This window comes from Paucisalibacillus algeriensis (assembly GCF_000577245.1).
In the GTDB taxonomy this organism is placed as follows: domain Bacteria; phylum Bacillota; class Bacilli; order Bacillales; family Amphibacillaceae; genus Ornithinibacillus.
In genome coordinates, this window is the sequence record NZ_CBYO010000006.1 from 1 (window position 1) to 57,671 (window position 57,671).

At 37.7% G+C, this 57,671-nt stretch carries 61 protein-coding genes (1 of these 61 running past the window's edge); 15 read left to right on the plus strand and 46 right to left on the minus strand.

Annotated features, from left to right (window positions below):
* Window positions 1–315: 315 nt before the first annotated feature.
* The 17 genes from TY11_RS03990 to paaA form a co-directional block, all read right to left on the minus strand.
* A complete protein-coding gene (locus TY11_RS03990) occupies window positions 316–1,110 on the minus strand; it encodes an ABC transporter ATP-binding protein (RefSeq protein ID WP_042143146.1) in 795 nt (264 codons plus the stop codon).
* A 1-nt stretch (window position 1,111) separates the two neighbouring features.
* Complete coding sequence (locus TY11_RS03995; RefSeq protein WP_081755821.1) at window positions 1,112–2,092, minus strand: ABC transporter permease; 981 nt, start codon at window positions 2,090–2,092, stop codon at window positions 1,112–1,114.
* 123 nt (window positions 2,093–2,215) lie between these two features.
* Complete coding sequence (locus TY11_RS04000) at window positions 2,216–3,229, minus strand: ABC transporter substrate-binding protein (RefSeq protein WP_042143148.1); 1,014 nt, start codon at window positions 3,227–3,229, stop codon at window positions 2,216–2,218.
* A gap of 175 nt (window positions 3,230–3,404) precedes the next feature.
* The gene (locus TY11_RS04005) at window positions 3,405–4,415 is read right to left on the minus strand and encodes an alpha-ketoacid dehydrogenase subunit beta (protein ID WP_042143150.1); all 1,011 of its coding nucleotides are present in this window, start codon (window positions 4,413–4,415) and stop codon (window positions 3,405–3,407) included.
* 1 nt (window position 4,416) lies between these two features.
* The gene (gene pdhA, locus TY11_RS04010) at window positions 4,417–5,472 is read right to left on the minus strand and encodes a pyruvate dehydrogenase (acetyl-transferring) E1 component subunit alpha (RefSeq protein WP_042143152.1); all 1,056 of its coding nucleotides are present in this window, start codon (window positions 5,470–5,472) and stop codon (window positions 4,417–4,419) included.
* 151 nt (window positions 5,473–5,623) lie between these two features.
* A complete protein-coding gene (locus tag TY11_RS04015; protein ID WP_042143154.1) occupies window positions 5,624–6,592 on the minus strand; it encodes an NAD(P)H-dependent flavin oxidoreductase in 969 nt (322 codons plus the stop codon).
* Between the two features lie 13 nt (window positions 6,593–6,605).
* The gene (locus TY11_RS04020; RefSeq protein WP_042143156.1) at window positions 6,606–7,382 is read right to left on the minus strand and encodes an enoyl-CoA hydratase-related protein; all 777 of its coding nucleotides are present in this window, start codon (window positions 7,380–7,382) and stop codon (window positions 6,606–6,608) included.
* Between the two features lie 653 nt (window positions 7,383–8,035).
* Window positions 8,036–9,235 (minus strand): thiolase family protein, encoded by a 1,200-nt coding sequence (locus TY11_RS04025; protein WP_042143158.1) that lies wholly within the window; start codon window positions 9,233–9,235, stop codon window positions 8,036–8,038.
* Window positions 9,232–10,107, minus strand: coding sequence for a 3-hydroxyacyl-CoA dehydrogenase (locus TY11_RS04030; protein WP_042143159.1), 876 nt, complete (start codon window positions 10,105–10,107; stop codon window positions 9,232–9,234). Before TY11_RS04030 ends, TY11_RS04025 begins: the two co-directional genes overlap by 4 nt.
* Before the next feature lie 294 nt (window positions 10,108–10,401).
* Entirely contained in the window at window positions 10,402–11,922 is a 1,521-nt protein-coding gene (locus tag TY11_RS04040) for an aldehyde dehydrogenase family protein (protein ID WP_042143163.1), read from the minus strand.
* Window positions 11,923–11,970: 48 nt separating this feature from the next.
* Window positions 11,971–12,747 (minus strand): enoyl-CoA hydratase-related protein, encoded by a 777-nt coding sequence (locus tag TY11_RS04045; RefSeq protein WP_042143165.1) that lies wholly within the window; start codon window positions 12,745–12,747, stop codon window positions 11,971–11,973.
* A gap of 5 nt (window positions 12,748–12,752) precedes the next feature.
* The gene (locus tag TY11_RS04050; RefSeq protein WP_042143166.1) at window positions 12,753–13,523 is read right to left on the minus strand and encodes an enoyl-CoA hydratase/isomerase family protein; all 771 of its coding nucleotides are present in this window, start codon (window positions 13,521–13,523) and stop codon (window positions 12,753–12,755) included.
* Window positions 13,516–13,821, minus strand: a complete 306-nt coding sequence (locus TY11_RS04055; protein WP_042143168.1) for an EthD family reductase — start codon at window positions 13,819–13,821, stop codon at window positions 13,516–13,518. The genes TY11_RS04050 and TY11_RS04055 overlap by 8 nt, the downstream gene beginning before the upstream one ends.
* 30 nt (window positions 13,822–13,851) lie before the next feature.
* A complete protein-coding gene (gene paaD, locus TY11_RS04060) occupies window positions 13,852–14,355 on the minus strand; it encodes a 1,2-phenylacetyl-CoA epoxidase subunit PaaD (protein WP_042143171.1) in 504 nt (167 codons plus the stop codon).
* A gap of 52 nt (window positions 14,356–14,407) precedes the next feature.
* On the minus strand, window positions 14,408–15,229 hold the full coding sequence (gene paaC / locus TY11_RS04065; RefSeq protein ID WP_042143172.1) for a 1,2-phenylacetyl-CoA epoxidase subunit PaaC: 822 nt from the start codon (window positions 15,227–15,229) through the stop codon (window positions 14,408–14,410).
* Window positions 15,226–15,579 (minus strand): 1,2-phenylacetyl-CoA epoxidase subunit PaaB, encoded by a 354-nt coding sequence (gene paaB / locus TY11_RS04070; RefSeq protein WP_369797384.1) that lies wholly within the window; start codon window positions 15,577–15,579, stop codon window positions 15,226–15,228. Before paaB ends, paaC begins: the two co-directional genes overlap by 4 nt.
* Window positions 15,580–15,594: 15 nt before the next feature.
* Window positions 15,595–16,584: a 1,2-phenylacetyl-CoA epoxidase subunit PaaA gene (paaA, locus tag TY11_RS04075; RefSeq protein WP_042143176.1), complete on the minus strand. Its 990-nt coding sequence runs from the start codon at window positions 16,582–16,584 to the stop codon at window positions 15,595–15,597.
* A gap of 496 nt (window positions 16,585–17,080) precedes the next feature.
* Here paaA and paaX point away from each other — a divergent pair, with 496 nt between their 5' ends.
* The gene (paaX, locus tag TY11_RS04080; RefSeq protein ID WP_042143179.1) at window positions 17,081–17,941 is read left to right on the plus strand and encodes a phenylacetic acid degradation operon negative regulatory protein PaaX; all 861 of its coding nucleotides are present in this window, start codon (window positions 17,081–17,083) and stop codon (window positions 17,939–17,941) included.
* A gap of 25 nt (window positions 17,942–17,966) precedes the next feature.
* Here paaX and TY11_RS04085 read toward each other — a convergent pair whose 3' ends face one another.
* The gene (locus tag TY11_RS04085; RefSeq protein WP_042143180.1) at window positions 17,967–18,383 is read right to left on the minus strand and encodes a PaaI family thioesterase; all 417 of its coding nucleotides are present in this window, start codon (window positions 18,381–18,383) and stop codon (window positions 17,967–17,969) included.
* Window positions 18,384–18,987: 604 nt separating this feature from the next.
* Between TY11_RS04085 and TY11_RS04090 the strand changes: the two genes are divergently transcribed.
* Entirely contained in the window at window positions 18,988–19,989 is a 1,002-nt protein-coding gene (locus tag TY11_RS04090) for an NAD(P)/FAD-dependent oxidoreductase (protein WP_042143182.1), read from the plus strand.
* Window positions 19,990–20,152: 163 nt separating this feature from the next.
* Here TY11_RS04090 and TY11_RS04095 read toward each other — a convergent pair whose 3' ends face one another.
* From TY11_RS04095 to TY11_RS04110, 4 genes are read right to left on the minus strand one after another with little or no spacing between them, the layout of a single operon-like run.
* Window positions 20,153–20,356, minus strand: a complete 204-nt coding sequence (locus TY11_RS04095; RefSeq protein ID WP_042143184.1) for a hypothetical protein — start codon at window positions 20,354–20,356, stop codon at window positions 20,153–20,155.
* Window positions 20,357–20,368: 12 nt separating this feature from the next.
* Window positions 20,369–21,100, minus strand: coding sequence for a cysteate racemase (gene cuyB, locus TY11_RS04100; RefSeq protein WP_042143186.1), 732 nt, complete (start codon window positions 21,098–21,100; stop codon window positions 20,369–20,371).
* Between the two features lie 37 nt (window positions 21,101–21,137).
* Window positions 21,138–22,631 (minus strand): Mur ligase family protein, encoded by a 1,494-nt coding sequence (locus TY11_RS04105; protein ID WP_042143188.1) that lies wholly within the window; start codon window positions 22,629–22,631, stop codon window positions 21,138–21,140.
* A 12-nt stretch (window positions 22,632–22,643) separates the two neighbouring features.
* Window positions 22,644–23,828 (minus strand): carboxylate--amine ligase, encoded by a 1,185-nt coding sequence (locus TY11_RS04110; RefSeq protein WP_042143191.1) that lies wholly within the window; start codon window positions 23,826–23,828, stop codon window positions 22,644–22,646.
* Window positions 23,829–24,122: 294 nt separating this feature from the next.
* Here TY11_RS04110 and TY11_RS04115 point away from each other — a divergent pair, with 294 nt between their 5' ends.
* Entirely contained in the window at window positions 24,123–25,379 is a 1,257-nt protein-coding gene (locus TY11_RS04115; RefSeq protein WP_042143193.1) for a GGDEF domain-containing protein, read from the plus strand.
* Window positions 25,380–25,414: 35 nt separating this feature from the next.
* Here the strand turns inward: TY11_RS04115 and TY11_RS04120 are convergent, their stop codons facing one another.
* The 3 genes from TY11_RS04120 to rlmN form a co-directional block, all read right to left on the minus strand.
* Window positions 25,415–26,059, minus strand: a complete 645-nt coding sequence (locus TY11_RS04120) for a DUF421 domain-containing protein (RefSeq protein ID WP_042143195.1) — start codon at window positions 26,057–26,059, stop codon at window positions 25,415–25,417.
* 40 nt (window positions 26,060–26,099) lie between these two features.
* Window positions 26,100–27,914 carry an asparagine synthase (glutamine-hydrolyzing) gene (asnB, locus tag TY11_RS04125; protein ID WP_052345717.1) on the minus strand — a complete coding sequence of 605 codons (1,815 nt, stop codon included), beginning with the start codon at window positions 27,912–27,914 and terminating at the stop codon, window positions 26,100–26,102.
* A gap of 105 nt (window positions 27,915–28,019) precedes the next feature.
* Window positions 28,020–29,087 (minus strand): dual-specificity RNA methyltransferase RlmN, encoded by a 1,068-nt coding sequence (rlmN, locus tag TY11_RS04130; protein ID WP_042143199.1) that lies wholly within the window; start codon window positions 29,085–29,087, stop codon window positions 28,020–28,022.
* A 195-nt stretch (window positions 29,088–29,282) separates the two neighbouring features.
* Between rlmN and TY11_RS04135 the strand changes: the two genes are divergently transcribed.
* On the plus strand, window positions 29,283–30,299 hold the full coding sequence (locus tag TY11_RS04135; RefSeq protein WP_197025052.1) for an LLM class flavin-dependent oxidoreductase: 1,017 nt from the start codon (window positions 29,283–29,285) through the stop codon (window positions 30,297–30,299).
* A gap of 60 nt (window positions 30,300–30,359) precedes the next feature.
* Here TY11_RS04135 and TY11_RS04140 read toward each other — a convergent pair whose 3' ends face one another.
* From TY11_RS04140 to TY11_RS04170, 7 genes are all read right to left on the minus strand, one after another.
* A complete protein-coding gene (locus TY11_RS04140; RefSeq protein ID WP_042143205.1) occupies window positions 30,360–30,998 on the minus strand; it encodes a pentapeptide repeat-containing protein in 639 nt (212 codons plus the stop codon).
* A 34-nt stretch (window positions 30,999–31,032) separates the two neighbouring features.
* Window positions 31,033–31,818, minus strand: coding sequence for an ion transporter (locus TY11_RS04145; RefSeq protein ID WP_042143208.1), 786 nt, complete (start codon window positions 31,816–31,818; stop codon window positions 31,033–31,035).
* 146 nt (window positions 31,819–31,964) lie between these two features.
* Window positions 31,965–32,570 carry an NAD(P)H:quinone oxidoreductase gene (gene wrbA, locus TY11_RS04150; protein WP_042143209.1) on the minus strand — a complete coding sequence of 202 codons (606 nt, stop codon included), beginning with the start codon at window positions 32,568–32,570 and terminating at the stop codon, window positions 31,965–31,967.
* Between the two features lie 132 nt (window positions 32,571–32,702).
* On the minus strand, window positions 32,703–33,305 hold the full coding sequence (locus TY11_RS04155; protein WP_042143211.1) for a response regulator transcription factor: 603 nt from the start codon (window positions 33,303–33,305) through the stop codon (window positions 32,703–32,705).
* A complete protein-coding gene (locus TY11_RS04160) occupies window positions 33,302–34,435 on the minus strand; it encodes a sensor histidine kinase (RefSeq protein ID WP_042143213.1) in 1,134 nt (377 codons plus the stop codon). The genes TY11_RS04155 and TY11_RS04160 overlap by 4 nt, the downstream gene beginning before the upstream one ends.
* 95 nt (window positions 34,436–34,530) lie before the next feature.
* Entirely contained in the window at window positions 34,531–35,583 is a 1,053-nt protein-coding gene (desA, locus tag TY11_RS04165) for a Delta(5) desaturase DesA (protein WP_042143216.1), read from the minus strand.
* Between the two features lie 201 nt (window positions 35,584–35,784).
* Window positions 35,785–36,294 carry a DUF3231 family protein gene (locus tag TY11_RS04170; RefSeq protein WP_042143218.1) on the minus strand — a complete coding sequence of 170 codons (510 nt, stop codon included), beginning with the start codon at window positions 36,292–36,294 and terminating at the stop codon, window positions 35,785–35,787.
* Between the two features lie 193 nt (window positions 36,295–36,487).
* Between TY11_RS04170 and TY11_RS04175 the strand changes: the two genes are divergently transcribed.
* Complete coding sequence (locus tag TY11_RS04175) at window positions 36,488–37,105, plus strand: NUDIX hydrolase (protein ID WP_042143220.1); 618 nt, start codon at window positions 36,488–36,490, stop codon at window positions 37,103–37,105.
* Window positions 37,106–37,252: 147 nt separating this feature from the next.
* Here TY11_RS04175 and TY11_RS04180 read toward each other — a convergent pair whose 3' ends face one another.
* The 3 genes from TY11_RS04180 to TY11_RS04190 form a co-directional block, all read right to left on the minus strand.
* Window positions 37,253–39,187, minus strand: coding sequence for an ATP-dependent DNA helicase (locus TY11_RS04180; RefSeq protein ID WP_042143222.1), 1,935 nt, complete (start codon window positions 39,185–39,187; stop codon window positions 37,253–37,255).
* A gap of 173 nt (window positions 39,188–39,360) precedes the next feature.
* Entirely contained in the window at window positions 39,361–39,834 is a 474-nt protein-coding gene (locus TY11_RS04185) for a hypothetical protein (RefSeq protein ID WP_042143225.1), read from the minus strand.
* A 219-nt stretch (window positions 39,835–40,053) separates the two neighbouring features.
* A complete protein-coding gene (locus tag TY11_RS04190; RefSeq protein ID WP_081755826.1) occupies window positions 40,054–40,731 on the minus strand; it encodes an Ltp family lipoprotein in 678 nt (225 codons plus the stop codon).
* A 285-nt stretch (window positions 40,732–41,016) separates the two neighbouring features.
* Between TY11_RS04190 and TY11_RS21070 the strand changes: the two genes are divergently transcribed.
* Window positions 41,017–41,190, plus strand: coding sequence for a ParA family protein (locus TY11_RS21070; RefSeq protein WP_155982663.1), 174 nt, complete (start codon window positions 41,017–41,019; stop codon window positions 41,188–41,190).
* Here the strand turns inward: TY11_RS21070 and TY11_RS04195 are convergent.
* Window positions 41,173–41,463 (minus strand): DUF3219 family protein, encoded by a 291-nt coding sequence (locus TY11_RS04195; protein ID WP_231495772.1) that lies wholly within the window; start codon window positions 41,461–41,463, stop codon window positions 41,173–41,175. The two genes, TY11_RS21070 and TY11_RS04195, sit on opposite strands and share 18 nt — an antisense overlap.
* Before the next feature lie 17 nt (window positions 41,464–41,480).
* Window positions 41,481–41,963: a PaaI family thioesterase gene (locus tag TY11_RS04200; RefSeq protein ID WP_042143226.1), complete on the minus strand. Its 483-nt coding sequence runs from the start codon at window positions 41,961–41,963 to the stop codon at window positions 41,481–41,483.
* A gap of 144 nt (window positions 41,964–42,107) precedes the next feature.
* On the opposite strand from TY11_RS04200, the gene htpX reads away from it, so the two are divergent.
* Together htpX and TY11_RS04210 are read left to right on the plus strand one after the other, a co-directional pair.
* Window positions 42,108–42,983, plus strand: a complete 876-nt coding sequence (gene htpX / locus TY11_RS04205; RefSeq protein ID WP_042143229.1) for a protease HtpX — start codon at window positions 42,108–42,110, stop codon at window positions 42,981–42,983.
* 110 nt (window positions 42,984–43,093) lie between these two features.
* Window positions 43,094–43,768 carry an SIMPL domain-containing protein gene (locus TY11_RS04210; protein ID WP_042143231.1) on the plus strand — a complete coding sequence of 225 codons (675 nt, stop codon included), beginning with the start codon at window positions 43,094–43,096 and terminating at the stop codon, window positions 43,766–43,768.
* Between the two features lie 29 nt (window positions 43,769–43,797).
* Here TY11_RS04210 and TY11_RS04215 read toward each other — a convergent pair whose 3' ends face one another.
* A complete protein-coding gene (locus TY11_RS04215; RefSeq protein ID WP_042143233.1) occupies window positions 43,798–44,571 on the minus strand; it encodes a hypothetical protein in 774 nt (257 codons plus the stop codon).
* A gap of 260 nt (window positions 44,572–44,831) precedes the next feature.
* Between TY11_RS04215 and TY11_RS04220 the strand changes: the two genes are divergently transcribed.
* Complete coding sequence (locus tag TY11_RS04220; protein WP_042143236.1) at window positions 44,832–45,893, plus strand: NAD(P)/FAD-dependent oxidoreductase; 1,062 nt, start codon at window positions 44,832–44,834, stop codon at window positions 45,891–45,893.
* Window positions 45,894–45,944: 51 nt separating this feature from the next.
* Here TY11_RS04220 and TY11_RS04225 read toward each other — a convergent pair whose 3' ends face one another.
* Window positions 45,945–46,700 carry a hypothetical protein gene (locus tag TY11_RS04225; RefSeq protein ID WP_042143238.1) on the minus strand — a complete coding sequence of 252 codons (756 nt, stop codon included), beginning with the start codon at window positions 46,698–46,700 and terminating at the stop codon, window positions 45,945–45,947.
* 313 nt (window positions 46,701–47,013) lie between these two features.
* Here TY11_RS04225 and TY11_RS04230 point away from each other — a divergent pair, with 313 nt between their 5' ends.
* Genes TY11_RS04230 through TY11_RS04240 form a run of 3 tightly spaced genes read left to right on the plus strand, consistent with a single transcriptional unit; the run spans window position 47,014 to window position 49,155 of the window.
* Window positions 47,014–47,706 (plus strand): DUF1538 domain-containing protein, encoded by a 693-nt coding sequence (locus TY11_RS04230; protein WP_042143241.1) that lies wholly within the window; start codon window positions 47,014–47,016, stop codon window positions 47,704–47,706.
* Window positions 47,703–48,473, plus strand: coding sequence for a DUF1538 domain-containing protein (locus TY11_RS04235; protein ID WP_042143244.1), 771 nt, complete (start codon window positions 47,703–47,705; stop codon window positions 48,471–48,473). The genes TY11_RS04230 and TY11_RS04235 overlap by 4 nt, the downstream gene beginning before the upstream one ends.
* Window positions 48,427–49,155 carry a P-II family nitrogen regulator gene (locus TY11_RS04240; protein WP_042143247.1) on the plus strand — a complete coding sequence of 243 codons (729 nt, stop codon included), beginning with the start codon at window positions 48,427–48,429 and terminating at the stop codon, window positions 49,153–49,155. Before TY11_RS04235 ends, TY11_RS04240 begins: the two co-directional genes overlap by 47 nt.
* A 44-nt stretch (window positions 49,156–49,199) precedes the next feature.
* Here the strand turns inward: TY11_RS04240 and TY11_RS20630 are convergent, their stop codons facing one another.
* Both TY11_RS20630 and TY11_RS04250 read right to left on the minus strand, forming a co-directional pair.
* On the minus strand, window positions 49,200–49,346 hold the full coding sequence (locus TY11_RS20630) for a hypothetical protein (RefSeq protein WP_197025053.1): 147 nt from the start codon (window positions 49,344–49,346) through the stop codon (window positions 49,200–49,202).
* Between the two features lie 431 nt (window positions 49,347–49,777).
* On the minus strand, window positions 49,778–51,469 hold the full coding sequence (locus tag TY11_RS04250) for an FAD-binding dehydrogenase (RefSeq protein WP_042143252.1): 1,692 nt from the start codon (window positions 51,467–51,469) through the stop codon (window positions 49,778–49,780).
* Between the two features lie 197 nt (window positions 51,470–51,666).
* Here TY11_RS04250 and TY11_RS04255 point away from each other — a divergent pair, with 197 nt between their 5' ends.
* A complete protein-coding gene (locus tag TY11_RS04255; RefSeq protein WP_052345719.1) occupies window positions 51,667–52,260 on the plus strand; it encodes a sigma-70 family RNA polymerase sigma factor in 594 nt (197 codons plus the stop codon).
* Window positions 52,253–53,413 carry a hypothetical protein gene (locus tag TY11_RS04260; protein ID WP_042143254.1) on the plus strand — a complete coding sequence of 387 codons (1,161 nt, stop codon included), beginning with the start codon at window positions 52,253–52,255 and terminating at the stop codon, window positions 53,411–53,413. Before TY11_RS04255 ends, TY11_RS04260 begins: the two co-directional genes overlap by 8 nt.
* A 44-nt stretch (window positions 53,414–53,457) precedes the next feature.
* Here TY11_RS04260 and TY11_RS04265 read toward each other — a convergent pair whose 3' ends face one another.
* From TY11_RS04265 to TY11_RS04285, 5 genes are all read right to left on the minus strand, one after another.
* Window positions 53,458–53,661 carry a CDGSH iron-sulfur domain-containing protein gene (locus TY11_RS04265; RefSeq protein WP_042143257.1) on the minus strand — a complete coding sequence of 68 codons (204 nt, stop codon included), beginning with the start codon at window positions 53,659–53,661 and terminating at the stop codon, window positions 53,458–53,460.
* Between the two features lie 100 nt (window positions 53,662–53,761).
* Entirely contained in the window at window positions 53,762–54,694 is a 933-nt protein-coding gene (locus TY11_RS04270) for a fumarylacetoacetate hydrolase family protein (protein WP_042143261.1), read from the minus strand.
* Window positions 54,695–54,729: 35 nt separating this feature from the next.
* The gene (locus tag TY11_RS04275) at window positions 54,730–55,347 is read right to left on the minus strand and encodes a GNAT family N-acetyltransferase (protein WP_042143264.1); all 618 of its coding nucleotides are present in this window, start codon (window positions 55,345–55,347) and stop codon (window positions 54,730–54,732) included.
* Between the two features lie 54 nt (window positions 55,348–55,401).
* Window positions 55,402–55,821, minus strand: a complete 420-nt coding sequence (locus tag TY11_RS04280; RefSeq protein WP_042143265.1) for a VOC family protein — start codon at window positions 55,819–55,821, stop codon at window positions 55,402–55,404.
* 140 nt (window positions 55,822–55,961) lie between these two features.
* Window positions 55,962–56,528: a DJ-1/PfpI family protein gene (locus TY11_RS04285; RefSeq protein WP_042143267.1), complete on the minus strand. Its 567-nt coding sequence runs from the start codon at window positions 56,526–56,528 to the stop codon at window positions 55,962–55,964.
* Between the two features lie 464 nt (window positions 56,529–56,992).
* On the opposite strand from TY11_RS04285, the gene TY11_RS04290 reads away from it, so the two are divergent.
* Window positions 56,993–57,671 carry the 5' portion of an N-acetylmuramoyl-L-alanine amidase gene (locus tag TY11_RS04290; protein WP_042143269.1) on the plus strand. It continues 155 nt past the right edge of the window, so the window shows 679 of its 834 coding nt (coding positions 1–679); the start codon lies at window positions 56,993–56,995; the stop codon falls past the right edge of the window.

Genomic DNA, 57,671 nt, shown 5'->3' on the forward strand with positions numbered 1-57,671 from the left:
TAGACACTTTGGACGGATTTATACTGAATAGTGTCCTTGAGACTTGCTCTCATAGACACTTTGGACGGGTTTATACTGAAAAGTGTCCTTGAGACCTGTTCTCATAGACACTTTGGACGGATTTATACTGAATAGTGTCCTTGAGACTTGCTCTCATAGACACTTTGGACGGATTTATACTGAAAAGTGTCCTTGAGACTTGCTCTCATAGGCACTTTGGACAGATTTCCAGTCGAAAGTGTCCATTAGTCCTTCCCATTACCCAAAACAAAAGACCACGAAAAAACAGGAGCAATTTCGCTCCTGTTTGTCATATTACCCCAACACCGCACGGTCACTTTCAAACTGCTCCCCACGTATACGTTGGAATTCTTTTAATAAATCTTCAATTGTTAGTTCTTGTTTCTTTTCACCTTTGATGTCTAAAATAATTTGTCCTTTGTCCATCATAATTAAGCGGTTTCCTAAATCAAGTGCTTGTTGCATATTATGGGTAACCATTAAGGTTGTTAACCCGTATTCATCTACAACCTTCTTGGTTAGGTTTGTAATCAATTCGGCACGCGCTGGGTCAAGAGCAGCAGTATGTTCATCAAGTAAAAGAATGTTAGGATTAGTGAAGGTTGCCATTAATAAGGAAAGAGCTTGGCGTTCTCCACCGGACAATAAACCTACTTTTGCGTTTAAACGGTCTTCTAACCCCAAATTCAATGTACTCAAATGCTCTTTGAATTCGGCTTTACGTTGTTTTGTAACACCGGGCTTTAGTTTTCTTTTTCTGATTCGTGAATATGCCATCGCTAAGTTCTCTTCAATCGTCATCGAAGGCGCAGTACCAGCCATCGGGTCTTGGAAAACACGTCCGATAAAAGCAGAACGCTTAAATTCAGGAAGCATTGTTACATTCTTACCAGAAATAATCACTTCTCCAACATCCGGAACTAGATTACCAGAGATGGTATTCATAAGGGTTGATTTGCCTGCACCGTTACTACCAATAACCGTCACAAATTCTCCTTCATGAAGCTCTAAATTAATTCCCTGCAATGCTTTCTTTTCATCAGGAGTACCTTCATTAAAAGTAATTGCAACATCTTTGACATGTAGCATATTAGGCGCCCTCCCTTACTTGACTAAGTGCAGCACGTTTTTGTAATCGGCGTTTTTTATCTTTGCGCGCTTGAATTATTCTAGGCGCAATAAGTGCAACCATTACAATAAAAGCTGTTATCATCTTCATGTCGCCAGTTTCTAAGAAATCCACACGAAGCGCTAAGGTAACGACCATACGATAAACAATAGCACCACCGATTACAGCGATGGTTGCAATGGCAATTGTCCTTTTACCAATTAGTGCTTCTCCAATGATAACTGATGCTAGACCGATAACAATCATACCTATTCCCATGGAAACATCGGCGAATCCACCGATCTGGGCAATTAAAGCCCCACTCAGTGCAACCATTGCGTTAGAAATACCAACACCTAATATGATTAGATTATCTGTATTTGCTGACAAACTACGAATCATCCGTTTATTATCACCTGTTGCACGTAATGCTAACCCTACTTCGGTTTTCAAGAAAAAATCAGTTAGGTATTTTATGGCTAAGACCACAACAATCATGAAAAATACAATCACCCATGTTGCCGGAGCACGTTCTGACCCAAGCGCAGTAAAAATACCATTAAAGAAGTTATCTATTCCAACTGGCCATAAATCTCGAAGCTGTGAAAAAATAGTGGGTTGATTGTGTAATGAAACGGTCGGTGAATCCATAATACGTAGATTAATAGAATACAGTGCAATCATCATCAAAATCCCTGATAATAGTGCATTAATTTTCCCTTTTGTATGAAGAAGACCGGTAATACAACCCGCAATAAATCCTGCTACGATTGCCATCAATGTCGCGACGACAGGAGAAACTCCATTAACAATAGAAATCGCCGCCACACCAGCACCGGTCACAAAGCTACCATCTACCGTTAAATCAGGAAAATCCAATACTCGGAAGGTTAAATATACCCCTAAAGCCATAATTGCATATATAATTCCAGATTCAACAGCACCAAATAATGCTAAAGCCAATTTTCATTTACCTCCTTTTCCACAACTACTCAGACCAATGTGGAAATAAACTCTTTAGAATAGAGAAGCAGGCATCTGAGCCTGCTTCAAATTTTTGACTTATAGGGTACATTCGTTTCTTAATTACTCAGCTTCAACTGTCTCTACAAATTGAGCATCTTCATCCCAATCAGCATTCCATTCAATGCCTTGTTCTTCTGCAGCTCCCTTATTGATGAACAATTGAATTTCTGGTGGATACTCTACATTAATATCTTGCGGAGATTTTCCATCCTTTAAAATTTCAACAGCCATCTCACCTGTACGCTTACCAATAGTAAAATAGTCAATACCAAACGTTACGAATCCACCTTTAGCTAATGAGTCAGGCTCACCAACAACTAACGGAATGTCTTGTTCATTAGCAACAGCTACAACACTTTCAAGTGCTGATACTACCATGTTATCCGTTACAATATAGAATAAATCAACTTCACTTACTAATGACTGTGCTGCTTGTTGAACTTCTGAGGAGTTCCCCACAGTACGTTCCTCAAAACTTAAAGAAGTACCTTCACCAGCAGCTTTTACTGCTTCGATTTGTGTAACAGAGTTAGATTCACCAGCATTATAAATTAATCCAACTGACGCATCAGGGAAATACTTATCAATAAATTTAACTGTTTCTTGAATTGCATCTGGATGAAGATCCACAACACCAGTAATGTTTTCACCTGGTTTATCCATTGCCTCTACTATTCCTGATTCAACGGCATCTGTAACAGATGTGAAAACTACCGGAATATCGGTTGCATCTTTTGTGGCTTCGAGTGCAGATAGTGCAGCAGGTGTAGAGTTTGCAAAAATTAGATCCACGTTATCTGCAACAAAACCATCAGAAATTGGTTTTAAATTGTTTTGATCCCCTTGAGCACTTTTGTAGTCATATTCTACATCAAGACCTGCTTCTTCTAATGCGGCTTTAAAACCTTCATAAGCTTTGTCCAATGATGGATGTTCAACAATTTGTGAAGCACCAATCTTATAAGACTTTCCACCGTCGCCATCTGAGCTATCCCCATTTGAACCTGAACCACATGCTGCTAATACTACTAAACTAATGATTCCTATGACTAAAACTTGAAGTCCTCTTTTCATTCTATACTCCCCCTTATTCTCCACTAATCTGAAACTATAATTTGAGAAATTATAACATACTGAAAACCTTAGTCAAGCCTGTTTTTTGATAATTCTATAATTTTGGAAACGCTTACCCTTAAGTCCTTCAAAGTTTTTCGACAATAAAAATAATTTTCTGTCCCGTCCCCCTTTTCTAAAAATTAGTTACTTTTTCAATTCCTTTTAAAATTCTATCTGGTGTCGGTAGATAATGACTCTCTAAGCTGGAGAAAGGAACTGGAACATCAAATCCGGTTACCCTTTCAATTGGTGCCTTAAGATACAGGAAAGATGTATCGTTAATAATAGATACAATGTCATTTCCCAATCCACCAGTTCTTGGTGCCTCATGTATGATAACTGCTCTACCTGTCTTTTTGACGGATTCGGCAATTAGTCCCTCATCAATTGGATATAGCGTTCTAAGATCGATTACCTCACAGCTAATTCCATTTTCCTTTGCCTGATTTGCAACCTTCTCTACTAAAGGAACCATAGCTCCCCAAGTGATTAGTGTAACATCTTCACCTTCCGTGCGCTTAATGCCCTTACCTATCTCAACCGTATAATAATCTATTGGAACTTCTTCACGGAAGGAACGGTAATTATGCATTGGTTCCATATAAAGCACAGGATCTGGATCCTCTACTGCAGAGATAAGCAATCCCTTTGCATCATATGGTGTTGCTGGACAAACGACTTTGATTCCTGGCATATGTGTAAATAACGCTTCTGCACTATCCGAGTGGATCTCCGGAGCACGAACACCAGCACCAAACGGAGCACGTATTACCATCGGAACTGAAAAACGCCCCATTGTACGCATTCGAATTCGAGAAGCATGTGTCATAATTTGGTCATACGCTGGATATATAAAACCCATAAATTGAATCTCGGCAATTGGTTTAAAACCATTCACCGCAAGTCCAATTGACGTCCCAATAATCCCCGATTCAGATAAAGGAGTATCGATAACGCGGTCATCACCAAATATTTCTTGAAGTCCATCAGTTGCCCGGAAAACTCCTCCGTTTTTACCAACATCTTCACCAAGAATTAACGTAGTATCATCGCGTTCTAGTACTGTTTTCATTCCATCATTTATTGCTTGAATTAGGGTAATGCTTTTTGTAGCAATCTTCGTTTCTGTGATGTTGCTTGTCATATTACTTCCCCCTTAACAACTGCAGATAAGAATCTTTTTGATTTACTAATTGATTTGGAAGCTCTGCAAATACATGATCAAATAAATCTTCTACATTTGCCTTCGGATAGGACTCCATTTCCTTTACAGCTGCTTCAATTTCGTTTTCAACTTCTTTATGGATGTTTACAGCAAAATCATCATTCCAAAAGCCTTCATTTTTCATAAATCGTTCGAATCGAAGGATAGGATCAACTACATCTTGACCTAGACCCTCTGGTCGATATTTCGTTGGGTCATCTGCAGTGGTATGAGCACCAGTACGCCATGTTACTGCCTCGATTAAGGTGGGACCTTTTCCAGACCTTGCTCGATTAACGGCCTTTTGCATTTCAAAAAAGACAGCAAAGAAGTCGTTACCATCTACACGAACACTAGGAATCTCGTAAGCTACTCCTTTTTGTGCAATTGTAGATGAATTCATCTGTCTCTCAAATGGAACGGAAATAGCATAACCATTATTTTGGTTAAAAAAAATCGTAGGTGTTTGAAATACACTTGCAAAGTTAAGTCCCTCATGAAAGTCCCCTTCTGAGGTTGCACCATCACCGAAATATGCAATGGCAATGTTCTTGGTTCCTTTTCGCTTCTCCGCCCATGAGGCACCCGTTGCATGTAGAATCTGTGTTGCAATTGGTACCGCAGCAGGGAAAATCCTTTTTCCGTCCGGAGGTATGCAACCTTCTAATCTACCATTCCAATATAGAAATGTTCGCGTCATATTTGCCCCAAAAGTTAACATTGCCCCATGATCTCGATATGTAGGAAATAACCAATCATCTTCACCCAATGCAAGTGCACTTCCGACCTGTGCAGCCTCTTGTCCCTCAAAGGGAGGATATGTTCCAATTCGTCCTTGTCGCTGTAAGCTTTTTGCTTTCTTATCAAATGTACGGATACGATACATATGATAATATGCTGTTTGTACTAACTCTTGGTCAATCAAATCCCTATCACTTGCCGTAACCAAGTTCCCTTGTTCATCGATTACTTTTTTCATTGGAAATGATTCTACCATCGATAAACCTCCAATTCTGAGTCTAGTAAACTGACCTTGCACGCATATCTGCAACTATTGAATTAGGTATTTCGACGTAATATTAACGTCATTTTATCACTGCGCCATTACTCGGTCAATTAAATATTTTGAAATATTTTAATTTTATAAATTAATTAGTTTGGGCAATAGATTCTAGTAATGTTGCTCCCACTTGCATACGATTATTTGCTGTTTTTATCATATCTTCGATTAAATCCTTCACGCTAGGTATGTCATTGATTAAACCTACGACCTGCCCACTATTTAGGAATCCACTGCTTAGATCCCCCTTAATCGCTCCAAGAACATGATGTTTTTCAGAAGTGAATTTTCCGTAGTCTTGTAAACTAACCCCAATCTTTTCCTGTTCTATTAACTCCTGTATATAGCTTGAATTCAATACCCTCCTTATTCTCCCAAAGCTTCTACCAATAATAACCGTATCGGTACCACTCGCTCTTATGAGCTGCTCTTTATAGTTTTCGTGAAACGGGGCTTCTTTAGTTGCAATAAATCGTGTACCGATCTGGACACCTTCTGCACCAAGCATTAATGCAGCAGCTAAACCTTTCCCGTCACCAATTCCTCCAGCAGCAATAACTGGAACATTTACCTTTTGAGCAACCTGGGGAACTAGCGTAAATGTAGTCAGTTCATAAGGAGAGTTTATCCCGGCCGCTTCATAGCCCTCTGTTACTAACATATCTGCCCCAGCTTTTTCTGCTTTGATTGCATGTTTCACTGTAGCAACAATTGCAAGAACTACCTTCTCATGTTCATGAAGTTTAGAAATAAAAGGAGTAGGATTACCAGCAGATAGAGATATTACTGGTATATCATGCTTAATAGCTAGTTCGATTAACTTATCTACATTAGGGGAAACATTAATGGCGATATTCAAGGCGAATGGCTTATCCGTTAATTCCTTTGTCTGGAGAATTATTTCTTCCACTTGCTCCCCAGACATCGTGCCACAGCCGATAGTCCCTAACCCTCCTGCTTCAGATACGGCAGCAGCAAGCTTTGCATTCGAGATATTCCCCATACCACCTTGAATGATTGGATATTGGATGCTTAATAACCTAGTTACCCGATTCATGTATATACCTCCATCATTCCCCTCGAAAGTTAGGTGCTCTCTTTTCACTAAAAGCTTGTAATGCTTCTAATCTATCTTTTGTTGGAATGGTAAGTTCATATGCTTTTGATTCAATATCTAGACCTGTTTTCAAGTCAGTATTCATCCCAAGAGAAATCGCATACTTCGCTTGGGTAACTGCCACTGGACCATTCCTAAGTATTTTTTTAGCTAGATCCTCACATTCCTCAAGTAAGGAATCCTTTTCTACTACTTTCAAAACTAGCCCTAGTTCAAAAGCTTCTTCAGCTGCAATCTTTTTCGCTGTTAGAATAAGCTCTTTTGCCTTCATCTCACCAATTAACCTCGGTAAGCGTTGAGTTCCACCTGCACCTGGGATAATTGCCCAGCTTGTTTCCGTTAAACCCAATTTCGATTCCCTACCGGCTATCGTAAAATCACAAGCTATCATCAGTTCAAACCCACCACCAAAACAGTATCCATTCACCGCGGCAATGGTTGGCTGTGGCAGATTAGCGATTGAATCAAAACAGTCACGGATTGCCTTAACATTTCTCCTTACTTGTGAATCTGTTAATGTTCTACGCTCTTTCAGATCTGCACCTGAACTAAAAGACTTCTCTCCTGCGCCAGTAATAATAACTGCTCGTATTTCTTTGTCTAGATGGATCTGTTGTATGGTCTCCTGAAGTTCCGATAGCATTTGATAATTAAATGCGTTTAGTGCTTCTTCTCGATTTAATGTGATGTAAGCAATATTATGTTGTTTTTGAAATAGGATGGATTGCATTGGTTTGCTCCTTTCTAGCTATGTCAGGTTTCTTTGGTATATTAGTTCTATATCGGCGCTGATGTTTTTTTACGTTTTTATGTTGATTGTTTTTGCTGTTTTTGGAATGTCTGTTGCTTTTATTTTCACGGTTGATTAGAAATTGTGCGGTAACTTTATTAGATCTGGTGAGGCTTAATGCTACCGCTCCGGCAGAATACTCCGCTTTCCACGGGCACGGCCTCAGCCTCCTCGAGGAAAGTTCGCCTCTGCGGGGTCTTCGGACACGTGCTATTCCCGTAGGAGTCTCCGTATTCTGCCTGCGCTAGTTTAAGCTTTCTAATTTAAGGTAGCAAATGATTTTTGTGTTGGTTTTGATTGCTTTAATTTATTTCACTCAACACTATCGTAGGAAATACACGGAGACTCCTGCGGGAGGATAGGCATCGGTGAGACCCCGCAGTGCTTTAGCACGAGGAGGCTCACCAGCCGCCCGCGGCAAGGTAGACACTGCGATGGTTCTTTCAAGCAGATGTCGCCCCTGTGCTGGAAGTAAAAGCGGAGTGTATTTCCGTAGCGGGTACGGTGCTGTGACAAGCATCTTAAGTACCGCACATTTTGTATAAAATATAAGTAACAACAATCTTTTATAAAACAGCTATTCTTTTTAACTTCTATAACCCCTCCACAATCACCGAAATTCCTTGACCAACACCAATACACATTGTCGCTAAACCATATTGAACATCCCGCTTCTTCATTTCATGTATCAATGTCGTTAATATCCTTGCACCACTTGCCCCTAAGGGATGACCAAAGGCAATAGCGCCACCGTTAACATTCACAATCTTGGAATCTAACTCTAGCTGGCGGATACTTTCTAGAGATTGGGCTGCGAATGCTTCATTCAACTCTACTAATCCAATTTCAGATATGGATAGACCAGCACGCTTCAATGCCTTTCTAGATGCATGAATCGGGCCTAGCCCCATAACAGCTGGCTCAACTCCTGCAGTTGCACTTGTCACATATCGAGCCAATGGTTTCAAGCCTAACTCCTTTGCTTTATCAGCACTCATTAAGAGGAGCGCTGATGCTCCATCATTTACCCCAGAAGCATTACCAGCGGTTATCGTACCGTTATCAAATAGCGGTTTTAACTTGCAAAGTTTCTCCATCGAAGTATCTGGGCGTGGATGCTCATCTATATCCACTCGAATTTCATTACCTTTTTTATCATGATAAATTACCGGAATAAGCTCATCTGAAAACCGATTTTCTTCCATGGCTTTCTTCGCACGCATTTGGCTTTCATACGCGAATTCATCTTGTTCTTCACGACTGATACCATATCGTTCTGCTACATTTTCTGCTGTCTGTGGCATGGAATCTATGCCATACATTTTCTCAAGAGAAGGGTTTACAAACCTCCAGCCTATCGTCGTATCATAAAGCTCCATATTTCCTCTAGGAAACTCTTTATTAGGTTTTGCCATTACAAACGGAGCACGGGTCATACTCTCGGTACCGCCAGCTATAAAAATATCACCTTCACCTACTGCAATAGCACGCGCTGCATACATAACAGCATCTAAACCTGAACCACACAGACGATTAATAGTTGTCCCCCCAACCTCAACCGGGAGTCCTGCTAATAGAGCAGACATTCTCGCTACATTTCTATTATCTTCACCCGCTTGATTGGCATTACCTAAAACAACTTCTTCTATAGCTTCTGGTGTAATCGTTGGATTTCTGTCTATTAGTGCTTTGATTACGGTTGCACCTAAGTCATCTGGACGAATATCTTTAAGCACTCCTTTATATCTACCGATAGGCGTCCTTACTGCATCTACAATAACAACATCTTTCATTTTTTAATCCTCTCGCCATCATTTGTATAATCATATACTCCGCGTCCAGTTTTTCTACCGAGTCTTCCCGCCTTTACATATTGCTCTAGCAAAGGTGCTGGACGAAATTTTTCTCCTAATGTTTCATGTAGGTACTTTAAGTTATTTAGTCTTGTGTCTAATCCAACAAGGTCACCAAGTTCTAGAGGTCCCATTGGGTAATTTAAGCCTAGCCTGATTGCTTTATCAATATCTTCAGGTGTGGCCACTCCTTCTTGGAGCATATAAAAAGCTTCATTGCCAACCATGGCACTTATTCGACTCGTCACAAAACCTGGAAATTCATTTACTTCAACTGTTTCCTTGCCCATTTTTTCTGCCACTTCACGAATAACGCTAACTGTTTCTGCATTAGTTTCTAACCCTTTGACAATTTCAACTAAACGCATACGATGAACTGGATTGAAGAAGTGCATTGCTGCAACCTGTTCTGGTCTTTTGGTATAAGAACCTAGCTCTGTTGGGCTAATGGTTGAAGTGTTTGAAGCTATGACAATTTGTTTTGGTGCATGTTGGTCAATTGTTTCTAGGACGTTTTTTTTCAATTCTCGTTGTTCTGGTACAGCTTCGATTACATATTCTGTTTCTTCTATTGCGGCAACCAGATCTAGTGAGGTATGTAAATTGGAAAATAGTGCTCTTGCTTCGGAATCGGTTATTCTATTTTTGGAAATTGCTTTTTTGGATAGTTTTCTCATTTCTTGTAGGGCGTTGTTTAGTTGTTCTAGTGATATGTCAACAAGTGTCGTTTGAAAGCCTGCTTGGGCTGAGATATAAGCTATGCCTCGGCCCATTATGCCGGCTCCAACGACGGTTATTTTTTTTATTGTCATTGGTGGCCATCCTTTCTATAAGTAAAGGCATTTTCAAGAACACAATAACTGCCTAACCCGCAGCCGGAATACACTCCGCTTTCACTTCCAGCACAGGGCCGACATCTGCTCGAAAAGACCTCGCAGTGTCTACCTTGCAGTGGGCGGCTGGTGAGCCTCCTCGTGCTTTCCCACTGCGGGGTCTCACCGATGCCTTTTCTCCCACAGGATTCTTCATGTATTCCGGCTGCTCAGTGCTTTCATAGGTTCTCTTAATCCAATGAAAATTATCGTTAAAAAGCAACTAACCAACCACTAAACCCCGAATGGGTTGATTGGTTTTGGGCCGTAGTAGGAAAGAACGCTTTTGTCTTCCATGTATAGGTCTAGTGTTTCTACGGTTAGTTCGCGGCCGAAGCCGGATTGTTTATAACCCCCGAACGGTGTTCCTGGGAAGGCTGAGAACGGGCTGTTGATCATGACGATTCCTGCTTGGATTTGGTGTGCTACCCGGGTTGCCCTTGCTTGGTTTGTTGTCCACACTGCCGATCCTAAGCCGTATTCTGTATCATTCGCTCGTTTAATAACTTCCCGTTCGTCGGTGAACTTCTCTACAACGACAACTGGTCCGAAGATTTCTTCCTGTACTACTTTCATATCTGGGGTAACATCTGCGATAATGGTTGGCTCATACCAATAGCCATTTTCAAATCCTTCTATTTTCATTTCTTTTCCACCAGTTAATATGGTTGCTCCATCAACTCGTGCGGATTGAACATATCCATCAATTTTCTCTAATTGACTACGGCTAATGATAGAGCCAACATGTGTCGCTTTATCAAATGGATCACCAAGCTTTAGCTTCTGTGTTCTAGAGACGAATTGTTCCATGAACTCATCATAAATAGCCTCGTGAACAAATAGACGTGACCTTGCCTCACAGGACTGTCCCGTGTTAAAGAAGATACCAAATATGGAACCGGCAACAGCCGCTTCTAAATCCGCATCTTCAAAAATAATACTTGGTGACTTTCCACCTAATTCAAGTGTTAACCTCTTTAATGTACTCGATGCTTTCTCCATAATATCTCTACCTGTTGGAGTTGACCCAGTGAAAGCAACTTTATTTACATCCTTATGTGTTACCAGGTAATCACCAACTACTTGCCCAGCACCTGGAAGTGTGTTTACAACACCTTCTGGCACGCCAGCTTCATGGCAAATCTCATTAAGCACAATAGCAGTAATCGGAGTTAAGCTTGCAGGCTTCACGACCACCGAACAGCCTGCAGCTATAGCCGGAGCGATTTTCCAAGCTGCCATCATCATTGGATAGTTCCAAGGTATAATTTGGGCACACACACCTACAGGTTCTTTATGTGTATAGTTAAAAAATCCATTTGGCATATTATTAACTGTTCCGCGATGACCAACAATTGCACCTGCATAAAATTCAAAATCCTCAATGGCCTGATTAATCTGCACCTGTGCTGCACCAATAGATTTACCACTATTTAGGACTTCAAGTTCACATAGTTCTTTAAAACGACTACGCATAATTTCAGCTATTTTATTTAAAACCCGCGCACGCCTTCCTACTGGATATTTACGCCATTTCCCATTATCGAAAGAATTACGTGCAGCTTGTACCGCCTTTTCTGCATCCTCCGTTGTTGCCTTAGCAATAGTGGCAATAACTTCCCCTTTTGCGGGATCAAACGTTTCAAATACTTCTCCTGACACACCCTCTACGCGTTCCCCATTAATAATCATGGCATAATGGGACCGTTTCATTTCTCCAACTGTTGTGATCTTTTCTGCTACTATTTGTTCCATTAGTTTTCCTCCTTATCTCCTTAGAAACTTGATGCACCTAAGCCAACCTTATTTACCGATAAAATTCGGTTGTCGTTTTTCCGCAAATGCCTTAAGCCCCTCTTGATGATCCTCCGAAAGGCCAGCAATCCTTTGGGCAAATGCCTCTTGTTCAAGAAACGTTTCGTAATCGGTATGCATGCTATCGAGCATATATCGTTTAATTAATGAGAATGCCTTTGTTGGTAAACTTGCCACCCTCTCCGCAAATGCCTCAACTTGTACATCCCATGATTCTTCATCAAAAACTTCTGTTACCAAACCCAGCCCTGATGCCTCTTCTGCTAGAAGTGGCTTCCCTAAGACAGCGATTTCTAATGCTTTTGCATAACCAACTAATCGAGGTAGCATATATAGAAAACCTGAATCAGGAACAAGCCCAATATTCATAAATGCACTAACCAACTTTGCATTACGTCTCATCAGACGAAAATCACATGCAAAAGCTAATCCCATTCCCGCTCCTGCCGCCGTTCCATTTATGGCAGCAATAATTGGCTTAGGTGTTTCCTTTAACACTTGTAGCATTGGGTGATATCGTTCTCTTAAAAAACTTGCATGATTCGTATTCTCATCGACATCTGCTAGATCTTGCCCCGAGCAGAACGCCTTTCCACTCCCTGTTATGACAATGCATTTAACCGTTTCGTTTTTAGTCGCAATACGCAATGCTTTTACTATTTCTAGATTCATCTGTTCCGTAAACGCATTGTATGCAGCCTGACGATTAAGCACTATGGTCGCTACTTTACCTTTTTTCTCATAAATTATTGTTTCATAATTCATATGGGTTACCTCCCCTTAAACGAGGCTGGACGTTTCTCTGAAAATGCACGCATGCCTTCTTTCTGATCCTCAGAAGCAAATGCTAAGTAAAAGTTTTTTCGTTCTAGATTTTTTCCATCTTGCAACGATAAATCTACAGCTGCATGTACCGCTTCCTTAATTAACCGTAACGATATCGGAGGTTGTTTCGCTAACTGTTTAGCTAATCGCATCGTTTCCTCCATTACTAGTTCTGGAGCAATCATTCGATTAATCACACCATACTCATACGCTACGTCTGCCGACATTGGCTCTCCTAACCAAATCCACTCCAGCGCTTTTCGTACACCCATTGCCTTTGTTAAAAATTGTGTCCCGCCTGCACCAGGTAAAACACCTAGCTTCACTTCTGGAAAGCCGAATTTGGCATCCTCTGCAGCAACAATCAAATCACAATGTAGGGCCAATTCAAAACCCCCACCTAAAGCAAAACCATTAACCGCTGCTATGATTGGCTTTTTTATTCTGCCAATTTTGTCCCACTCAACAAATGGGTTTAATAATTCCAGAGTCAGCGGAGTTGCTTCCATCATTTCCTCGATATCCGCACCCGCCGCAAAGGCTTTCTCATTTCCTATTAGAACAATGACTCGAATTGTATCATTCTTATCAAAAGACTCTAACTGGTTTACAATTTCATCTACCATTACCCGATTCAATGCGTTTAACACTTCTGGACGATGCAATTGAACAACGCCTACACCATCTTCCGAAAAAGCTTTAATATACTTACTCATCTACCTCTTCACCAATCATTAGTGTGACGAGATCGCCAGCAAATTTCATAACATCTCTCCCGGATGCCTTTCCTTCGTCCGTTCTCATTGCCTTTTGTAATGAATCATGGTCGTCATAGTACATCTCACACAACAGATAGAACTCACTCTCCCCCATCGGTGAACCTACTATTCTTGTAACCTCCATTTTTCGCAAACCAGGAATCTTGCTCGTAATCGGTGCATGAGTGTTGAAATAATGCTCATCAAATCTTTCCTTATCTTCCGGTTGTTTGTATAATGCAATTAGTTTTACCATTTTAAATCCCCCTAATAATTATTGTAAGTTTCACTTTAAATGGAGTGGTTGAACCACTGGTTTCATTGCTTCAAATGGATTCTTGCATGCACTGCAATATAAAATACTTCGACAAGCCGTTGGGCCAAAGACGTTTTCCATTGAGGTGTAATCAGAGTTACAATACGGGCAATTTAGCGTCCATTCATCCCCAGGTTGGTAGTTCTCAGGTGGCGGAGCAATACCATGTTTCTTAAGTTCCTCTTTCCCCTTTTCCGTAATAGCATCTGTTGACCACTGATGTTCCATCGTAAACTTAACCCGACACAATTGAACCCACTCCAGTTCCTCTACCGCCCTTTTTACTTTGATTTCAATAAAGTCCAATGCCGGGCACCCAGCAAATGTTGGAACCATCTTAATTTCCACTTCATTTTCATTAAGCGCTACATCATGAACCATACCTAAGTCGTAAACACTAACAGAAGGGAGTTCTGGATCATCGACAGTTTTTAGAACTGCATTAATTTCTTGAAGTCTATTTATCTCGTTCATGTCTCTCCTCCTCTCCTCCTATTTCTATTCGCGAATATGCAGTGACATACCATTACCAGGCTGCAGTTTTATCACTGTTATACACTTCTGCTAGCGTATTGACTGCCTGTTCTAGATCTTGTGTGTGGTCACCATTCCGACCGCTACCATATTTCTTTCCTAACGAACCATCCGGTATCTCCACCAAAACTGTCCTTACCTCGTCTATCCACCTATCCTTCATTTCTTCTTCACCAATACTTACTAGATTATGGCTCCTTATATCATTTGCATGTTTTCCTAATTCAAGGACATCCGCAAACTCTTCCCAAGCTTCCTTGACACGGCCCTGAATTCGTTTTTTAGCTTCATCAGATGAAGAACCAAGTTGTTTTATCCATAGCTTCCAATGTGCCAGATGATAATGATGTTCCATTAGTACTTTTCTTGCAACATTTGCCAATGGTTTATAGCTACCATTTGCAACCGCTTCCAATTTAATCTTTTTGAAAGCTTCATAGAAGTAATTTCGAACTACTGCTAAAGCCCAATCATAGTACGGCTCATCTAGGTAATTTCCTTCCCCATTTCGTTTTTCTAAATAAATACCATTTCTTCGTTCTTCTGACTTTCTATCATGTGCAAGTAAATCCGCTGTTCCTATTCCAAGCTCTTCTAGCAAGTTATAATACATCACAGCATGGCCCATTGTATTTTGTGTAATCGATGAATATGCAACGTCTTCTTCTACATGAGGAGCTAACCCTAACCATTCAGAACCTCTAAATGCAATTAGTAAATCGTCATCCGCTAATTGGAAAAGAAGTTCTTTTAGTGCTAGAAAATAAGTAGCGTCCTTTTTTGCATGTTCCGCCGTTTCAACAACTTGACTCATTTTTTCTTCACCTCTTTCCAAGACATGATTTCTTTCTCATCTAACATGCCTTGCTCTTTCTCCTTCCACTTTTGCCTTAAGTAACCATAGCCCTTTGTAGTACGATAATCTTTATTATCTAATCGATTGGTCATGTTTTGTCTTTCTTCGCTGGTCATTTTTCGAATATCACTTTGTTTGACAACCCATAGATCAATTACATCTTCTCGTCGCATAAAGTTCTCTTGGGCCATCATCATCGCCATTTCACGATTTGGTGCTAGTAGGCTAAATTGATGTTGCATTGGTGCTTTATTTCCTCTCCTACTGAACACTTCATATATTTGATAAAAGTCTGATTCCTTCGTCACATTTGTCCCCCCCATTTAAACATTAACTGGTTCAGTTGCAAGTGCTTGGCGTACCCAACGATTATTTTCATAAGCGATTTCCCTTAAGCGTAGTCGTTCTTTAGAACGTGGACCATTATTACGGATAATTTGCTTAAACTCATCCCAATCTGGTTGTTTATAGATCCACTTTTCTTCTACTTCGTCATATCGGATAGTTTCATCCGGAACAGTCAGCCCTAACGAAAATACCCGAGGCATATATTTTGATAAAAATGCTTGGCGCAACTCTTCGTTTGTACTCTTGCGAATCTTGTACTTAATCATAATATCTTGTTTTGATGAACCAGTTGTTTCAGCCGATGCTGGTCCAAAGAACATGAGGAGTGAAGGCCACCAACGATTCAATGATTCTTGTAAAATATCCCGTTGGTACTGGTTTCCTTCTGCTAATGCCATAATAATAGATTCTCCATGTTGCGCATGGAAGACTTCTTCCTGACAGATTCGTTGTAATGCCCTTTGGTATGGACCATAAGAAGCATCTAGCATATTGGTTTGAGATATAATAGCTGCCCCATCAACTAACCATCCAACCATTCCAGCATCTGCCCATGTTTTCGTTGGCATATGGAAAACGTTATGAAACTTCAAGTCTCCGTTTAATAAATCTTCCATTAGATTTTCTCTAGTCTTTCCATATGGCTTCATGAGATCCTCGGCGACACGTAATAATAGTTGGCCATGGCCCATTTCATCTTGAACTTTCGCCATAATTCCTAGTTTTCTTCTTAATGTTGGTGCTTTAGGCACCCACTCTTTTTCAGGTAGAGCTCCCATTATTTCACTGATTCCATGCATAGATATTAATTTTATTAATGCCTGACGGTAATCAGCAGGCATCCAGTCATCGGCTTCAATTTTTTCTCCTGCTTCAATTCGGGCCATAAATGCATCTGATTTCTCTTGGTCGTGCTCTACATATGCGGTTGTTTTGGAATCTCCATCTTCCACATAGTTATACATCGTACCACCCTCTCATAACGTTTCTTTAACGTTATAATAGCAAAGTGTCATACTAATGACAATATGATTATTTAAAATTTTCACAATTTAAATTGACTATTTGTACTAAAATTGATTTATTTGGGCATTTGAATGTAGTATTATGTATGTTAGTATCACATTTTTATGAATAGCGTATGATTATTATCATGCTATTTAATTAGACCCATGACCCGAATACACTACGCTTTTACTTCCAGCACAGGGGCGACATTTGCCCGAAGGTACCATCGCAGTGTCTGCCTTGAGTCGGGCGGCTGGAGAGCCTCCCGCGAGAGTCTACTTGTATTCGGTTCACTCAGAGGAAATATGTTATATAGGATTCCCTATCCCAAATCAAACCTTAATAAGGAAATTCTATATTTTGTTACCTATTCAATTAACGTCATTTCTGATAATATTTGTACGAACAATAAATATAAGTAATTTGGGTCATTTATAAAGAGAGGGAGTTTTGATGGAGAAGCAATTTAATACTAGATCAATGATTTTTACCTTATTTGGGGATTACATACGGCATTATGATAATGTTATTTGGATTGGAAGTTTAATTCGATTGTTGCAGGAATTTGGTCATAATGAGCAATCAGTTCGAGCTGCTATTTCGCGGATGAGCAAGCAAGGCTGGGTGGAGTCAAAGAAATTAGGGAATAAAAGCTATTATTCATTAACCGAGCGTGGTAAAGCAAGAATGGAAGAAGCTTCTCGGCGTATTTATAAATCGGAACACCCTTCCTGGGATGAAAATTGGCGGATTCTAGTTTATACCATTCCTGAAAACAAACGACATATCCGTGACGAGCTCCGAAAAGAACTAGTATGGAGTGGCTTCGGATTATTGTCCAATAGTTGTTGGATATCACCTAATCCGTTAGAAGAACAGGTTAATGTATTAATAGATAAATATGATATTAGTGAATATGTTTCTTTCTTTAATGCCTCTTATATTGGAAAGAATAGTCCTGAAGAACTTGTCCAAAAGTGTTGGAATCTAGATGAAGTAAATGAAAAGTATCAGATATTTATCCAAGAGTACAGTCAGAAATATGTGATTGATAAAAATAAAATCGAAAAAGGTGAAATAAGTGATGGGAGCTGTTTTGTGAAGTCTGCCCTTTTAGTTCACCAATATCGCAAATTTTTATTTATTGATCCTAATTTACCACAGGAATTATTACCAAAGAAATGGCTGGGAGATTCTGCAGCATCCCTCTTTAACGACTACTATCACATGCTCATCGAACCAGCTCGACGCTTCTTTAAAGAAGTCTACGAGCAAGGTGAGTTAGATAAAATACAAGTTGACCTAAAAAAGTAGCATAAATATGCTACTTTTTTGTTATCTATTTTTGTTGTATTAACAGGGATGACACACAAGTAGCTACTTTCTTATCATTCTGAACTAAATCTGCAACTACATAGGCTAAAGTTCTTCCCATTTTTTCTACCCTCGCAGTAACGTTAATTTCCCCTTCAAATGCCGGACGATGAAAAGTTGTATCCAAATCGATAGAAACAAACCCTTGGCTCTCCGTTAGTTTAGAAGCAATTGCATACGCCATTAAAATATCAGCAGCACTAGACATAAAACCTCCCATTACTACCCCTAATCCATTTATGTATTTTTGATCAACATGCCAAATTCCTTTAGAAATTCCATCTTCTGCAAAATTAACCTTCACCTGCATGGTAGTATCACAAGGTGGAGGAGTCAATCCATGTGATACTACCTGTTGTAAATCAGATATCGTATATTTCATATATTTCCACTTCCTTATCGTTTTTGGCTGTTATCTAAATGTTTGTTGCTTTTACTTTCACGGTTGATAGATATTGTGCTGTTACTAATGATTTATGGTTAAGCAACATACCCGCTAAGGAAATACACTTCGCTAATATTGGTGTATCTTAATTAGACGCTTTTAGAGACATCCTTAAACCCTCTTCAAAATGATGTATGGCTCAATAATTCCTGAAGTTTACCGCACAGTTTCTAACAAATTATATAATTTACAACTCCCTTTAGAAAACAGCCATTTTTCAATTCAATATTTATACCGTTTTTATTACGTTATTAAAATAGTACGTTTTGTTATATTAATTGTCAATACTATCAAAATTTACCCAAATAAATATTAATTCAATCTACTAATCAAAATGTTATGATTTTCGTTTAAAACCCTAAAATGACCAAAAAAATGTAGGGGAAGAGATGGTATTTATTTTATTTTCCCAAATTAAATTGACAATTAGCAATTATATTTTTATTATTTATATATCACTAGTTAACAATACGTTTTAAAAACGTTATATTAGTATACTGTAATTATAAAAGATTCATTCTCAAAAAAAGGAGCCATACAGATGGAAAATCATGAAATGGTGGATATTACGATAATTGGGGCTGGGCCAGTAGGATTGTTCACTTCATTTTATGCTGGTATGCGAGAGGCAACTGTAAAGATTATTGATAGTCTTCCAGAGGTTGGTGGGCAATTAGCGGCGTTATATCCCGATAAATTTATTTACGATGTTGCAGGTTTTCCTGGTGTTAAAGCAAAGGACTTAGTTTTTCAACTGCATAAACAAGCACTAACATTTTCTCCTACGATATGTCTAAATGAGCAAGTTCAGGATATTATCCAGCCGGAAGATGGTACGTTTAAAATTATCACATCTAAAGGAATCCATTTTTCAAAAACCATTATCCTCTCTGCAGGTGCAGGTGCATTTGAACCGAGAAGACTGAAAATAGATAATGCGACAGAATTTGAAGGGCAGACACTTCATTACTTTGTAAAACAGTTAGATAGCTTCACAGGTAAGAGGGTTCTAGTTTGTGGTGGAGGTGATTCTGCTGTGGATTGGGCACTTGCTTTGGTGGATGTCGCAAGTAGTGTTACACTTATTCATCGCAGGTCCGAGTTTAGAGCACATGAACATAGTCTTACACAGCTTAAAGAGTCGTCTATCCTTATTCAAACACCATTTGAATTAACGAAGATATTCGGTAGTAATGGACAAGTGGAGAATGTTATCATTCAAGAGGTTAAAGGGGAACACCAAAACACTTTCGAAGTGGACGAAATTATTGTTAACTATGGTTTCATTACAAATATTGGTCCAATAAAAACCTGGGGACTTGAAACAACCAAAAATGCAGTACACGTAAACGGAAAAATGGAGACATCTATTCCAGGGATTTTTGCTGCGGGAGATATTTGTTCCTATGATGGTAAACCTAGGTTAATTGCAACTGGTTTTGGGGAAGCAACTATAGCTGTCAACCATGCTAAATCTTTCCTTAATCCAAAGGCAAAGCTTAGCGTACACAGTACCCATTTGTTTTCTGCACCAAAGCATTAAAAAACTTGGCATTCGCAAAGTTTTTAGACGAATGTCCTAGTCGCACTTTTAAAAATAGTTTACCTTCTTCGTATTATTCTTTCGCTAAAATTGTATCCTTTTTTTACGTAAAAATGAGGATGTTTCATATCGGGGTAACCCCTCCTTGAAACATCCTCATTGCTCATTTAGTGCGTCTTGTATCTACTTCATACCATTCTTTTGACGACTGATTCAAATGATCTGCTATCTTCTTAAACTTTGCTTTTGGTACTTTGATTTTAATGTAATTTGCTTCAGCTTCTGATAGTCTTAGTTCACGAACAGTTCTACCATCCTTGAACGACTCGAGTAAGAATTCATCAAATTCATCTTTATGTGATATCATGAATCTCCCCCCTTACTCAAAGTTTGGAACAACTTCTTCCTTCTTAATTTCTTTTCCGGAAAGAATGATGGATTCATTCACTAGTACTTGCATTGCATCCACAGCGTACGGTCTCAAATGTGCTGCAATCTCAATACACGAAAGCTCTGTACACCCCAAAATGACACAATCACACTTTTCCTGATGAATCATTTTTTCAATAATCTGTTCAAATCCTCGTACATCTACTGGCTTATTGGCTTTAAAGTCATAGATGGTTTGCATTATTTTTTCTTGATTTTGCACATTAGGAACAAGAGCCTTCATATTATATTTATGACATTCGTCCTGATATATACCTGTATTTACCGTTCCATCAGTTGCTAAAATACCAACTTTAGCAGTTTGTCCAAATTTCTCACGTATAAATTTCACTGTTTCTTCAATCATATTAATAATTGGAATAGAAGTCATCGCCTGCATCTCATCATAAAAATAATGTGACGTGTTACATGGTATAGATATATGATCAACCTCTGCCAATTCAAATATCTTAAAGTCCTTTTGAACCGCTTCTAAAAACGGTTCTTTATGATTCTCTAAAATAGCCCTTGTCCGATCCGGAATGGTGGCATGGTTAAGTATAACCATGTCAATATGCTCCTGATCTTTACTCGCTTCCGTATTTTCAATTACTTTCTCAAAGAATAACGATGTTGCTGCAGGTCCCATTCCACCTAACACACCGAGCTTTTTTCTATTCATTCGTTCCACCTGCTTTATCTAGTGCTGCCTACAACTATTATTTTACCTCAGCATTTTCTTTATTTAAAGCTTCAAGTGCGATTCCTGCACCATAATCCATTCCTTGACAACCAGCAAGCAATACCAAATCACCTTTAGTTGATTTGGATAATGCATCATTTATAGAATCTGGTAATTCATCATACAAGTGAACAGTAATATTCGCTTGATTCATGACTTCCAGGAATGCGTTTACTTCATCATCAGTCACTTCGTCCTTTGGTGTTGTATGGGAAACACTTCGGGTTGCAATGACTTCATTAATTTTAAGTTTTTCAGCCCATTTTACAATTACTTCTGCATTTTCACGGTTAATTGTTGCACCTCTTTGCCCCCTAATTGCATATACTAATTGCAAATTGTCATAATCCATAAAATCTAGGGTTTGAAGAGTTACATTTATATTTCCCGGATTTGCAAAGTGGTCATCCACCACTTTAATTTCATCCTCATATATAAACTCAAATCTTCTTGGTACACCAGAGAATTCTTTTAGCGTTTCCTGAATAGTTGATATTCTTACACCACTTAGAAGAGAAATGGTAATAGCGACCATTGCATTATAAACAGAATGCAGACCTGGTACAGCTAGTTCAACTTCAAATTCACTAGGCTCATACTTTATACCATTAGCATCAAACGGTTTTAAGATCTCGACTGTAAATTTACCTCTTCCGGTACTTAAATCAAGGTTTTTACAATGAAGATAACCCTCATTACTGTTCAATCCAAATGAAATAACCGTTGCTTTTGTTTGGTCTACCAAAGAAGCTGAATATTGATCATCTAGATTTAATACGGCATAGCTATTTTCTGAAGCATTTCGGATTAAGCTTGATTTTGCTTCGAAATACTTTTCAAAGGTACCATGCATTTCCATGTGTTCCTTGCTCATATTATTCAAGGAGACAATATCAAACGCTACACTTTCTACACGATTTAACTCTAATGCAGCAGAAGATACCTCCATTGTTACATGCGTCACATCATTCTCAACCATTTCGCCTAAATATTGTTGTAAATCCAATGATTCAGGTGTTGTTAATTCTGCCGGGAATGATTTATTCCCATTTTTTACAATAACTGTACCAATTAGACCAGTTTTGCGTCCTTCTGCCTCTAAAATAGCGTTTGTCATGTATGAAGTTGTTGTTTTTCCGTTAGTCGCCGTAATACCAATCATTGTCATTTTGCTAGATGGATTTCGATAAAACGTAGCACCTAATTGTGCTAATGCCACACGACTATCGCTAACCACATATTGTGGAATTTGAATATCCTCTTGGAAGTCTTCTACTACAGCAGCCACTGCTCCACGTTTTACTGCATCTGGAAGGTACTTATGGCCATCTGTTTTAAACCCTTTCACACATACAAAGAGATCTCCTTCCTCTACCTTTTGCGAATGGTAAGAGACTTTATTAATTTCCAGTGCTTCTACTTCCCTGTTATTCGTTACTTCTATTACTTTCAATAATTCGCTTAATCGCATACAGACTTCCTCCTAATTCTTTGTTCGGCCACCAAATAATTTACTAACCCTAGTTTTCATAAAGGCAACAGCTGGCTTTGGATCACTTAAACTAAAGATTGCATATGCTTTTGGTCGGAATAAGGATTTTACAACCTCTGAAGATTTAAGTTGACCCGTTTTAATATAATCTTTCACCGCTAAAAAGTCCTCGTATCCATACCAAAAAGCTCGATTGGTTGTATCTGTCACTGCTTTTGGCTCAAGTGGGGATCCAATCATTTCTCGATAGGTGATATACGGAAAATTCAAACCAACTTTATAAAGTAAATGATTAAAGTTAGTAATCCTAGCATTTATTTCAATTAAATAGTATTCTCCTGTTTCTTCATCTTTTTTAAACTCTATTTCTGCAAATCCTTTGTAATTAATTCCCTCTAAAAACTTCGAACCAATCTCAAAAATTCCAGGGGTGTATTTTTGAATCGTATAAACAGATGCCCCAAAGTTAATTGGATATTGTCGTAGCTTTTGACAAGTGGTCCAATGAGTAACTTTAGAATTCTGGTTCAAATACGCATCGAAGGTATACATATGGTCATCAAATCCCGGAATAATACGCTGTACAAACACATCAAGGTTTGCTTCTTTTGATTTGTTCAGCGCCTCGTCTAGCTCTTCCATATTATGAACTTTAAAGATCTTTTTCCTGAACTTCTTAACAAATGTTGGTGAATCAAAAGGCTTCACAAGACAAGGAAACTTTATTTCTTCTTCAACCCGCTTCTTAAAATTAGGTTCGTTTATCCGAACTGTCTCTGGCACTTTGATTCCATGCTCAACCGCTAAAGCATGTAAGGTATCCTTATTCATCACCCTACTCGCTAGGCCCGGTTCTGTTTGCGGGATTAAATAATAGTCTTTTATTTCTTCCAAATATGCATCTATTACCTCCAAATATGTATCATGGCAAGGTATTAGGACAGGCTTTTCCTCTTGTTTTTTAGCAAAATCAATTAATGCTTGAATAAATTCTTTCGTTTCTTTTTTATAATGCGGGACGAGTATCTTCTCCGAACAATACTTTGATGCAGCACCATAACGATCTTCTTCTGAATAATCAACCGCTACAGTATGGACACCTTCTTTTCCAAGGCTCCTAATTGCACTAAGTCCTATATAATAATTATTACCTAAAACAACTGCTTTATTATTCATATACTTTTCTCCTACTTTAGGTATTATCCTATTCATGGGTTTGTATTTTTATTAGAAAATATCATTAGTGTATTTTAGCTTACTATTCTCTCCTTATTATACGCGTGTATAGATATTACTTCAATAAGTCAATATGCGTGGAGAAATAACTATATGCATATTATAATATACAAATCTATTAGGAAATACTTTAAGCATGGAGATTAAAGTATGATATATTGTATGTATAGGAATTTTTACCCAGTTTAATGATGGGAGTTTACTAGATACATTGGATAAAGGGGGGTGTAATCGATGCGTGCAGATAAAGTTTTCATAATATTTCTATTTGTTACTTCAGTCGTGATTGCTGTAAGTTCCGGTAATATTAAAATAGACATGCAAAGTTACCTGATTGCACTCTTCCTTTTTTATTTCTTTTCAACGTTGTATTACCATTTGAGAGTTGCTGTTAAGCATGGTAATGCGAGGGTTGATTACACGATTCCTTATAGTCTTGCAATAGCACTTTATGGGGGACCTCTTGGCGTATTTATCTATGAAGTCCTTTATATGACGACGGTTTTTTTCATTCGTAAAAAGAAAAAAGTAGCTGATGATGAAGAATTATTACATACGTTTTATAACATTGGGTCTTTTGCTCTAAATGGTTCGATTGCATATTACCTTTTCCATGGGCTATATCCAATTTTTGAGCAAGTACCTTTTGGTTTTTGGTTTCTAATTATTCTAATTGCTATCATTATGAGCTTTTTATCTCATGTTTACTTAACCATTGTCTTTTTAGCAATGGGTGAAATAAGTAGTTTAAAGGATGCTATGGCCTTTATTAAAAGTAGAAGTATTTTAGATATGGGGAAGATCGCATTCTCAAACGGGCTACTATATTTCTTCCTTCTTGATAACCAGTGGGAAATGGTTATTGGTTTATTCCTGTTAAATTATCTTGTCAGTCGCTCCAACATCGCTATCAACCAATCTATTCAGCATAAACTAGAACGGGACAAGTTTGAACAAATGGCCTATACTGATTTTCTTACAGAGGTCTATAATCGTGCTTATATGGATAAGAAAATGGCTGAATTAAATAACTCGAAAGAGCGACTTGGAATTATTGTGACGGATATTGATTCGTTTAAACAGATAAATGATAATTACAACCATGCTGTAGGTGATCATGCTATTCAACATTTTGCGCACCTTTTACAAAGCTATCTTTCAGAAGATGACTATTTATTCCGTAGTGGCGGAGAAGAATTTACCATTTTCCTTAGAAATAGAAGTTATGAAGAATGTTTATCCCTAGTAGACGAAATCCGTGCAGGGATTAAAAACACTCCTGCTGTTGCTGAATATGAGAATGAAACCATCGATATATCCATGACCGCATCCTTTGGGCTTTACTATTACAAAACAAATGAAACTTTGGAGATTAAGAAAGCTTATGTCTATGCAGACCAGTTGTTAATCTTGTCAAAAGACCAGGGTAAAAATCGAATCTCAGCGAAAAAAGGATTGGTCGATATTCCGTTATCGGCTAGGTTTGAATAAGGGAGGAGGGGCCATCCGCAGCTACCTCCTCTTTTTTATTGAAGATGCTTCGGTACTTGTTTGTGGTGGCCATTATTTGCTACCTCAGTAAATATATTATCTTGGTTCTTCACTTTTTTAAGTTCCTGTTTTACCTGTTCCAATTGGTCACTTAATTTTGTTACTTCTTTGTTCGTTGTAACTGTTTGTTGAATAATATTCATCAGCTGTTGGAATTCCTTTTTCGTTACGGGCTGCGCCTCTTGCTTTAACACAAAACCTAATTGCCCATTTGGCTCTAAAGTTGCATATTCTATATCTGATAGCTTTGCTACACTACGTTGTCGTAGATTTGCTTCTAACTGATCAACGGTTAATCTTACTTTCTTTAGGTTCGTTTCATTTATGGTTCCATTTTCTATTATTACTTTAGATTGCCCCGTAACCATCTTTTCGAACATTGCTCCCTTAAGCTCTGTATATTCCATAATAATTAATGTAATGACCAACATCGCACCAACACCTATGGTTACCCAGATATTTTTATCGGCAACAGGTTGAATCAATAATGACCCAATTCCAATCATGATAACTGTTTGTGGCAACGTCATTTGTGAAATTGATTTTCTCCCAGCAAATCTCAACAAAATGGTTCCCGCTAGAACAATTAGAACTGCTTTCCAAATCCAGTCAAATTCCATCTAATCTTCCTCTCATCACTTATAGATTCAGTTTCTGTAATTAGGTGGGCATTATTCCTTTATTCTCCATATTCACTCGATGCCATATCATAAACACAAGTATTGTCCAAAGCTTTCGAGCATTATCACGTTTACCAGTTGCATGGTCGATTAATAGTTTTAGGCAGTATGATTTCTCTAGTAAATGGCCCGTTTCACTGACTAAAATTACATTCTGTGCCCAATCAAACAATTCATTTCGCAACCAATTTCCAGTTGGCACAGGAAATCCTAACTTTTTTCGTTCGACAACATGGCTCGGAACAAAATCCTTTGCTGCTTTACGTAGTATTTGTTTTGTTTGTTTTTCCGAAATTTTATACTTAACCGGAATTTTACGGGCAACTAGAAACACCTCTTTATCTAAAAATGGCGCTCTTAAGGATAGCGAGTGTGCACCTGTCATTCGATCCGCTTTTACCAATATATCTCCTGAGAGCCATGTATGGATATCGATGTATTGCATTTGATGTAATGGATGTTCCTCCTTCACTTGCTGAAATAGCTCATCTGTAATTAGTTGGTAATGATTAGCTTCATGATAGGTCTTCAGAAATTGCTTTTTTTCTTTTTCCTCAAAAATCTTCGCATTTCCAATATAGCGATCTTTTAGTGGAGTTGTACCACGTGCAAGGTAACTCTTCCCTACCACGCCTTCAGGAATAATCTCTGACAGTTTGTGGAACCACCTCAGAAACGTTAATGGTAGATGTTGAAATAACTTTAAAGACTCAAATTCCCTATAAATATTGTAACCACCAAAAAGTTCATCTGCCCCTTCTCCCGAAAGAACTACTTTTGTATATTCACTTGCCATCTTAGCGGCAAAGTATAGTGGCACACAGGAAGGATCCGCTAATGGGTCTCCCAGATACCTTACGATGGTTGGCAAACTTTCGACATACTCTTGAGGGCTAATGATATAGGAGCAATTATCCACACCTAGTTCTGCTGCTGTTTTTTGGGCAATTGGTATCTCTGAAAATCCATCTTCTTCAAATCCAACAGAAAAGGTTTTAATAGAGGGATGAAATTCCTTAGCAATACCTACTAGGAAGCTGGAATCAATTCCTCCAGATAAAAAGGCTCCTATAGACTCCTCATCTTGAATATGAGCCTTCACAGAGTCAACCATGACTTCTTGAATTCTATTGATGATTTGCTTCTCATTTCCATCTACTGGTTGGAAGGTTGCATGAAAATAGCGGTGTGTTTGGAGAGGTTGTTGAGGAGTCTTTATTAGGTAATGTCCTGGTTCTAACCTAGATATTTCTTTTGTCAAGGTCAGCGGGGTGGGCACATATTGAAAGGATAGATAGTGCTGCAATGCTTGTTCAGAAAAAGATAATTCACCTTTCACTTTCATTATCTCCTCTTTTTGATAAGAAAAAAGAAATTCTTCTTCTGTTTCCATATAATAAAATGGTCTAATGCCAAATGGATCTCTTACTGCATAGAAAGTATTTTCTTGGTTATCCCAGAGGATTATAGCAAACATCCCTCTTAGTTCACGGAAGGCATCTACTCCGTTTTCCTCAAATAAAGCTGCAACTACTTCTATTTCTGAATTAGTTTCAAAGGTATACCCTTTCTTTACAAGCCGAGTACGCAACTGTTTATAGTTATAAATCTTACCATCTAGCACTAATACAAATCGTCCTTTATACAGAATAAACTGTTCCATTTTTTCATGATTCAACTCTAGTTGATAGGTTGAATCACAATATGTGCTTGCATTGTTCGAAGTTTGATAATCGAAACTGACCTGTGTGTCCTTGGTCTGTTCATTTATCGGAATGCTAATTAAACCATACATCCTAATTTCCCCTTTTTAAATATTAGACGAATTATTTCTGATATTATATTCAAAGAAAAAAAGACTGACTCATTTTCTTATAAGCCAATCTTTCTTGGGAAATCCTTATACGATTTTCTGCTTATTTATTTGCTTACTTCTTAGCTGTCCACATGCAGCATCGATATCTGCTCCGTTTTCCCAACGGACGCCGCTGTTAATTCCATTTTTCTTCAACACTTCGTGAAACTCTTGGATAGCACTCGTTTCACTACGTTGGTACTGACCATGTTCCTCTACGGAATTGTAAGGTATTAGATTCACATATGATAAGTGACGTTTACTTCGCAGTAATTTAGCTAGCTGTAATGCCTCTTCCTTATGATCGTTAACATCCTTCAACATAATATATTCATAGGTAATACGACGATTTGAATTCTCTAGGTAGTAGTCTACTGCTTTCATAAGCTTTTCGATTGGGAATGCTTTGTTAATTTTCATTATACGTGTTCGAAGCTCATTATTTGGTGCGTGTAGGGAAATTGCTAAATTCACCTGTAACCCAGTATCTGCAAACTCATAGATTTTATGAGCCAAACCACTTGTAGAAACTGTGATATGACGTTGGCCAATTTTAAGTCCTTTTTCGTCATTTACAACGTGGATGAAATTGAGAAGATTAGTATAGTTATCGAACGGTTCGCCAATCCCCATCACAACAATGTGACTTACTCGTTCATCTTTCCCTTGCTCATCTAAATGCTTTTGAACCTTCATAATCTGTTCTACGATTTCTCCACTATCCAAGTCTCTACTTTTTCTCAGTAATCCACTTGCACAGAATGTACAACCAATATTACACCCGACTTGCGTTGTGACACAGACAGATAAGCCATAATTGAATCGCATTAACACGGTTTCAATTAAGTTACCATCCGCTAACTTAAATAGAAATTTAACCGTACCATCTTTTGATACTTGCTTTATTTCCTCATCTAAAGTTTCCACTACAAAGTTCTCTTCTAATAAAGAGATTGTTTCTTTATTAACATTTCTCATATCCGCAAAATTTTGGATACGTTTTTTATATAACCAATCCCATACTTGTTCAGCACGGAATCGTTTTTGTCCGTTTTCGATTAACCAATTTGTTAACTGTTCAAAAGTTAATCCGTAAATGGATTTTTTTGTCATTGTATACTCTCATCTCCAACATGATATATATCGTACTGTTATACAGTATTATCTTTACCTAAATCACTTTACTATCATACTTGATTCATAGGTTTGAATCAAATTAATTTTTATAGCTAAGCTAATAATTGGACTCTTTCAGACAAAATATTTATTATTGCTTATTAATGATTAGTTTCGAAAGGAGTTTTTGTGATGAAAGCCGAAAAAGCTAAGACGTTTAATCATGTACCTCTATCAGTTCTTGATCTTGCACCAATTACAGAGGGTAGTAATGCAAGTGAGTCCTTTAAGAATAGTGTTGAATTAGCACGCAACGTTGAAAAATGGGGATTTAACCGTTATTGGTTAGCCGAGCATCATAATATGCCAGGCATCGCAAGCTCTGCAACCTCTGTTGTCATTGGCCATATTGCAGGGGCAACCGAGAGTATCCGAGTTGGAGCCGGCGGGGTGATGCTCCCAAACCATGCAACACTAGTTATTGCAGAACAGTTTGGAACATTGGAAGCAATGTATCCAGGGCGAATTGACCTAGGATTAGGAAGAGCACCTGGTAGTGACCAAGCAACTGCCTACGCGTTAAGAAGAACGTTAAATATGAGTGTAGAAGATTTCCCTATGCAGGTGAATGAATTACAGGATTATTTTTCAGATGAACCTGTGTCACGTGTTAAGGCTGTACCTGGTCAAGGCATGAAAATTCCTCTTTGGTTATTAGGGTCAAGTGGCTTTAGTGCTCAACTTGCGGCGCAGAAAGGGTTACCGTTCTCGTTTGCTAGTCATTTTGCTCCTGCCTTTTTACACCAGGCATTAAGATTATACCGTGATAACTTCAAACCTTCTGACGTATTGGAGAAACCGTACGTTATGCTTGGAATAAATGTAATTGCAGCTGATACAAACGAAAAGGCAAAACGAATTGCAACATCGCAACAACAACAGTTCTTAAGTTTACGCCGTGGAAACCCAGGAAAACTACAGCCGCCAGTTGATAACTTGGAAGAAATATACTCCCCAATGGAGTTGGCAGCTGTTATGGAAACCTTGGATCCAAAGACAACGATTGTTGGAGGCCCCGAGACAGTTCGGAAGGGATTAGAGAGCTTTATCGAAGAAACAAATGCAGATGAGCTGATTATTGGTTCACAAATCTTCCATCAAGAGGACCGATTACGTTCTTATGAAATAGTGGCAGGAATGATGGAATGAAGCTGAAAACACAGCCTCACGGGGCTGTGTTTTTTGATAACTTCATAACCTTAACTATTATTATTCTTTAATCTCCAACCCTAAAATCCGTGCGAATCCCAGAGCTTGCTCGGCGGATACAATACAGCCTTGTAAGCTTTCAAGAGAAACCTGTAATCTATCAAACCTGCAGGTTGTCAAATCCACTCCAGTGAGTTTTGAATTTGTAAAATTGGCTTCGTCAATCACACAGTTCTGTAAGTCTAACTTTTGAATTTTACATTCATAGAAATCACTATTTTTTAACTGACATTCAGAAAACCTCACTTGCTTTAATTTAGAGTATCCGAAAGCACTTAAGTTCATCTGACAATTATCAAATAATACATTTTCTAGGGTTGACTCTGCGATTGTTAATCCAATCATTCTAGATTGCTTAAATTCCACACGATGAATGCTTCCTTTTGAGAGGTCAGCATTAGACAAATCACAATGATTGAAGATACAGTCGGTTAATTGAATATCGGTAAAGTCGGTTCCTTCAAATGTTACTCGATTAAATACCACTTGATCAAATACCATACGATCCATATCTTCTCTGGTTATAACACAATCTTTGAAGGTACAGTTATCATAGTAACCACGTTCCATAGGTTGAAATTCTTCTTCTTGCGGGTTATTGATTATTTTGGGCGGACTCACTTTAAAAGGCTTTACCATATCATTCTCCTCTAATTTCATATAATCTTAATGGCTAGGATTTGTTTTCTAGTAATTTCTTAATTTCATTTATTTCCTTTTGCAATTCTCCAAGCTTAATATCCGTTGGCGAAGGTGTTTCTTCCCTAGATGCCTCTTCCACATTATTGACAATTACACCAACAAATAGATTAATAATGACAAAGGCTCCGATTACGATAAACGTTACGAAGTACCACCATGCTGATGGGTCTACTGCTAGTATTGGCCTCATTACCCCGCTCGCCCACGATTCCAGTGTGATAACTTGGAAAAGGCTTAGCAGAGAGTCATGCAATGTTGCAAAATATTCTGGTGCAATATCACTAAATAGCATTGTGCCAATTACAGCATATATGTAAAAGAAAATACCTAATAATAACAAAATGGTTCCCATGGATGGGATCGTTAGTATAAGTGCATTTACCATTTTTCGTAAGGATGGAATAATGGACACTGCTCTCAATACCCGTAAAACTCTCACAACCCTTAGAACCGTAACATAATGACTTCCAACCAATAAATGCCCTAACGAAACTATTACAAAGTCAAAAATATTCCAAGGGTCTCTCACAAATTCTTTTATAGATTTTCTTCCAATTAATCGAATAATAATCTCTATTGTGAATATCCATAGTAACAGTCTGTCTCCAAAGATAATCCAATCATAGTACTTACTTGCAATAGAAGTATATGTCTCTAGCCCTACTAAAATAGCATTAATCATAATTAATACAATAATTGTATTCGTAAAAATAGGGTGTTCCGATATTTTACTACATGCTTGTCTAAATCGATTCATCAGTATTTCTTCCTCCTCCATTTAATATTTTACGGTTTGTATTATTTTCTGTCATCTATTAAATGGAATCGGCAACTTCAAAATTTGCATGATACCAAAAGCGGTATTAGAGCACTTCACTCTAATACCGCTACCCTAGCTCCTAGTTAACTACCCGCAACTTTTTGTGCAACTTCTAAAGTTCTCTTGGTCTGATGTTTAACTGCTGCTTGAACATCTTCTATCATCTTGCCATCTTGTCCTTGGGTTACACTTGTTCCATAAGGATTACCACCTGCAGCCATTAATAGCGGGTCCGTATATCCTGGTGGAACTATGATAGCACCCCAATGCATCATCGACGTGTACAGGGCAAGGACAGTTGCTTCTTGCCCCCCATGTGAATTTTGGGCAGAGGTCATGGCACTAACCACTTTATTTACTGTTTTACCAGTTGCCCAAAGCCCACCTTGCGTATCAAGAAATTGCTTCATTTGTGATGCCACATTACCAAACCGAGTCGGAACACTAAAGATAATTGCATCTGCCCATTCAATATCCTCTGATGTCGCAACTGGTACATCCTTTGTTGCATCAACATGTTCTTTCCATGCAGGATTAGAAGCGATTGCCGCTTCTGGTGCTAGCTCTGGTACCTTCACAACTTTCACTTCTGCTCCGGCATCCTTACCCGCTTCTTCAGCCCACTTTGCCAGCTGATAATTCGTTCCTGTGGAACTGTAATAAATAACTGCTAATTTTACCATTATCATTCTCCTTTTCATAAATTACAAATTACGCTTCTATTATTTACCAACCGTAATTAATTATGACTAAGAGATAGCATTTTCAATTATCTATTACTCCAAACAAAAAGACTATCCACATTTTTGTAGATAGTCTCTTTATTTAAACCAACCTTTTTCCCGAAAGCGTGAAATGGCTTCAATTCGATTACTCACATCGAGTTTATCCAATATAACCGATACGTAATTCCTAACTGTTCCAGTTGTCAAGAACAGTTGATTCGCTATTTCTTTTGTGTTTTTTCCCTCTGCAATTAATTTAATTACTTGTTCTTCTCGCTCTGATAATGGATTATCTTCCTTGTTATAGGCAATATCAATTAATTCTGGAGCGTATATTTTCCTACCGTCCATGATAACCCGAATTGAGTTTGCTAATTCTTCACTAGGACTATCTTTTAATAAATAGCCACTGACATTTGCATTACGTGCCCGTTCAAAATATCCAGATCTGGCAAACGTAGTTAAAATTATGACTTTGCAATCATATTTCTTTATTTCTTCCGCTACATCCAGCCCGCTTTTCACAGGCATTTCAATATCCATAATACAAATATCAGGTTGATGCTGATTAATCAGTTCTAAAGCCTCTTCCCCATCTTTCGCCATACCGACGACTTCCAGATCATCCTCTAAATCTAGTAATGATCCTAATGCACCGAGCAAAAGCCGTTGATCTTCAGCAATTACAATACGAATCATGACAATCTCTCCTCTGATTGTTGCTTTACAACATTTGGAATCTTTATGGATAGAACCGTACCATTTCTATTTTCAATTTCTAAGCTTCCATTGACAAAATCTAGTCGCTCTCTCATTCCACGTAGTCCATTTCCTTTTGTCAAGGCAGTACTTCCAATTCCTATTCCGTCGTCCTTTACAATAATACTAACTTCACCTGGTAATTGCTGAATCATAACCGAGCACGCTGTAGCATTACTATGTTTAACTACGTTAGTCACCGCTTCTTTCAAGCACATTCCAAGAACATTCTCTACTAATAATGGTGTACGATCAAGAACAGGATTACCTTCCAGATGAAAATTCATTTCGGCAGCCCCTATTACCTGTTGGGCGTGGTTAATCTCATCCTCTAATTTAGTACTTCGCATATCAGAAACCATTTCTCGAACTTCTTTTAATGCGTTTCTTGCTGTTTGGTGAATATCCAGTATTTCTTTATGAACCTTTTCGGGATGTTTTTGTAACAACCTCCCAGCTAAATCGCTTTTCAATCCAATAAGAGATAGTTTTTGTCCTAACGTATCATGTAAATCACGAGCAATACGCTGCCTTTCTTCCATCACCATTAATTGGGAAATCCGAACATTCGCATCTTCTAATTGATGTTCAAGTTTTTCACGTTTTATTCGATTATACATGTTGAAAGGCAAAAGTATGACACCAATGACACTTATTATGATAAATGGAAGCTGTGAAAAGAAGATTTGGCTTTGCGTAAAAAATCCAAGAGTTGTTGCTGAAATAGTCGTAACTAAGTGGACTACATAAAGTGTAATAAATCCGGCTTTATTTTGGATATTTCCTATATAAAAGGCAAGAAATAATGAAAAATAGACATAGCCAAAATAGAGTGTCATCCCAATACTGATTGCCATCTCAATACCTACCGACAAATAAACGGTCCAACCTTTTTTTATATAGGATAAACGAAAGGTGGTAAAGAAAACTACAATCATTAACACCCCAATGAAAACCTCAGTTGGAGTAGAGAACCTGATGATGAAATAGAACGGAAGAATACAGAATACAACCCAAATATAGATGCTTAGACCAGTATTCTTCGAAAAAATATGATACCACTTTTGCATTTTCTTCCTCCTATTTCATGTTTAGATAGAGTATAGCAGATATCAGGCATTACAAAAACCCTTCCATTCCAAGTAATGAAGGGTTTTTCCAGAAATTACTTTTCTTGTACGCTAGTTTTCTGTGTAGGGATTTGCAAGCCGGATTTTGGTTCCTTCAAGTGGTCTTTAATTTCCTTAAAGCTCACGAATGTTTTACTTGCTTCATCATATAAACGGAATCGAATAGATTGCAAGCTAGTCTTAAGTGTAATGGTCGTTGCTTTTTGTAATGGCGGTGTAGATTCATGCGCTTTTTCTAGATTGTAATTCGGTACCCTCGGGCTTAAGTGGTGTACATGGTGATAACCTATACTACCTGTTAACCATTCAATTACCTTAGGCAACTTATAATAAGAGCTTCCGTCTACTGCTGCTTTTACATAATCCCATTCTTCTTCATTTTCAAAATAGGAATCCTCGAACTGGTGTTGAACATAAAACAACCAGATACCTGCTGCACCGGCAATAAACAATATAGGAAGTTGTATGATTAGGAAGGCCTGCCAGCCAATTGCCCAAATCAATAGTGCATAAATCCCTACGATTGAAACGTTAATAAGATACGTATTGATTCGTTCTTTCCGTTTTGCACCTTTGCGATTAAATCGATTTGAAACTAAAAACAGGTAAAGCGGTCCTAATCCAAACATAATGATGGGGTTTCGGTATAAGCGATACGCTAATCTACCCCAAAATGATGCTTGCACATACTCATCCACGGTCATAACCCATACATCACCTATGCCACGTTTATCTAAGTTACTACTTGTTGCATGATGGATAGAATGGCTCCATTTCCACTTTTCAAACGCGAAATGCGTGATAATACCTGTAATGGTTCCAACAACCCTGTTGGCTTTTTTGTTTTGAAAAAATGACATATGTGTACAATCATGGAAAATAATAAAGGTCCGAACTACAAATCCCGCAGCTAATACGATACAAGGTATTGATAGCCAAATGGAAATTGCAAGACTCTGATATGCAAGGAACCAAAGTAGAAAAAATGGAATTATCGTATTAATCATTTGAAAGATACTAGCCCTTGTATTTGATTTAGCAAATGGTAATACACTTTTTCTTAATTGTGCTTGTTTTTGTTTACTCACTATATTCCTCCTAGTCATTCAAGTTATTAGTTATATAATAGGTGGAATTCTATCGTTTTATAAGTCATACTCGTCAGGATTTTAATATGACATTTGTCATATCATTAAGGGGAAATAGATAACTTCCCCTTAATCCACAATAAAAAGGTGATGATTTTCATCATCACCACTGCTTGTACTATTCTTCCTTAAATTCGTTTCTTAATCCTCACCCTTAGAAAGATGAAGTGGTGGTGGTACAAGCCAGCCTTTATCTTTATTTAACTGAAGAAGCTTAGCACCAAATGCTGCTTTTTGGGTATGTATCTTCCCAAACAATGCTGAAATATCTTCACGTATACACTGACCCATCACGGTACTAGCTGCTACTAACCCAGCAGCGGCATCAGCAGACATTTTTCCTGCAATTTCATTATCCATAAAACGAGCACCAGTTGGAATGGATTCTAAATCAGCTGTAGGTCGTTCCGGTGGAGTTGGCGGTAAACCAACACCATTCGCTTTTAACAATGCTTCTATTTCAGTTATGTCCTGTTTCCCTTGTTCAATTGCCTCTTGAATTAGTTTTTTCAAGTCCTCATCCCCGGCATGGTTTAATAAGGTTTGGTATGCAGCGACCATTGCTTTCCCAGAAAACGCAGCTGACCAAACTCCAAAAACCTCACCATAATGCATCGGTTCATCTGTTGGATTTCCACTTAATATTCCCATTGCAATCCTCCTTATCACATTCAATCTTTGTGCCACCTTTCTAATATTGCACATACTTAGATTGTCTAATTCTAGGAATTTTAAACGATAATTAATTTATTTCCTTAAACTCTTTTATTTTCATGAAAATAAATGGTTTTATGTCGTATTTAATTAGTATAATGATACTAAAACAATTACTGGAGGGGGAGTTATGGATATACACACTATTCTAAATCGGTTGTCAGCAAAAGAACCAGGTATTATGGGAATGGAGGATTTCAAACAGTCAGCTGTTCTCATTCCACTAGTTGATGTTAATGGGGAAACACATATATTATTTGAAGTTCGGTCCATGAAATTGCGAAGCCAACCGGGAGATATATGCTTTCCTGGGGGCAGGATCGATTCAACTGACCCAACTCCAATGGATTGTGCAATTCGCGAAACGATGGAAGAACTCGGAGTTAATAAGGATACTATAGTAGACGTAACACCGATAGACTATGTAGTATCAGACATGGGAAGAATCATTTATCCTTATGTTGGAAAACTTCAACACACAAGTGAAATCACTCCTAACGAAACGGAAGTAGGGGAATATTTCACAGTACCTTTATCTTATCTACTGAACACCACTCCAGAATCCTATAAAGTAAACTTCAAGGTAATACCCGAAGAAAATTTTCCGTTTGACTTAATTGTAGGTGGAGAAGATTATAACTGGAAGATTCGCCATATTAATGAGTTGTTTTACCGGTATGAGGACCGAGTTATATGGGGATTAACAGCAAAGATTTTAACACACTTTTTAAAATTAATTAAGTGTTAAGGAGACCACGTTGGATGGCAGGTCCTTATTATTCATCTTGGATTCGTTGTGAGAGTGAAATGATGAATGGCACTACTGCATAAGTTGAACAATAATTCCTTCTAAATAGAAAGCGGCTAGGATTTCATAATCCCAGCCACTTTTAGTTTACTCCCAATTTATTTCAACAGGCATTACAGACCTTATTTCCTCTTTGTACATTTCCCATTCATTTTCTTTCATCCATATACGAATAACACCATGATCTTCATTTGTTCGGATTAAACGTCCAATACCCTGACGAAGCCTTAGTAGCATGTACGGAGCATCTACTTCTTTTTCAGGATTTGCTACATGTTTCCGCTTTGATTTGAAAACTGGGTCATGTGGCGGGAATGGAAGCGATGAAATAATTACTTGGCTTAAAGCCTCACCCGGAACATCGAGCCCTTCCCATAAGTGGTATGCACATAAGACCGAATCTGTTTGAGATTGAAAGTGATTTACGGTTTCGCTAATCTCATAGTCTCCTTCAAATAAGAGCTTAAACGGCCAATCCTTCTCTCTTGTCCAACTTCGAAATTCATTCATTTCCTCTATATTAGAGAATAAAACTAGCGTGCTTCCGTTATTTTCAAGGATTTGGTTGCCAATTTGATTCCACTTTTTCTCCTTATTTTGTTCCATATGACCGAGCAGCTGCATTTGTTCTTCATAATCAAATGGTGATTCCACCGAAAACGAATCATATGCCTCAATACCAAGGCTTGTGGCCAAATAAGAAAAGTCTCCACCTTGTGATAGGGTTGCAGAAGAAAATACAAATGGGATGTTTTTTGAAAACACCTCTTTTTTTAACACATCTTCTACAAGTCTTGGCATAAGCACTAAGGTAGTTGTCTCTTTATTTTCTTCAATCCAAAAAATCCCTTCATCTTCTTTGAGGAAAATGGATAGACCATAATGATAGAACTCCAAATATTCCTCAATGATTTTGAGATGATACCCATCAATCGTAAACATCTCCGCATCAAATACTAGCTGGTCTAGTAGCTTTTCAACTTTTCCATATAGATTTGATACTAATTCTAGCATCACCTTTGTGGCTTCTACTTCTTTACGGTTAGATCCAGCTATATCTCTAGCTGAATTGCTAAGAATATCAAACCAGTCTTCGTGCAAGGTTAAAATATCCTCAATTAGGTATAAAGATTCTTCGCGTACATCTTGTCCCATGTAGCCGGTAAGCACCTGATTAAGTGTCTCTGAATGAAAACGATAAGTAAGACCTTTTTGTGCAGAAAACTCCAGTAAATGTCCTTCATCAAAAATTACAGTGCTTGCTTCCGGGAGCAATGGAATTTGCCCTTCACGCTTTCTTGAATCTTTTGTCCATACGTGTTCCATATAGAAATCATGTGAGCAAATGATAAGGTCATTCGCATGACGATAATACTCACGATTTAATGTTTGTCCACTTCGATGTCTCAATTGACAGGTAGAACACTGTTGGAGTGGATCCCAAGCAATTTTATCCCATGTTTCATCAGACACCCATGGATATTCTTTCCGGTCGCCATATCTTTCAAAAATCTTTTTAGCTGAGCTAGTATCAAAGACGAAATCAGGTATTTCATCGTATACTCTTGTAACATCTTGATCATCTGTTTCACTAATCAAGTGGTCCAGTTTTCGAGCACAAACATAATTTTCTCTTGCTTTCGCTAACCTCACATCTACCTCAAGCCCTACTGCATTTTCAAGCTTTTCGATGTCTCCACCTGTTTTAACAAGCTGTTCAATCAAGGTTTCGTCTGCACAGGAGATAATTGCTGGTTTACCGATGTAACGAGCATAACAAATCGCATATAGTAGATAGGCAAACGTTTTCCCTGTACCAACGCCAGCCTCGGCGAATATAGTGCGCTTCTCCTTAAAAGCTTTTTCCAACTGAAAGGCCATAAAAATTTGTTCATCACGAGTTTCATAACCTTGTTCAGGTAAAATATCATAGAAAACATCGCCGACATAATCGCCTAGTTTTTCATAGAAGTTTTCAGTTTTTGAGACTTGAAATGGTAAAGCACTTTTATTATTTGGCATTTAGTTCCCTCATTTTTACATTTTTAACATAGGAATAATTCTATCATGATGGCCAACCCTTTTACTATCTTTTGCATTTTATTTAAGGAAAGTAAGTGGGAGCTGTTAAATTAAAATCTCTTTAAAGATGGAGCACTTATTACATCACTTTTAATTAATTGCTTTTAGTTCATTCAAAGCACAGTATCACTCGCTCTAAATCGAAATAATTTTTCATTCCCTGTTCTTCTAACTAATTCATTTTTAAGTTCCATGTAGTCATTTTCCGTAAGCCACTCTCCATGGAAAGTTATTTCTTTGTTGTTAATTAATTTGATTGTGATTATTTTGCGGTCATAGTCATGAAATTCAACACAATGAGCTATATCGTAATAATTTGCCCTTTTTGTTAGTAATAATGGACCTCGATTAACTTCAAGTTCATTCGGTGTTAAATAAATATAATCCTGACTGGAACTATTCATGTAGTGGATTCCACGAACCACTCCTGTTAACACAGGAAGTAATCCAAGGATAAGAAATAGTAGCTCCAAGTCATGGTATTGTTGCATTGCCATAATCGTAGAAATAATGGCAATGATTGCAGCAAAAAATGATCCAAATGCTTTTTTATACCAATCACCAGTACCTGCAAATCGATATCCCATATTCAACCACACCTTTATTTATGTATAGCTTTTATACGAAATTGTTGTTTAATTTGTTTCATTAAAAATATAACCGATTATCCTTCCTCCAGAAAGATAATCGGTTATACATGTTCTATATAATAAGCAATTCCTAATGTTCTGCAATAGGGCTATTCTACCGTTGGCAAGTAACATGTTAATGTATTATGTTTATATATCTTAAAAATACTTATAATATTATAGTCCTACTTCATCCGCTGCATAATTAGCATCTTCACTACTATAACCTTCGTATATCAATTGATCTACTAATCCGCTTCTCGAAAACGCAGTATAATCTAAGTAATCCTGAGCTGCCTTTACTGCTTGCTCTCTCCAATTTACACTAATATTCTCTACTGCATAAGTTGCATCGCTATTACTGTAGCCTTCATACTCTAACTGTTCAATTAAACCGCTTTTTGAAAATGCTGTGTAATCCAAGTAATCTTGTGCCGCTTTCGTTGCCTGTTCTGTCCAATTCACATTGAGTTTCTCCACTGCATATGTAGCATCACTATTACTGAAACCTTCATACTCTAACTGCTCTATTAAGCCAGTTTTTGAAAATGCAGTATATGCCAAATATTCTTCTGCCATTTTTACTGCTTGCTGTTGCTCCATTGTTTCGTTATTTTCTTCTTCTACTTTCTCTTCTTCTTTCTTATCCTCCTCTACTTTGGCTTCCTCTTCTTCCTTATCTACTTCTTCTTTCTCTTCTTCTATTGCCACTTCTTCTGTACTTTGATCAGACTCAGTAGTATTTTCTACTTTGTCTTCTTTATTTGCATCGTTATCCGTTTCGACACCTTCAGTACACGCAACCAATACCGTCATTACCATAAAAGTTAATAAGACCATTAATATTTTCTTCATTATAAAATTACCTTCCTTATATAAAATTGTTTTTTTACCTAGTAAATTTATAATAACACGTAATGGGTACAAAGAAGTAAAATAGTTCTTATTTACTATAAATAAAATGATGAAGATCCACTGGCTCAACTCTCAAGCCACTACTAGAAGCATGAGTGTACGATGATAATGGTGCCGTAAACATTAATAAGCCGGTACAAAAATATAGTTTTACAGTTTAATAGATAATAGAAAGTGAGGGATTACTATAGCTGTTACAATTACATTCGGAATCAGAAAGGTGGTGTGAGTAAATCTTCGACATCTGCAACCACTGCTTTTCTACTTGCTGAAAAAGGCTACAAAGTATTAGCAATTGATATGGACTCCCAAGCAAATAGTTATATTTTACCATGGTGTAATATAAAAAAGGCTTGGAGTTGCCCCCGAAAGCCCAGTGCATTACCTTTTCTGTATTAGTACTAAACTAAAGTCGCCAACTGCATCTTTCTCGTACAAATTGGTAACGGAAGTGGAATAGTTTTGGATTTCTGCTTGAAATTCTAAATTTTTTTCTGGTACTTTAACAAGAAAATCATTTTTGTATAATTCCGTGGTCACATCATGATAGTAATCATGAGTAACTTTAAATTCTACTTCTAATAGATGGAGTTTATCTTCACTCTTTTCAACCCATGTATCATTCAAGCTCTCAACTTCAATTTCTAAATCATTTAACCAGATTGTGTACACTATGCTGTTCACCTCGATTATTTTTGGATAAATGTACTTGGCATGACAACCGCTATTACTTCACCTTTAACCACGCATACGTCCCCAGCATAAACTTCTGTCTGGACTTTCCACTTCTTTGGATGAATTTCTTCAACCGTACCAACTGCTTTTAAGGCTACACCATTTGGGGTTGGCTTCAAAAAGTCTACCTTTAAAGATCCGGTAACAAATCTTGGTGGTTCTTCACCATCCCCTGGCTCATGACCATTTTTGCGATGTAAAGCAAGGGCAGCAGAACCAGTTCCATGACAATCAACCAGTGAGGCAATTACTCCTCCATACACAAAACCTGGAATTGCCATTTGATCTTCTCGAGGAGTATAAATTGTTACGGTTTTATCTCCATCCCAGCCAGTTCTTAAGTGGAGACCACTCTCATTTAATTTTCCACAACCATAACACCATGAATAATCATCTGCATAATCATCCTGAATAGCATGCTTAACGTTTTCCACCACTTCTCCCACTCCTTTTTTCTCGAATATCTTGTTCTACCCGTTCATATATATATTCCAGATGACAACAAGAGCTTTTACCCTTATAATAAACATAATTGTTTTGTAAATACAATTTTAAAAATTTAAAAATAGAAAGGTGAGAATATGGGAAAACGAATTTTTTATTTCCTGCTAACAAACGTTTTAGTACTTTTAACGATTAGTATTATTTTTAGTGTTTTACCGATTGGCAACTACATTACGAGTAGTGGAAACATTGACTTTCTGCAATTGCTAATTTTTAGTGCTGTCATTGGTTTTACAGGAGCTTTCATTTCTTTAGCCATTTCACGTTGGATGGCGAAAAAAATGATGGGTGTACAAGTTATTAATCCAAATGGTCCAATGAATGAACATGAAAAAGCTGTTGTAGAAAAAGTGCACCGCTTGTCTAGATCTGCTGGACTCATGCATATGCCTGAGGTTGGAATCTATCAATCTCCTGAAGTAAATGCCTTTGCGACTGGTCCTTCTAAGAAGCGTTCTATGGTAGCTGTTTCCACGGGCTTACTACAAGAAATGGATGACGATGCCATTGAGGGCGTTATTGCACATGAGGTAGCACATATCGCTAATGGGGATATGGTTACCATGACATTACTACAAGGTGTGGTGAACACATTTGTAGTATTCTTGTCACGAGTAGCAGCATTTATCGCTTCCCGCTTCGTTAAAGAAGAGCTTGCGCCAATCGTACATTTTATTGCCATTATTATTTTCCAAATCATTTTCTCAATCTTAGGTAGTATCGTAGTTTACGCATACTCCAGACACCGTGAGTACCATGCAGACCGTGGTGGTGCGGATTTAGCTGGGAAAGATAAAATGCGTCACGCACTTGAAAGCTTAAAAGCATATACGAATCGAATTAAAGGTGGCGAGGATACATCTATCGCCACTCTAAAAATTAGCAACAGACGTAAATCGTCATTATTCTCCACACACCCAGATTTAGATGATCGTATTAAGCGTCTTGCATAATGCATATAGGAGTGCTCCTAATTAGGAGTACTCTTTTTTCTTTACTTTGAAACACTTTTTGCCTAGACATACATATATTTACCATATAAACCTATAAAAGAGGTGGAAGAATGTATTATCAAGCTAACCCATATATTCGTAACCAATTTCCTACTAGGCAAAATAAACATAAAGTCACGGTCTTTGGGGAAGGTTCCGTTCTGGCACAGCCAGATCAAGCAACTGTAGTATTAGGTGTTATCACGGAGAACAGAAACCTGCAACAAGCCCAACAAACAAATGCCACTGAAACTACAAATGTGATTAACGCTATTCTTAGCAGTGGAATTCCTCGAGAAAAAATCCAAACAACTGAATTTCGAATTGATATTGATTATGACTTTCAAGATGGTAAACAGGTATTTCGTGGATACCGGGTAACTAATCTACTTACCGTAACCATTGACAATATTGATAAAGTCGGCGAAATAGTAGACATAGCAGTGAATAACGGGGCAAATACTGTACGAAATATTAACATGACCGTTTCGAATCAAGACCGCTATTACCAACGAGCACTTGCAAATGCGATTAAAAACGCACAGGAAAAGTCATTGTTAGTTGCGGATACGTTAGGTGTTTCCATTAATGAAATTCCAGACCAATTAAAAGAACTTACAAGTACCTCACCCGAACCACCAAGACCATTTGTTTTAGGTGTTTCTACCGAAAATGCAGCTACTACACCAATTGAGGCTGGTCAATTCAAAATAACTGCACTTGTTGAAGCAATTTTTCATTATTAAAAAGAGGAGGGACAATCCTCCTCTCATCATTAATCATGATCTTCCATATGATGTTGTAAATAAAACTTGTCGTCGTTATTTTCAAATGGAAATATTTCTAACTCCTTAGCTTCTGCCGCATAATTCTCAAAGATTTCATTTAAAATCTCTTTAGGCTTTTTGCCCTCTGTGTCCATTCCTAGTTTCTCTGCAGAGTCGTAAATCTTTGCTTCGTGAATATCCATAACAATTTCATGTTCTTTTTTTCCTTCTGTTTCCACACCATAGGATTCTGCCTCACGATCTAGAATTGCCTTTCTTACTTCATCCAAAAGGTCGTCAACTTCTTTTCCTTCTGTTTCTATCCCCAATTCCTTTGCTTTTGCTTTAAACTTAGCATCCAATACTTCTTCCGCTAAATCATCATAGTCTTTCCCTTCTACTTCAATACCTAGTTGTTTTGCTTCTTTCATTACTTTGGCCTGATGAATTTCCATGGCTAATTCTTTTATATCTTTTCCTTCGGTATCTATACCCAGTTCACTAGCTTTCTTCATTAGCTTTGCTTCTTTTACTTCTTTTGCTAGTGTTGTGAGGTCTTTTCCTTCTGTTTCAATACCCAGTTCTTTTGCTTTATACTTTATCCATGCTTCATGCTTATGTACGTCTTTCTTCCCATGCTCTTTTGGTTTTTCCTCATCTTTGTCCTTACTAATGAAGTCAAACCAAGCATTATCTGTGTTTGTTTCTCCGAATACAGTCGAAATCTGCCATGCACTAGCGATTAGTACGGTCATTAATACGATAAAGAACTTAGTTTTCATTCTTTTTCTTCCTTTCTTGTATGTTTTTTCCTTTAAATTCATTTGTTACTATTTCCCAAAATGGAAAATACATGAATAAGTTGTTGGATATTTTTGCAGTACAGCCCCTAGAATAAAAGATCATTTCTAACAGATTCTTCATTTTTTACTAGTCTAACTTCCGTTTCTTTGATACTCTTAGAGATGGAAAGCGTTTCCGGATATAGTATCCCAGAAAGACTAGCACACTAGATTTCTACCAGGGGATGGGGGTAAAATAGATGAAAAATTTAGTTATTCTAGGTGGTGGCTATGGAGGGATCAAGGTTGCTCTAGGTTTGGTCGATAAGGGCTTACCTGAGGACATTAACCTGACAATTGTTGATCGGAATCCATATCAATCACTAAAAACAGAATTTTATACCATTGCAGCTGGTACAGTTGCAGATCGGGAAGTACGTGTAGATTTTCCAAAGCATAATCAAATTAATTATGTCTTTTCAGAGGTTGACAAAGTAGATCTTGAAAATCAACAAATTATCTTCCGTGATTTGAGCCAGATTGTTCCATATGACTACCTAGTTGTGGCATTAGGATGTGAAGACAATTACCATGGTATTGAAGGGGCAGAACTTTACACGGAAAGTGTACAAACTTTCGCTAATGCACGCAAAACCGGTCTAGCAGTTGGCAATTTAAAAGCCGGAGGAAAGGTTACCATCGTTGGGGCAGGTTTAAGTGGAATTGAAGTAGCTTCAGAGATTCGTGAAAGCCGAGCAGACCTTAATGTTCGCTTATTAGACAGAGGTGGGTCAGTTCTTAAAGCATTTGATCCAAGAATTCAAGGTTATGTAGCTGATTGGTTTAATAAAAATGATGTGGAAGTATTACATCATGCGAATGTAGAATATGTTGAAAAAGATGGCGTGTGTAATAATGGTGTATGTTATGTGAATGATGTAACGATCTGGACAGCTGGTGTTCGTCCAAATCGGGTGGTCCGAGAATTACCTTTCAAAAAAGACAATCAAGAAAAAATCGTGGTCAACGAGTTCTTTCAGGTACCTCAACAGAAAAATGTTTATGTAATCGGGGATTGTGCATCTTCTGTTTATTCACCAAGTGCACAGTTAGCCGGTATTCAAGGGGAACAAACTGCGGCTGTTCTAAACTCTATTTTGCGTAATCAAGAACCAAAAGTACCAAAGGAGATTCGCTTAAAAGGTACACTTGGGTCACTTGGAAAAAATGATGGCTTTGGAAATATGATGAAACAGCCATTGGTAGGTATTGTTCCTAGATTAGTTAAGACTGGGGTTTTATGGTTGAATAAACGACATTAATGGTTAAGGCTTTTCCATGAGGGTATAAATCTTCAGGAAAAGCCTTTATCTTTATTCATCCTTCTTATTCACTTGTTTTTTCTGGTTATTCATCATTAATGTCAAAGGTTTATCTGTTCCTGTTAGAAATTTATACAGAACAGAAGATGTTAACTTGTAGCTCTCTTCTATTTTGTCTGCAATATATCCAGTCCGTTCAAATATAATGGAACGCAAATTGCTAAGTTGCAGATTGGACTTCTCCATTAATGCCTCTTGATTCTCTAATTGGTCCATCACTCTATCTTGCTTTTCATGTTGTGAAGAAACTTGATCTGCCATGATCTGCTGCTTATCCGCCATTTCGCCAATCTTGTTAGAGAATTGCTCGTTTGTCGTATCGAGCTTCATTAATTGCTGCATTATATCTTCGTTGGATTGATGAATCCGATAAATTTCCTTCAATATATCCTGGTTAACTGTACTATTTTCGTGGGCAATACGATGAAGTTCCTGACTATTACGTTCTAGCATCGTAATCCACTCCCTCGTCTGTTTTTCAAACTCCTCATGATGTTTGTTTTTTTCCTTGATTAGGTTAATATCTTGAACAACATTTCGCCATCTATTTCCCTCGTTATATCGCTGCTTTTGGAATGATATCCGGAGACTTTTCATCGACTTTTGAAACACATCATTTACTCGGTATTGTTCAGCTAATAGTTCCTTTAAGTAATCACTTTTAAAATACGATTGGTTTGGTCCTTCAATAGAGTCGTTATTCTTAAAAAGATTTGGATGTGAATTGGTATTTATAAATAAGCTCACCATTCCCTCTCCTTTTTCCACCTAAATTCAATACTTTATACTATGCTAAAGGAGAATTGGATGGGACAAAAAACCTAAAATCAAAATACAAAATTTCAACACATATCACTAGAAAAATAAAACTAGTTTAACCGCTCAATAATTTCAGAAAAATTATAATTGATGCTATAATTTAGTTGTATGAAAATATTAATCTTTCTATAATCCCCATCCGTACAGGATATCCACAGGTAGTCATCTTAATATCATTGCGCGCATTGCTATCTGAATACTCTTTCTATTTCCTTTTATTTATGAAGAAGGGTGGTCATATATGGACAATATCAAAGAAACCATAAAAGAAGTTATTTTATCTATTTTACCGATTACCATCATCATTACTATTTTACAATTTACATTAATTTGGCTCCCAATGGAGGTATTTATCCGATTTTTAATTGGTGCTCTGATGGTTGCTGTTGGACTTATCTTATTCTTATTAGGTGTTAGTGTTGGCTTGCAGCCTGTTGGAGAGTTAATTGGATCTGCGCTCTCCAAAACAAAAAAAGTATGGATGATTGTATTATTCGGATTTATATTAGGGGTTGTTGTAACAATTGCAGAACCTGATGTACGAGTGCTTGGTACTCAAGTTGATAGTGTATCTGGTGGTGCAATACCGCAATCTATATTAATATTATCCGTTGCTCTTGGGGTTGGGATTTTTGTTGGATTAGCAATGCTTCGTATTATATTAAATGTTAATATCGTATATTTATTAATTGTTGGTTATGCAATCGCGTTCATGCTTGCTGCATTTACACCGCCTACCTTTGTTCCAATTTCTTTTGATTCTGGTGGTGTAACTACTGGACCATTAACTGTACCGTTTATTTTAGCTCTAGGTGTCGGGGTAGCTACGGTTATTCGTGGTAAAACGTCTTCTAGCGACGGTTTTGGATTAGTTGCACTTGCATCCATTGGCCCTATTATTTCCGTTCTATTGTTAGGGGTGATTTATGGATGAAGCTGCACATTTTTGAAGGTTTTACAGACGTACTGTTGGAAGTATTTAGTGCATTAGCACCTTTAGCGATTCTTTTTATGTTCTTTCAGTTATTCTTTTTAAAGCTACCAATTAAACGAATAATTGATATTGGGATAGGATTTTTACTAACATTTTTAGGTCTTTCGATTTTTTTACAAGGGGTCCATATAGGATTTCTTCCTGTAGGGGAATTAATGGGACAAAAACTGGGCTCATTACCTAATAAGTGGATTTTGTTACCAATAGGATTTATTATCGGATTCTTTGTTGTTTATGCTGAACCAGCAGTTAGTGTACTAATTAATCAAGTAGAAAAAGTATCAGGAGGGTATATTCCTGGGAAGATTCTTTTATATACGTTATCCATTGGTGTAGGGCTAGCGATTATTGCTGCCTTTGTCCGAATATTTTTGGGTATTTCCCTATGGTATTTTATCGTACCAGGTTATATAATAGCACTAATCATGGTTAAATTTTCATCCAAAACATTTACATCAATAGCATTTGATTCCGGTGGAGTAGCAACTGGTCCGATGACAGCAACCTTTCTTCTAGCATTATTTGTAGGAGTTGCCTCTGTAACAGAAGGAAGAGATCCTCTTCTTGATGGATTTGGTATGGTTGCACTTGTTGCACTTGCACCAATATTAAGTGTTCTCACCCTCGGAACCTTATTCGGTAGGAAGGAGAAAAAACAAAATGCCGCGAACCAAGCTCGGGTCAAAGCTGATCATCACGATCGTTAAAAAGGAAAAGGCAAAAAGCATAGTTCAAGCTACGAAGAAAGCTGGTGCAAAAGGCGGAACAACTCTCCTAGGAAATGGTTTTCGGGCTGATGAAAAAATGCGTTTTATGGGCATCCCAGTAGAAAGAGAACGAGAAGTTATCTTTACATTAGTAAATGATGATATTTACTCTAACGTACTTGATGCGATAATAACCACAGCAAAATTAAATAAACAAAAGCAAGGGATTGCTTTTGTCTTGAATACTAAAAATGTAACAGGAATATGCCATATGATTGGAATTGATATAGAAGATGATAGTGATGAGGAGGCTTCAATCACCATGAATGAGGGGAAAATTCTTTACGATTTAGTTATCACCATCGTGAATAAGGGTGACTCAGAAAAAGTGGTTGACGCTTCAAAGAAGGCTGGCGCTGAAGGTGGAACCATTATCAATGGTCGGGGCACTGGTATTCACGAACAAGCAAAACTATTTAACATTCTAATTGAGCCAGAAAAAGAAGTTGTACTGACACTTATTACCAGAGATAAAACAGAGGCTGTTCTTGATGCCATTAATAAGGACGCCGAGTTAAATACTCCGGGTAAGGGGATTGCATTTGTGTTAGAAGTTGAAAAAACAGTTGGCATCAATCATCTACTTAACAATGTGGTTAGTGAAAAGATGAATGAGAAATAACGAGATACAAGAAAGGCATTCGCACATAGCGAATGCCTTTTTAGTTAGTCTTTGCTATTTAAGTATTCGTCTAGCTTGTCGCTACCATGAGCGGAACTATTCTTATATTGGCTTTTTCTGCCGTTTCGGTGTTCACCATGATTTTTATTTTCTTTAAACATATTGTTGAATTCTTTTTCTTTGTTAACCAATGACTATCGCCTCCTTGGGGGTAGTTTTTGAGTGAATTAAAAAGTTATACAATTTAAATGCAGAAGTCAGCATCTAATTAGGGATTATCATGATCATGTTGACCCTGAATTCTTTCAAATAGTTCTTGAGAACAGGTCTCATAATCATTTCTGCGCCTAACTCACTCAAATAGTTCTTGAGAACAGGCTTCATGATCATTTCTGCGCTTATCTCACTCAAATAGTTCTTGAGAACAGGCTTCATGATCATTTCTGCGCTTATTTCACCCAAATAGTTCTTGAGGATGGTCTTCATGAACAATTCAACTCAAATTTCCATAAAAAAGTTCATGAGAATGGCTCCTAATGAACTTTTTCAACGACGATTCCCATTCTAAATATCCTTCACAACCATCCTATAGTAAAAGACGAGCAGAACACCTACTCATCTTTTAACTAGTTACAGTTGCTATCTTTTTATTCACTTTTGCCTCAAGTGCTTCCGCTACACTTTTACCAGCAATTCTTCCACTAAATAAACAGCCCCCAAGAAACGTACCTTCTAGCGATCGATATCCATGAACGCCACCCCCACCAAATCCAGAAACCTCTCCAGCAGCATATAAACCCGGTATTGGTTCTCCATTGTCATCTAATACTCTGGCAGACAAGTCTGTTTGTAGTCCACCTAGTGTTTTTCTGCTAAGTATGTTCAATCGAACAGCAATCAATGGTCCGTTTTTAGGATCCAGAATTTTATGTGGTGAAGCAATGCGAATCAACTTGTCACCTCGATAATTTCGTGCACCTCTAAGAGCTGTAACCTGAAGGTCTTTTGTGAATGTATTATCCATTTCACGGTCTCTTGCAATAATTTGTCTTTCAATTTCTTTCACATCTAATAAGTGATTCCCTGTTAGTTTATTCATTTCATCAACTAACTCATTTAAGTTATCTGCAACAATAAAATCCTCTCCTTGATCCATAAACGCTTTCACTGGTGCGGGTGGTCCTGGTAATACTCTTGTTAACAGCTTACGAATACTTTTTTCCGTTAAGTCAGGATTTTGTTCCGAACCAGATAAGGCAAATTCCTTTTCAATTATCTTCTCTGTCAAAATAAACCATGAGTAATCACAGCCTGTTTTCATAATAGCTTCTAATGTGCCTAATGTATCAAATCCCGGAAAATTAGGTGCAGGGAATCTTCTCCCTCGTGCATCTAACCAAATGGATGAAGGTCCAGGTAGAATTCTAATTCCATGTAATGGCCAAATTGGATCCCAATTTCTTATTCCTTCCGTGTAATGCCACATCCGGTCACGGTTCACAATTCTACCACCTATATTAGCTGTAATATCAAGCATACGTCCATCGACATGGGTAGGAACTCCAGATATCATCGTTTCCGGTGGATTCCCTAACCTATTGGGCCAATTTTTCTTAATTAAATCAAAATTAGCTCCAATTCCCCCACTAGCAACGATAATTGCCTCTCCGTAATATTCAAATTCTCCTACAACATTTCGAGAACTTTCCTCCCCTCTTTTGGAACTACTTGACTCAAGTATAGCTCCCTGTATCCCGATCACACATCCATTTTCTTGAAGTAATTGATCCACTCGATGTCTAGGCCGATAATCCACAACCCCTGCATCCATATACTCTCTAATTCTAGATTCAAATGATTTCACAATTCCCGGTCCTGTCCCCCAGACAATATGAAAACGTGGAACAGAATTTCCATGTCCCTCAGCTAAATATCCACCACGTTCTGCCCATCCGACAACTGGAAAGAATCGTATTCCTAAACTTCTAAGCCACTCTCGCTTCTCCCCAGCAGCAAAATTCACATAGGCCTCTGCCCATTTTCTCCCCCAATAATCTTCATCATCGTCACGATCAAATCCTGCCGTTCCTAGCCAATCCTGCCATGCTAACTCTTTTGAATCCTTAATCCCCATACGACGTTGTTCGGGCGAATCGACAAGAAATAAACCACCAAATGACCACCAAGCTTGTCCACCAAATGATGCATCTGGTTCTTGATCTACTAACAACACCTTTTTACCTGTATCAGCAAGTTCCTTCGTTGCTACTAATCCAGCTAGCCCAGCTCCTACAACAATTACATCATATTTCATTTGTTTACCCCCTTATGTTTAAAAACGTATCATCCCTAGTATAATATTAACGAATTGTATTTTAAATCAGAAAATTCAGGTACCAAGTTACTTTCACCGATTATTATGGTAGACTAAACAAAAATAACTCAAGTATGAAACATCCTATTCTAACATCACGTCTTATATATGAGTTAGGAAGTTAGGGGGAAATAAGAGTGGCCACTCAGGAAGCTTTCCATCCGACATACGACAAAGAGGGCATAAAGGAACTGCAGTCCAACCCCGCCCTTGCCATAGAAAAAATTATGGAAATGTATGGCGATGAAATAAAACGACTAATTTTTGCTTATGTCAAAAACTCCGCAGACACAGATGATGTTACCCAGGAGGTTTTTGTAACGATCTATCAAAAGTTAAATACATTTCAGGGTAATTCAACTTTAAAAAGTTGGATCTACTCGATTGCAATCAATAAATGTAAGGATTATCTCAGAAGCTGGCATGTTCGAAACAAGCGATTAAGAGAGAAACTGATCACTTCTTCCCATACCATGGAGAAGGAAGAAAAAACTCCTGAAGAACAAGCCCTTCAACAGGACCATTCCAGTGAACTATTCCACACTGTAATGGAATTACCAATCAAGTACCGGGAAATTATTATCTTGTTTTACTTTAAAGAACTATCCACTGGTGAGATAAGCCAGATTCTAAATATGAATGAGGCAACTATCCGCACAAGACTAAAACGTGGTCGCGAAAAACTAAAAGAAAGCTTATCTTCTTTAAAAGGTGGTGTTGACCGTGGATAAGGAATTAAAAGATTTACAGAGTCAATTTAATCAAATCCCTACTTCCTTTACGAATCAAGATAAGCAAGCTATTCGTGATAAGATAGATAGACTACAATCTAAAAAGAGACTAAATAGAGTTAGCATCTACCCTAAATTATTAACTGGCTTTGCTGTAGTTGTGGCTGTATTGATTTTTGTGGTTACCATTAATCAATCACCGGATATATTTATGAGTAGTAATGATTCTAGTTCTGATGCTGAAATGAATCAGGAGTTTAGTATGCATGAAGAAAAAGCAGCTAATGATTCGGATACTTCTAATGCATTAAATAGTGATGCAGCTGGATCTGAAGAAAGTTTGGGCTTGAACATTTTTAATCCCGAAACCGTCCAATCTGAGATGATACTGCCAGTTATCGATGTACGGCAAAACGGAGATGAAACAATTATTACCTTTAAAGGGGAACGCCTAACGGGAAGTCTCATTGATGAACAACCGTTAACATTTATCCCAGATACAGATAGTTGGAAACGAATCCCAATTGCTGAAGGAGATATCAATAAAGATATTCCTGTATATTTTGCCGATGAAGAGTATGTTAGGTCAACATTAGGTTTTAAGGGTACAACAAATGACATGACCATTACACCTTATGCATTGGAGTACCACTATTCATCGGAGGGCTCAAGTATTAGATTAATCATGGAAGAATATAACCGAATAGATGGGGAAGTAACCAATTCTTATTCGGAAACAATCGCCTTATCTGATGAGCTCATGCAGATTTTCAACGAATATAAGACTAGTTTTGACGATAGTTTATTAAAAGGACTTAGTGCTTTTGATGTCTTTAAAATTTACCATTATACAAATAGTCTTAATGATTTAGATACGCAATACGCACTCTACTATAAAAAAGATTCATTTCCATATCCTGACAAAGAAAGCTTTATTGCTGAATTTAAGTCTAATTACACCATAGATCAGGCAGAAGCACATTATGAAGAAATGCTACAGATACAACAGTTTGATGAACTCAAATTGAGTGATAATGAGGTATTAATACGATACACTACCCAAGACGAAACTGGGGGCCATGATATGGGATTTAGGCTCTATCTTGATGAGGAGCTTGACGTTTATAAAATAGCATGGATGCCGATTCAATGATTATTAAAAAATCCGTAATCCTAAATATAGGATTACGGATTTGTTCACTTTACTCGAGGAGCACTTTCAAAGCCTATTTTTCGGTGTGTACCATCACAGAATGGTTTGTTTTCAGATTGACCACAGCGACATAGCGAAAAACTTTTCTTCTTTTCAAATACATTGCCTTCCCCATCTACTAATTCTACATCGCCTGTAATGCGAAGGGAACCATTATCATTTACTTTGATTACAACCTTTTCACTCACATAACCCCTCCTACAACTTTATTATCTTTAAATCTGAAAATAATTGATTAGAATACGTTGCCTTAGTACTATCTTACGTTGAAAAAACTGGGAATATGATTTAATCCCTGCCCTTTGCCATCACATGGTTTTCCATATAACCTATTTTTTCAATCTCTAAAGCTACTACATCACCCTCTTGTAGGAACTTAGGAGCTTCCATACCGAATGCCACCCCATCTGGTGTTCCTGTCATAATAATATCTCCTGGTTTTAAGGTAATTAAATTGGATATAAATTCTATTAAAAAGGAGACATCAAAAATAAATTTTTCTGTATTAGAGGACTGGCGCAGTTCTCCATTTACATAACAGCGAACATCTAGCTTTCCTGGATCTCCGACTTCATCAGTTGTGACCACCCATGGTCCAATTGGAGTACTTCTATCAATAGTTTTTCCTTGTAACCATTGGGGTGTTCTTTTTTGTAGATCTCTCGCAGAAATATCATTCCCAATTGTATATCCAGCTATATATTCGTAGGCAACTTCCTTTTTAACTTTCGATGCTTCTTTTCCAATAACAACTGTTAGTTCCACTTCATAATCTAGTTTTTCTGTAAAGGGCGTCTTCTCAATGTAATCTTCCGGTCCAATTAGCGCATTTGAAAATTTAGCAAATAATACCGGATATTCTGGAATATCACTTTTCATTTCTTGTGCATGTTCCACATAGTTTCTTCCAACACAAATAATCTTGGAGGGTTCTGGAATTGGAGGACCAAGATATACTTCATTACGTGTGAATTGTTCCACCTCAACTTGCCAATTTTCCTTCACATAGGAGGTATAGATTTCTTTTGCCGCTTGAATGGCAGGATCACCTAATTTAAAGAATAACGTTGGGTCGGATGGTATTAGTTGTTCTATTTCTTCTTGTTGGATTGGGTGTTGTCTTCGGTACGCTTCCTGCAAATCTACAATATTTTCATCGACTACCATTCCAACTCGAAGTGGAACTTCCTTATCTTTTAAACGATAACTTACTAGTTTCATCTCTTGCACCTCCATTTTCTCTATGAATAACTCTATTATATATTTTTCCAACTATTATGTAAATTTGAGCACGATAGATTCATAGAGCTTTTCTTCTCCAAATACTCGCGCCTCAACATGGAATAAACAACGGTGTCATGGAATCTCTCTCCATCAAAGTCTGTATTTCTAAGAATCCCTTCTTTTGTAAAACTATATTTCTCTAACAGCTTCCTTGAGCCTTCGTTTTCTGCAAAGATATCACCGACCAATCGGTTAAGTTTTATCGTCTCAAAAACAAATGGCAATAGACTTTGCAGAACTTCACTCATGACTCCTTTCCGTTGAAACTCCTCTCGAATAACTGCGCCCATTTCTGCCTTTTGATGCCAAATATGTAATTTATGCAATCGGAACTGACCTACCACCAAGCCGGTTTTCTTTTCAATTATTACCCAGGGTATTTCTTTTTTCTCTAAAAAACTAGATAAATATGTTGATATTAGTTCCCTCACTTCTTCTATTGATTTAACAGGATTGGAAGTGATGTATGTCATCGTCTCTTTGTTTCCTAGTATTGAAAATAATTCAGAAGAATCATCAATTGTAATACCCCGAAGTAGGTAATGTTTTGTTTCCAAGGTAGGGATTTCAGTAAAATAAGTTTCGATCATTTCTTTCCCCCAAAAAGAAAGGACTTGAATCAGGTTCAAGCCCTTTCAAATTCTTTACGCTTCTGTCGTAGATACTTGCCAAAGCACACCAAATTTATCCTGAACCTGACCATATAATGGACTCCAAAATGTCTCTTGTAACTCCATTACAACCTTCCCGCCATCTTCAAGCTTGGCAAATACTTCTTTTGCATTACCAGGGCCTTTTATCATAACTGCAATGGATAAATGGTCACCAACCTGATAAGGATTTCCAGGGAAGTTATCGGATATCATTAAGACTGAATTACCAATTTTCAAATGGGCATGAAGAACAAGGTTTTTTGCTTCCTCTGGAATAGGATTTCCTTCCATTGGATTTTCACCAAAGGTTTGAAAACTTATTACTTCAGCTCCAAATGCTTCTTTATAGAATGTTACCGCTTCTTGTCCATTTCCGTTAGTTACTAAATACGGATTAATATCTTGAATCATTTTAGCACCTCTTGTCTAATGAAATAATATTACCTTTTACTAAACTTTACCACTATATGAGGATTTCCCAACTTGAATGATGATAATCCTGTTTTGCAAAAGAATCTAGGGATTAGCTACTTCATGCTACACCCTCATTATTACGCCTCTACACCTACCCCATTCACTTGCTTAACAAACTCTTTCATTAATCCCGGTAAGTCTGGCCAAGCATGACCGGAGATGAGATTGCGATCTACGTGATTTGGCTCATTCACATATGTGGAACCTAATGCTTCTACTTCCGGCTTACAAGCGATATAAGCAGTTACCTCTCGCCCTTCCATATGTTCACGAACAGTTGTAAGGACCTGTGCTGCATGGCATACTGCAGCAATTGGTTTATCCGCTTCAAAGAAATGACTAACAATAGCAGGGACATGCTCATTCAGACGCATATGCTCTGGTGCACGTCCTCCTGGAATGATTAATCCATCATACTCCTCTGGGTTAACATCAGCAAAACTTGCACTTGCCTCAATTAAATAACCCTCCTTCTCTGTGTAGGTCTCCCAACCGATGAAATCATGAACAACGGTATGTAGTTTCTTTGATGACGAAGCAGCAATAGTAGTTTCGTAACCTTCTTCTAGGCATCGAAAGTAAGGATAATAGATTTCTAATGCCTCGACTGCGTCTCCTGCAAGAATTAATACTTTTTTGGACATAGTATTTCCTCCTTTAAATGATTAAAATTTAAAGCCTAATAAATATATTCTATAACCTGGAAAAATAATCCTCCCATTAATATTAATTTATAAAAATTAAATATACTTCGGATAAATTTAACATTTACTTTTATGTTCATGCTTAAAACGACTGTGATAATAGTACTGAATCCATATGCGCAATTCGCTAACTTTTTTCCATTACTTTCTACCTTATAACGACTTTTCCCTTAAGAACATTACCTCATTTTTAAAAATATTAAAGGAGATTGTAGCCCTCTCATCGAATAGTTTCCCTACCCAAAAAGTAAAGGAGGATTTGATATGGGACAAACCACATTCTGCCCTAACTATCAAAATACTTCTTAGTAATTATGCAAACAACTTATCAACGAATAGCTTTTCCACCTCAGAAGTTTCACAAATGCTTTTTCTATCCAAAAATATTTAGGAGGAGATTTGTTATGAAACTATATTTAGATCCTGGACATGGTGGTACGGATAACGGAGCTAGTGGAAATGGGTTGTTAGAAAAGAATATTAACCTAGATATTGCGTTACGTATACGCAATACACTTATAAACGGATATGAAAATGTTGACATTCTTATGAGCCGTTCAAGTGATATGACAAAAAGCCTCAAGCAGCGAACAGACGAAGCAAACGCCTGGGGAGCTGACTACTTTTTATCCATCCATTGCAATGCCTTTAATGGGTCAGCACGAGGATATGAAGATTATATTCATAGTAATTTATCGGATTCATCTTTGACTGCTAGATACCAAGATATTCTTCACACGGAAATCACCAAATTAAATCAACTTACCAATCGCGGACAGAAAAAAGAAAACTTCCATGTTTTACGCGAATCAACGATGCCCGCACTTCTTACGGAAAATGGGTTCATTGATAACGCATCTGATGCTAATCTCATGAAACAAGCTACTTGGCGCCAAGCTGTAGCACAAGGACATGCAAACGGGATAACCATTGCATTTAATCTACCTCCAAAACAAAGTGGTGGTGACATACTTTACAAGGTGATTGCAGGTTCCTTTACTTCTAGAGCAAACGCAGAAGACCGTGTAACCTACTTGAGTAATAAAGGAATTGATTCTTACATCGGCACCGTTGTCCTTTCAG

Coding starts and splice junctions, on each gene's coding strand:
- paaC (WP_042143172.1), bottom strand. CDS start 15,229: ATGAGTCAAGTTGTTGAAACGGCGGAACATGCAAAAAAGGACGCTACT.
- cuyB (WP_042143186.1), bottom strand. CDS start 21,100: ATGAATAGAAAAAAGCTCGGTGTGTTAGGTGGAATGGGACCTGCAGCA.
- TY11_RS04280 (WP_042143265.1), bottom strand. CDS start 55,821: ATGATTCAAGATATTAATCCGTATTTAGTAACTAACGGAAATGGACAA.
- TY11_RS04000 (WP_042143148.1), bottom strand. CDS start 3,229: ATGAAAAGAGGACTTCAAGTTTTAGTCATAGGAATCATTAGTTTAGTA.
- TY11_RS04145 (WP_042143208.1), bottom strand. CDS start 31,818: ATGAATCGATTTAGACAAGCATGTAGTAAAATATCGGAACACCCTATT.
- TY11_RS04275 (WP_042143264.1), bottom strand. CDS start 55,347: ATGATCGAAACTTATTTTACTGAAATCCCTACCTTGGAAACAAAACAT.
- paaD (WP_042143171.1), bottom strand. CDS start 14,355: ATGAACGAGATAAATAGACTTCAAGAAATTAATGCAGTTCTAAAAACT.
- TY11_RS03990 (WP_042143146.1), bottom strand. CDS start 1,110: ATGCTACATGTCAAAGATGTTGCAATTACTTTTAATGAAGGTACTCCT.
- pdhA (WP_042143152.1), bottom strand. CDS start 5,472: ATGGTAGAATCATTTCCAATGAAAAAAGTAATCGATGAACAAGGGAAC.
- TY11_RS04105 (WP_042143188.1), bottom strand. CDS start 22,631: ATGCGATTAAGCGAATTATTGAAAGTAATAGAAGTAACGAATAACAGG.
- TY11_RS04115 (WP_042143193.1), top strand. CDS start 24,123: ATGCGTGCAGATAAAGTTTTCATAATATTTCTATTTGTTACTTCAGTC.
- TY11_RS04050 (WP_042143166.1), bottom strand. CDS start 13,523: ATGAGTAAGTATATTAAAGCTTTTTCGGAAGATGGTGTAGGCGTTGTT.
- htpX (WP_042143229.1), top strand. CDS start 42,108: ATGGGAAAACGAATTTTTTATTTCCTGCTAACAAACGTTTTAGTACTT.
- TY11_RS04090 (WP_042143182.1), top strand. CDS start 18,988: ATGGAAAATCATGAAATGGTGGATATTACGATAATTGGGGCTGGGCCA.
- TY11_RS04120 (WP_042143195.1), bottom strand. CDS start 26,059: ATGGAATTTGACTGGATTTGGAAAGCAGTTCTAATTGTTCTAGCGGGA.
- TY11_RS04235 (WP_042143244.1), top strand. CDS start 47,703: ATGAAGCTGCACATTTTTGAAGGTTTTACAGACGTACTGTTGGAAGTA.
- TY11_RS04170 (WP_042143218.1), bottom strand. CDS start 36,294: ATGGGAATATTAAGTGGAAATCCAACAGATGAACCGATGCATTATGGT.
- TY11_RS04210 (WP_042143231.1), top strand. CDS start 43,094: ATGTATTATCAAGCTAACCCATATATTCGTAACCAATTTCCTACTAGG.
- TY11_RS04160 (WP_042143213.1), bottom strand. CDS start 34,435: ATGCAAAAGTGGTATCATATTTTTTCGAAGAATACTGGTCTAAGCATC.
- TY11_RS04185 (WP_042143225.1), bottom strand. CDS start 39,834: ATGGGATATCGATTTGCAGGTACTGGTGATTGGTATAAAAAAGCATTT.
- TY11_RS04045 (WP_042143165.1), bottom strand. CDS start 12,747: ATGAATTATGAAACAATAATTTATGAGAAAAAAGGTAAAGTAGCGACC.
- TY11_RS04025 (WP_042143158.1), bottom strand. CDS start 9,235: ATGAAAGATGTTGTTATTGTAGATGCAGTAAGGACGCCTATCGGTAGA.
- TY11_RS04220 (WP_042143236.1), top strand. CDS start 44,832: ATGAAAAATTTAGTTATTCTAGGTGGTGGCTATGGAGGGATCAAGGTT.
- TY11_RS04020 (WP_042143156.1), bottom strand. CDS start 7,382: ATGCAATCCATCCTATTTCAAAAACAACATAATATTGCTTACATCACA.
- TY11_RS04180 (WP_042143222.1), bottom strand. CDS start 39,187: ATGCCAAATAATAAAAGTGCTTTACCATTTCAAGTCTCAAAAACTGAA.
- TY11_RS04285 (WP_042143267.1), bottom strand. CDS start 56,528: ATGTCCAAAAAAGTATTAATTCTTGCAGGAGACGCAGTCGAGGCATTA.
- TY11_RS04270 (WP_042143261.1), bottom strand. CDS start 54,694: ATGAAACTAGTAAGTTATCGTTTAAAAGATAAGGAAGTTCCACTTCGA.
- rlmN (WP_042143199.1), bottom strand. CDS start 29,087: ATGACAAAAAAATCCATTTACGGATTAACTTTTGAACAGTTAACAAAT.
- TY11_RS04190 (WP_081755826.1), bottom strand. CDS start 40,731: ATGAAGAAAATATTAATGGTCTTATTAACTTTTATGGTAATGACGGTA.
- TY11_RS04040 (WP_042143163.1), bottom strand. CDS start 11,922: ATGGAACAAATAGTAGCAGAAAAGATCACAACAGTTGGAGAAATGAAA.
- TY11_RS04005 (WP_042143150.1), bottom strand. CDS start 4,415: ATGACAAGCAACATCACAGAAACGAAGATTGCTACAAAAAGCATTACC.
- TY11_RS04230 (WP_042143241.1), top strand. CDS start 47,014: ATGGACAATATCAAAGAAACCATAAAAGAAGTTATTTTATCTATTTTA.
- asnB (WP_052345717.1), bottom strand. CDS start 27,914: ATGTATGGTTTAATTAGCATTCCGATAAATGAACAGACCAAGGACACA.
- wrbA (WP_042143209.1), bottom strand. CDS start 32,570: ATGATAATGGTAAAATTAGCAGTTATTTATTACAGTTCCACAGGAACG.
- TY11_RS04240 (WP_042143247.1), top strand. CDS start 48,427: ATGCCGCGAACCAAGCTCGGGTCAAAGCTGATCATCACGATCGTTAAA.
- TY11_RS04175 (WP_042143220.1), top strand. CDS start 36,488: ATGGATATACACACTATTCTAAATCGGTTGTCAGCAAAAGAACCAGGT.
- TY11_RS04110 (WP_042143191.1), bottom strand. CDS start 23,828: ATGAATAATAAAGCAGTTGTTTTAGGTAATAATTATTATATAGGACTT.
- TY11_RS04095 (WP_042143184.1), bottom strand. CDS start 20,356: ATGATATCACATAAAGATGAATTTGATGAATTCTTACTCGAGTCGTTC.
- TY11_RS04155 (WP_042143211.1), bottom strand. CDS start 33,305: ATGATTCGTATTGTAATTGCTGAAGATCAACGGCTTTTGCTCGGTGCA.
- TY11_RS04140 (WP_042143205.1), bottom strand. CDS start 30,998: ATGGTAAAGCCTTTTAAAGTGAGTCCGCCCAAAATAATCAATAACCCG.
- paaX (WP_042143179.1), top strand. CDS start 17,081: ATGGAGAAGCAATTTAATACTAGATCAATGATTTTTACCTTATTTGGG.
- TY11_RS04250 (WP_042143252.1), bottom strand. CDS start 51,469: ATGAAATATGATGTAATTGTTGTAGGAGCTGGGCTAGCTGGATTAGTA.
- TY11_RS04030 (WP_042143159.1), bottom strand. CDS start 10,107: ATGACAATAAAAAAAATAACCGTCGTTGGAGCCGGCATAATGGGCCGA.
- paaA (WP_042143176.1), bottom strand. CDS start 16,584: ATGTATAACTATGTGGAAGATGGAGATTCCAAAACAACCGCATATGTA.
- TY11_RS04015 (WP_042143154.1), bottom strand. CDS start 6,592: ATGAATCGGGTAACTAGGTTATTAAGCATCCAATATCCAATCATTCAA.
- TY11_RS04055 (WP_042143168.1), bottom strand. CDS start 13,821: ATGGTAAAACTAATTGCATTATACAAACAACCGGAAGATAAGGAAAGA.
- TY11_RS04215 (WP_042143233.1), bottom strand. CDS start 44,571: ATGAAAACTAAGTTCTTTATCGTATTAATGACCGTACTAATCGCTAGT.
- TY11_RS04135 (WP_197025052.1), top strand. CDS start 29,283: ATGAAAGCCGAAAAAGCTAAGACGTTTAATCATGTACCTCTATCAGTT.
- TY11_RS04085 (WP_042143180.1), bottom strand. CDS start 18,383: ATGAAATATACGATATCTGATTTACAACAGGTAGTATCACATGGATTG.